46 protein-coding genes are annotated in these 41,998 nt (G+C 68.7%); 20 read left to right on the top strand and 26 right to left on the bottom strand.

All coding sequences use genetic code 11. The features are described from left to right. Positions 1-92: 92 nt before the first annotated feature. Entirely contained in the window at positions 93-1,475 is a 1,383-nt protein-coding gene (locus ACFV9G_RS18190) for a sugar nucleotide-binding protein (RefSeq protein WP_378728903.1), read from the bottom strand. Between the two features lie 5 nt (positions 1,476-1,480). Beyond that, positions 1,481-2,479: a dTDP-glucose 4,6-dehydratase gene (rfbB, locus tag ACFV9G_RS18185; protein WP_378728901.1), complete on the bottom strand. Its 999-nt coding sequence runs from the start codon at positions 2,477-2,479 to the stop codon at positions 1,481-1,483. Positions 2,480-2,573: 94 nt separating this feature from the next. Here rfbB and rfbA point away from each other — a divergent pair, with 94 nt between their 5' ends. Continuing rightward, a complete protein-coding gene (gene rfbA / locus ACFV9G_RS18180) occupies positions 2,574-3,446 on the top strand; it encodes a glucose-1-phosphate thymidylyltransferase RfbA (RefSeq protein ID WP_378728900.1) in 873 nt (290 codons plus the stop codon). 10 nt (positions 3,447-3,456) lie between these two features. Here the strand turns inward: rfbA and ACFV9G_RS18175 are convergent, their stop codons facing one another. Both ACFV9G_RS18175 and ACFV9G_RS18170 read right to left on the bottom strand, forming a co-directional pair. Beyond that, the gene (locus tag ACFV9G_RS18175; protein WP_378728899.1) at positions 3,457-3,828 is read right to left on the bottom strand and encodes a phosphomannose isomerase type II C-terminal cupin domain; all 372 of its coding nucleotides are present in this window, start codon (positions 3,826-3,828) and stop codon (positions 3,457-3,459) included. 140 nt (positions 3,829-3,968) lie between these two features. Further along, positions 3,969-5,135, bottom strand: a complete 1,167-nt coding sequence (locus ACFV9G_RS18170; protein ID WP_378728898.1) for a nucleotide sugar dehydrogenase — start codon at positions 5,133-5,135, stop codon at positions 3,969-3,971. Between the two features lie 90 nt (positions 5,136-5,225). Here ACFV9G_RS18170 and ACFV9G_RS18165 point away from each other — a divergent pair, with 90 nt between their 5' ends. From ACFV9G_RS18165 to cysC, 5 genes are all read left to right on the top strand, one after another. Continuing rightward, positions 5,226-5,513, top strand: coding sequence for a helix-turn-helix transcriptional regulator (locus ACFV9G_RS18165; RefSeq protein ID WP_378728897.1), 288 nt, complete (start codon positions 5,226-5,228; stop codon positions 5,511-5,513). Continuing rightward, the gene (locus tag ACFV9G_RS18160) at positions 5,513-6,361 is read left to right on the top strand and encodes a HipA N-terminal domain-containing protein (RefSeq protein ID WP_378728896.1); all 849 of its coding nucleotides are present in this window, start codon (positions 5,513-5,515) and stop codon (positions 6,359-6,361) included. Before ACFV9G_RS18165 ends, ACFV9G_RS18160 begins: the two co-directional genes overlap by 1 nt. 168 nt (positions 6,362-6,529) lie before the next feature. After that, positions 6,530-7,444, top strand: a complete 915-nt coding sequence (cysD, locus tag ACFV9G_RS18155) for a sulfate adenylyltransferase subunit CysD (RefSeq protein WP_378728894.1) — start codon at positions 6,530-6,532, stop codon at positions 7,442-7,444. Next, entirely contained in the window at positions 7,444-8,694 is a 1,251-nt protein-coding gene (locus tag ACFV9G_RS18150; protein WP_378728892.1) for a sulfate adenylyltransferase subunit 1, read from the top strand. The genes cysD and ACFV9G_RS18150 overlap by 1 nt, the downstream gene beginning before the upstream one ends. 116 nt (positions 8,695-8,810) lie before the next feature. Next, the gene (cysC, locus tag ACFV9G_RS18145; protein WP_378728891.1) at positions 8,811-10,013 is read left to right on the top strand and encodes an adenylyl-sulfate kinase; all 1,203 of its coding nucleotides are present in this window, start codon (positions 8,811-8,813) and stop codon (positions 10,011-10,013) included. Between the two features lie 140 nt (positions 10,014-10,153). Here cysC and ACFV9G_RS18140 read toward each other — a convergent pair whose 3' ends face one another. Further along, positions 10,154-12,190 (bottom strand): calcium-binding protein, encoded by a 2,037-nt coding sequence (locus ACFV9G_RS18140; protein WP_378728890.1) that lies wholly within the window; start codon positions 12,188-12,190, stop codon positions 10,154-10,156. Between the two features lie 367 nt (positions 12,191-12,557). Further along, positions 12,558-13,709 (bottom strand): FAD-dependent oxidoreductase, encoded by a 1,152-nt coding sequence (locus ACFV9G_RS18135; RefSeq protein WP_378728889.1) that lies wholly within the window; start codon positions 13,707-13,709, stop codon positions 12,558-12,560. Positions 13,710-13,820: 111 nt separating this feature from the next. On the opposite strand from ACFV9G_RS18135, the gene ACFV9G_RS18130 reads away from it, so the two are divergent. Then, entirely contained in the window at positions 13,821-14,399 is a 579-nt protein-coding gene (locus ACFV9G_RS18130) for a TetR family transcriptional regulator (protein WP_378728887.1), read from the top strand. Between the two features lie 105 nt (positions 14,400-14,504). Here ACFV9G_RS18130 and ACFV9G_RS18125 read toward each other — a convergent pair whose 3' ends face one another. From ACFV9G_RS18125 to ACFV9G_RS18115, 3 genes are read right to left on the bottom strand one after another with little or no spacing between them, the layout of a single operon-like run. Then, positions 14,505-15,329 (bottom strand): 3-keto-5-aminohexanoate cleavage protein, encoded by an 825-nt coding sequence (locus ACFV9G_RS18125; RefSeq protein WP_378728886.1) that lies wholly within the window; start codon positions 15,327-15,329, stop codon positions 14,505-14,507. A 56-nt stretch (positions 15,330-15,385) separates the two neighbouring features. Continuing rightward, positions 15,386-15,940: a hypothetical protein gene (locus ACFV9G_RS18120; RefSeq protein WP_378728885.1), complete on the bottom strand. Its 555-nt coding sequence runs from the start codon at positions 15,938-15,940 to the stop codon at positions 15,386-15,388. Then, positions 15,924-16,235: a hypothetical protein gene (locus ACFV9G_RS18115; protein ID WP_378728884.1), complete on the bottom strand. Its 312-nt coding sequence runs from the start codon at positions 16,233-16,235 to the stop codon at positions 15,924-15,926. Before ACFV9G_RS18115 ends, ACFV9G_RS18120 begins: the two co-directional genes overlap by 17 nt. A gap of 159 nt (positions 16,236-16,394) precedes the next feature. Between ACFV9G_RS18115 and ACFV9G_RS18110 the strand changes: the two genes are divergently transcribed. Then, entirely contained in the window at positions 16,395-16,910 is a 516-nt protein-coding gene (locus tag ACFV9G_RS18110) for an RNA polymerase sigma factor (protein ID WP_378728883.1), read from the top strand. Further along, positions 16,907-17,530 carry a hypothetical protein gene (locus ACFV9G_RS18105; RefSeq protein WP_378728882.1) on the top strand — a complete coding sequence of 208 codons (624 nt, stop codon included), beginning with the start codon at positions 16,907-16,909 and terminating at the stop codon, positions 17,528-17,530. Before ACFV9G_RS18110 ends, ACFV9G_RS18105 begins: the two co-directional genes overlap by 4 nt. 78 nt (positions 17,531-17,608) lie before the next feature. Here the strand turns inward: ACFV9G_RS18105 and ACFV9G_RS18100 are convergent, their stop codons facing one another. From ACFV9G_RS18100 to ACFV9G_RS18080, 5 genes are all read right to left on the bottom strand, one after another. Beyond that, positions 17,609-17,908, bottom strand: a complete 300-nt coding sequence (locus tag ACFV9G_RS18100) for a DUF1416 domain-containing protein (RefSeq protein WP_378728881.1) — start codon at positions 17,906-17,908, stop codon at positions 17,609-17,611. A gap of 2 nt (positions 17,909-17,910) precedes the next feature. Further along, a complete protein-coding gene (locus tag ACFV9G_RS18095; protein ID WP_378728880.1) occupies positions 17,911-18,759 on the bottom strand; it encodes a sulfurtransferase in 849 nt (282 codons plus the stop codon). A 51-nt stretch (positions 18,760-18,810) separates the two neighbouring features. After that, positions 18,811-19,257, bottom strand: coding sequence for a DUF4395 domain-containing protein (locus ACFV9G_RS18090; RefSeq protein WP_378728879.1), 447 nt, complete (start codon positions 19,255-19,257; stop codon positions 18,811-18,813). A gap of 242 nt (positions 19,258-19,499) precedes the next feature. Further along, the gene (locus ACFV9G_RS18085) at positions 19,500-19,961 is read right to left on the bottom strand and encodes a thioredoxin family protein (protein ID WP_378728878.1); all 462 of its coding nucleotides are present in this window, start codon (positions 19,959-19,961) and stop codon (positions 19,500-19,502) included. Next, the gene (locus ACFV9G_RS18080; RefSeq protein WP_378728877.1) at positions 19,958-20,281 is read right to left on the bottom strand and encodes a MerR family transcriptional regulator; all 324 of its coding nucleotides are present in this window, start codon (positions 20,279-20,281) and stop codon (positions 19,958-19,960) included. The genes ACFV9G_RS18085 and ACFV9G_RS18080 overlap by 4 nt, the downstream gene beginning before the upstream one ends. A gap of 92 nt (positions 20,282-20,373) precedes the next feature. On the opposite strand from ACFV9G_RS18080, the gene ACFV9G_RS18075 reads away from it, so the two are divergent. Next, entirely contained in the window at positions 20,374-20,808 is a 435-nt protein-coding gene (locus tag ACFV9G_RS18075; protein WP_378728876.1) for an Hsp20/alpha crystallin family protein, read from the top strand. A 71-nt stretch (positions 20,809-20,879) separates the two neighbouring features. Here the strand turns inward: ACFV9G_RS18075 and ACFV9G_RS18070 are convergent, their stop codons facing one another. Further along, the gene (locus tag ACFV9G_RS18070; RefSeq protein WP_378728875.1) at positions 20,880-21,149 is read right to left on the bottom strand and encodes a MoaD/ThiS family protein; all 270 of its coding nucleotides are present in this window, start codon (positions 21,147-21,149) and stop codon (positions 20,880-20,882) included. A 122-nt stretch (positions 21,150-21,271) separates the two neighbouring features. Here ACFV9G_RS18070 and ACFV9G_RS18065 point away from each other — a divergent pair, with 122 nt between their 5' ends. Genes ACFV9G_RS18065 through ACFV9G_RS18055 form a run of 3 tightly spaced genes read left to right on the top strand, consistent with a single transcriptional unit; the run spans position 21,272 to position 23,838 of the window. Continuing rightward, the gene (locus ACFV9G_RS18065; RefSeq protein WP_091045869.1) at positions 21,272-22,018 is read left to right on the top strand and encodes a response regulator transcription factor; all 747 of its coding nucleotides are present in this window, start codon (positions 21,272-21,274) and stop codon (positions 22,016-22,018) included. 9 nt (positions 22,019-22,027) lie between these two features. Then, complete coding sequence (mshD, locus tag ACFV9G_RS18060) at positions 22,028-22,846, top strand: mycothiol synthase (protein ID WP_378728874.1); 819 nt, start codon at positions 22,028-22,030, stop codon at positions 22,844-22,846. 11 nt (positions 22,847-22,857) lie between these two features. Next, positions 22,858-23,838, top strand: coding sequence for an ADP-ribosylglycohydrolase family protein (locus ACFV9G_RS18055; RefSeq protein WP_378728873.1), 981 nt, complete (start codon positions 22,858-22,860; stop codon positions 23,836-23,838). Positions 23,839-23,886: 48 nt separating this feature from the next. Here the strand turns inward: ACFV9G_RS18055 and ACFV9G_RS18050 are convergent, their stop codons facing one another. Genes ACFV9G_RS18050 through ACFV9G_RS18040 form a run of 3 tightly spaced genes read right to left on the bottom strand, consistent with a single transcriptional unit; the run spans position 23,887 to position 25,796 of the window. Then, positions 23,887-24,846, bottom strand: coding sequence for a YgfZ/GcvT domain-containing protein (locus ACFV9G_RS18050; RefSeq protein ID WP_378728872.1), 960 nt, complete (start codon positions 24,844-24,846; stop codon positions 23,887-23,889). Continuing rightward, positions 24,843-25,274, bottom strand: a complete 432-nt coding sequence (locus ACFV9G_RS18045) for a Fur family transcriptional regulator (RefSeq protein WP_378728871.1) — start codon at positions 25,272-25,274, stop codon at positions 24,843-24,845. The genes ACFV9G_RS18050 and ACFV9G_RS18045 overlap by 4 nt, the downstream gene beginning before the upstream one ends. 18 nt (positions 25,275-25,292) lie before the next feature. After that, positions 25,293-25,796, bottom strand: a complete 504-nt coding sequence (locus ACFV9G_RS18040; RefSeq protein WP_378728870.1) for an FABP family protein — start codon at positions 25,794-25,796, stop codon at positions 25,293-25,295. Positions 25,797-25,856: 60 nt separating this feature from the next. Here ACFV9G_RS18040 and ACFV9G_RS18035 point away from each other — a divergent pair, with 60 nt between their 5' ends. Further along, positions 25,857-26,216 (top strand): DsrE family protein, encoded by a 360-nt coding sequence (locus ACFV9G_RS18035; RefSeq protein ID WP_378728869.1) that lies wholly within the window; start codon positions 25,857-25,859, stop codon positions 26,214-26,216. A gap of 105 nt (positions 26,217-26,321) precedes the next feature. Then, the gene (locus tag ACFV9G_RS18030; protein ID WP_378728868.1) at positions 26,322-28,901 is read left to right on the top strand and encodes a hypothetical protein; all 2,580 of its coding nucleotides are present in this window, start codon (positions 26,322-26,324) and stop codon (positions 28,899-28,901) included. Between the two features lie 7 nt (positions 28,902-28,908). Here ACFV9G_RS18030 and ACFV9G_RS18025 read toward each other — a convergent pair whose 3' ends face one another. Continuing rightward, a complete protein-coding gene (locus tag ACFV9G_RS18025) occupies positions 28,909-29,967 on the bottom strand; it encodes an alpha/beta hydrolase (protein ID WP_378728866.1) in 1,059 nt (352 codons plus the stop codon). Positions 29,968-30,090: 123 nt separating this feature from the next. Between ACFV9G_RS18025 and ACFV9G_RS18020 the strand changes: the two genes are divergently transcribed. From ACFV9G_RS18020 to ACFV9G_RS18010, 3 genes are all read left to right on the top strand, one after another. Then, positions 30,091-32,286, top strand: a complete 2,196-nt coding sequence (locus ACFV9G_RS18020; RefSeq protein WP_378728865.1) for an RNA degradosome polyphosphate kinase — start codon at positions 30,091-30,093, stop codon at positions 32,284-32,286. Between the two features lie 81 nt (positions 32,287-32,367). Next, positions 32,368-32,985, top strand: coding sequence for a DUF47 domain-containing protein (locus ACFV9G_RS18015; RefSeq protein ID WP_091045846.1), 618 nt, complete (start codon positions 32,368-32,370; stop codon positions 32,983-32,985). Positions 32,986-32,989: 4 nt separating this feature from the next. Further along, a complete protein-coding gene (locus ACFV9G_RS18010) occupies positions 32,990-33,991 on the top strand; it encodes an anion permease (RefSeq protein ID WP_378728864.1) in 1,002 nt (333 codons plus the stop codon). Between the two features lie 93 nt (positions 33,992-34,084). On the opposite strand, the gene pstB is transcribed toward ACFV9G_RS18010, so the two are convergent. From pstB to ACFV9G_RS17985, 5 genes are all read right to left on the bottom strand, one after another. Next, complete coding sequence (gene pstB, locus ACFV9G_RS18005; RefSeq protein WP_378728863.1) at positions 34,085-34,858, bottom strand: phosphate ABC transporter ATP-binding protein PstB; 774 nt, start codon at positions 34,856-34,858, stop codon at positions 34,085-34,087. A gap of 9 nt (positions 34,859-34,867) precedes the next feature. Further along, a complete protein-coding gene (gene pstA, locus ACFV9G_RS18000; RefSeq protein WP_378728862.1) occupies positions 34,868-35,938 on the bottom strand; it encodes a phosphate ABC transporter permease PstA in 1,071 nt (356 codons plus the stop codon). Beyond that, positions 35,935-36,903: a phosphate ABC transporter permease subunit PstC gene (pstC, locus tag ACFV9G_RS17995; RefSeq protein ID WP_378728861.1), complete on the bottom strand. Its 969-nt coding sequence runs from the start codon at positions 36,901-36,903 to the stop codon at positions 35,935-35,937. The genes pstA and pstC overlap by 4 nt, the downstream gene beginning before the upstream one ends. A gap of 100 nt (positions 36,904-37,003) precedes the next feature. Beyond that, positions 37,004-38,101 (bottom strand): phosphate ABC transporter substrate-binding protein PstS, encoded by a 1,098-nt coding sequence (locus tag ACFV9G_RS17990; protein ID WP_378728860.1) that lies wholly within the window; start codon positions 38,099-38,101, stop codon positions 37,004-37,006. 176 nt (positions 38,102-38,277) lie between these two features. Continuing rightward, complete coding sequence (locus ACFV9G_RS17985; protein ID WP_378728859.1) at positions 38,278-39,144, bottom strand: NUDIX domain-containing protein; 867 nt, start codon at positions 39,142-39,144, stop codon at positions 38,278-38,280. A gap of 50 nt (positions 39,145-39,194) precedes the next feature. On the opposite strand from ACFV9G_RS17985, the gene ACFV9G_RS17980 reads away from it, so the two are divergent. Beyond that, positions 39,195-40,328: a hypothetical protein gene (locus ACFV9G_RS17980; RefSeq protein ID WP_378728858.1), complete on the top strand. Its 1,134-nt coding sequence runs from the start codon at positions 39,195-39,197 to the stop codon at positions 40,326-40,328. A 5-nt stretch (positions 40,329-40,333) separates the two neighbouring features. On the opposite strand, the gene ACFV9G_RS17975 is transcribed toward ACFV9G_RS17980, so the two are convergent. Together ACFV9G_RS17975 and ACFV9G_RS17970 are read right to left on the bottom strand one after the other, a co-directional pair. Further along, complete coding sequence (locus ACFV9G_RS17975) at positions 40,334-40,480, bottom strand: hypothetical protein (protein WP_008360628.1); 147 nt, start codon at positions 40,478-40,480, stop codon at positions 40,334-40,336. 231 nt (positions 40,481-40,711) lie between these two features. After that, positions 40,712-40,915, bottom strand: coding sequence for a cold-shock protein (locus ACFV9G_RS17970; RefSeq protein WP_045548871.1), 204 nt, complete (start codon positions 40,913-40,915; stop codon positions 40,712-40,714). 869 nt (positions 40,916-41,784) lie between these two features. Between ACFV9G_RS17970 and ACFV9G_RS17965 the strand changes: the two genes are divergently transcribed. Beyond that, positions 41,785-41,998, top strand: a 214-nt coding sequence (locus ACFV9G_RS17965) for a hypothetical protein (RefSeq protein ID WP_378728857.1), incomplete at its 3' end; no start/stop codon positions are given.

Raw genomic sequence — 41,998 nt, 5'->3', positions numbered from 1 at the left:
GACCAACACGGTCCCCTCTGCGCTCGATGGCACCGTGTTGGTCTCGACACGCCTCCGCCTAGCGGCTCCGGCGGCTCGACCAGCGGGGCGGATCAGGCCTTCAGGTAGCGGCGGAGAGCCTCGAGGTGGTCCTCGGGCTCGAAGCCGGTGGCGGCCAGCTTGTCGAGGGACATCACCGAGTTGAGCGGTCGCGGCGCGACGCCCTCCTTGCCCGCGAAGTAGGCCTCGGTCGAGGTGGCACCCACATCGGCCCGGTCACGCCCCGACAGCGAGAACACCTCGGCGGCGACGTCCCGCCACGAGCACGGCTCCCCCGCGTTCGTGCAGTTGTAGACCCCGTACGCAGCCCCGGACCGCAGCAGGTGAGCGGTGGCCGCGGCGAGCGTGTCGGTGAAGGTGAGCCGGCCGATCTGGTCGTCGACCACGGTGGGCGAGACGCCCTTCTCGGCGAGAGCCGCCATGGTGCGTACGAAATTCTTGCCGTCACCGACGACCCAGGAGGTGCGCAGGATGTAGTGCCGAGCGGCGCCCGCGACGGCGATGTCGCCGGCGGCCTTGGACTGAGCGTAGACGCCGAGGGGCGAGACCGGCTCGTCCTCGGTGTGCTCGGTGGCGGTGCCGTCGAAGACGTACTCGGTGGAGTAGTGCACCAGGGTCAGCCTGTGCTCGGCCGCGACCCGGGCGAGCAGCGCCGGGGCGGTCGCGTTGGCGGCCCAGGCGGTGCGCCGGCCGTCGGCGGTCTCGGCGACGTCGACCGCGGTGTAGGCGGCGGCGTTGAGGACGATCTGGTAGTCGGACCACGGCCAGGCCGCGACCGCCTTCTCGTCGGAGATGTCGAGCTCGTCGAGGTCGACCGCGTCGGCCTCAGGGAAGACCGCGGTCAGCGCCCGGCCGAGCTGGCCGTTGGATCCGATGATCAGCGTCTTCTTCGGCTTCATCGGGGTGATCTCGGCCAAGCGCGGGTTGGCCCGGTCCTTGTCGGAGATCTCGGCAGAGTCCAGCGGGATCGGCCAGGCGATCGCGGCGGTCTCGTCGGCCAGGTTGAGCGCCGGGTAGGCGTACCCGGGGCGCCAGTGGTCGTTGACCAGGTAGGAGTAGACCGTGCCGTCCTCCAGCGCCTGGTAGGAGTTGCCGACCCCACGCGGCACGAAGACCGCGACATCCGGGCCGATCTCGACGGAGAAGGTGATCCCGAAGGAGTCCCCTTCGCGCATGTCGACCCACGCCGCGAAGACCCGCCCGCACGCGACGGACACGAACTTGTCCCACGGCTCGGCGTGGATGCCCCGAGTCGCGCCCCGGGAGGCGTTGAAGGACATGTTGTTCTGCACCGGCCCGAAGTCGGGGAGCCCCAGCCCCACCATCTTCTCCCGCTGCCAGTTCTCCTTGAACCAGCCGCGGGCATCGCCGTGCACGGGCAGGTGGGCTACCAGCAGCCCCGGGATCGGCGTCTCCTCGACGCGCAGCTCAGCCACCGAGATCACTGCCCCTTCGCGGCGTACTTGGCTTCGGTCTCGTGCTTCAGGGGCGACCACCATGCTTCGTTCTCCTGGTACCAGGCGATCGTCGCGGCCAGGCCCTTGTCGAAGTCCTGGTACTTCGGCTCCCAGCCGAGCTCGCTGCGCAGCTTGCCGGACTCGATGGCGTAGCGACGGTCGTGGCCGGCACGGTCGGTGACCCACTCGATGTCGTCCTCGGGCTTGCCGAAGTGGCGCAGGATCGCGCGGACGACGTCGACGTTGGACTTCTCGCCGTCGGCACCGATCAGGTAGGTCTCCCCGATCCGGCCCTTCTCCAGGATCGTCCAGACCGCCGAGGAGTGGTCGTCGGTGTGGATCCAGTCGCGGACGTTGAGCCCATCACCGTAGACGCGCGGCCGGCGCCCCTCGATCACCTCGGTGATCTGGCGCGGGATGAACTTCTCGACGTGCTGCCAGGGGCCGTAGTTGTTGGAGCAGTTGGAGATCGTCGCGCGCACGCCGAAGGAGCGCACCCAGGCCCGGACGAGGTGATCGGAGCCGGCCTTGGTGGCCGAGTAGGGCGAGGACGGCTGGTAGGGGGTGTCCTCGGTGAAGCGCTTGGGGTCGTCCAGGTCGAGGTCGCCGTAGACCTCGTCGGTGGAGACGTGGTGGAAACGTACGTCGTGCTTCCGGACCGCCTCGAGCAGCACGAAGGTGCCGACGATGTTGGTCTGGACGAACGGCGCCGGGTCCGAGAGAGAGTTGTCGTTGTGCGACTCGGCCGCGTAGTGCACCACGGCGTCCGACTCCGCCACCAGCGGCTCGACGACCGCGGCGTCCGCGATGTCGCCGACCACGAGCTTCACCCGGTCCTCCGGGAGCCCCACCAGCGATGCCTCCGAGGAGGCATAGGTCAGCTTGTCGAGCACCGTCACGTACGCATCGGTGTTGGCCACGAGGTGGTGCACGAAGTTGGAGCCGATGAACCCGGCCCCGCCCGTCACAAGAATCCGTCTCACCGGTTCATCGTAGGCAGAATTAATCCCCCGGTGGTCGCCTCGCCCCGGTGGGTTCCCTAGAACGTGGGGTGAACATCCGTAGGATCAACTGACCATGAAGGGGATCATCCTGGCCGGGGGCACCGGCTCACGTCTGCACCCGATCACTCTCGCGATCAGCAAGCAGCTGATGCCGATCTACGACAAGCCGATGATCTACTACCCGCTGACCACGCTGATGCTGGCCGGCATCCGCGACATCCTGGTGATCACGACGCCTCATGAGGCCTCCGGCTTCCACCGGCTCCTCGGCGACGGCAGCCATCTCGGCGTCAACATCAGCTACGCCGAGCAGCCCTCCCCCGACGGCCTCGCCCAGGCGTTCACGATCGGTGCCGACGTCGGCTTTCTCGACGAGTCCGAGGACGGTGTCGGCCTCGTTCTGGGCGACAACATCTTCTACGGCCCCGGCCTCGGCACCCAGCTGGCCCGCTTCAAGACGATCACCGGCGGCGCCGTCTTCGGCTACCGCGTCGCCGACCCGCGCGCCTACGGCGTCGTCGAGTTCGACGAGTCCTTCAAGGCGGTCTCTCTCGAGGAGAAGCCGGAGAAGCCGAAGAGCCCGTACGCCGTCCCCGGCCTCTACTTCTACGACAGCTCGGTGATCGGGCACGCCCGCAACCTCAAGCCGTCCGCGCGCGGCGAGCTGGAGATCACCGACCTCAACCGGATCTACCTCGAGGCCGGCACCCTCTCGGTCGAGGTGCTGCCCCGCGGCACCGCCTGGCTCGACACCGGCACTCTCGAGGACCTCAACGAGGCCGCCAACTTCATCCGCGCCATCGAACACCGCCAGGGCACCAAGATCGGTGCGCCCGAAGAGGTCGCCTGGCGCCAGGGCTGGCTCTCCGACGAGGAGCTCTCCGAGCTCGCCCAGCCGCTGCTGAAGAGCGGCTACGGGAAATACCTGCTCGGGCTGCTGGCCTGAGGCTCGCGGCTCAGGCCTCTGCCGTGATCTTCTGCTCGGCCCGACCGAAGTCGTCCTCGATCCGGACGATGTCGTCCTCGCCGGTGTAGCCACCGCGCTGGACCTCGATGATCGAGAGCGGCTCGTCGGTCTCGTTGCAGATCCGGTGGGCCTGGCCGACGGCGACGTCGACGGACTCGCCCGGACCGGCGATCGTGGTCACGCCGTCGATGATGCAGGTGGCCTTGCCGTAGATGACCACCCAGTGCTCGGAGCGGTGGGTGTGGGTCTGGTAGGAGAGGCGGCTGTTGGGCAGCACCTCGATCCGCTTGACCTTGTAGCCCGGACCGATGTCGATGACGTGCCACGAACCCCAGGGGCGGGTCTCGGAGTCACCAGCCATGATGTTGCCTCATTCCTAGACACTGAGCAGAAGACGCGACCATAACTGTACGTTTCCACGCGCGGTTCATCGAGAGCCGATGTTCACCGGTCCGTTACCCGCAGGTCGCCCACGGGAGCAGATCTCTCCGCGAGAGGGCCTCAGTCGCGGCCGTAGATGTCGCGCGTGTAGACCTTGTCGGCGACGTCGGCGAGCACGTCGGTGCGCCGGTTGGCGATGATCACGTCGGCCCGCTGCTTGAACTCGTCGAGGTCCTTGATGATCTCGGAGTGGAAGAAAGTCGGGTCGTCGAGCTCCGGCTCGAAGATGACCACCTCGACGCCCTTGGCCTTGATCCGCTTCATCACACCCTGGATCGAGGACTCGCGGAAGTTGTCCGAGCCGGACTTCATGATCAGCCGGTAGACGCCGACCACCTTCGGCTCACGCCGCAGGATGTCGGTGGCGACGAAGTCCTTGCGCGTGGTGTTGGCCTCGACGATCGCCGAGATGAGGTTCTGCGGGACGTCTTGGTAGTTGGCCTGCAGCTGCCTGGTGTCCTTCGGCAGGCAGTAGCCGCCGTAGCCGAAGCTCGGGTTGTTGTAGTGCGAGCCGATCCGGGGGTCCAGGCCGACGCCCTCGATGATCTGAGGCGTGTTGAGGCCGTGGGTCGCGGCGTAGGTGTCCAGCTCGTTGAAGTAGGCGACCCGCAGCGCGAGGTAGGTGTTGGCGAACAGCTTGATCGCCTCGGCCTCGGTGGCACCGGTCATCAGCACGGGTACGTCCGGCTCGAGCGAGCCCTCGAGCAGCAGCTCGGCGAAGCCCTTCGCGGCCGGGGAGTCGTCGCCGACGACGATGCGGGAGGGGTGCAGGTTGTCGTGGAGCGCCTTCCCCTCGCGGAGGAACTCGGGGCTGAAGAAGAGCGTCGCCTCGGGGTGCTGCTCACGCTTGGCCGCGATGTAGCCGACCGGGATCGTCGACTTCACCACGATCGCAGCCTCCGGCGCGTAGCTCACCGCGTCGGCGATCACGCTGTCGACGGTGGAGGTGTCGAAGTAGTTCGAGGCCTCGTCGTAGTTCGTCGGGGTGGCGACGATGACGTACGCGGCGTCCGCATAGGCGTCCTCCTTGTCGAGGGTCGCGCGCAGGCCGAGCTCCTTGGTGGCCAGGAAGCTGGTGATCTCGGCGTCCTCGATCGGGGTCCTGGCCGCGTTGACCAGGTCGACCCGCTCCTGGGAGACGTCCAGGACGACGACGTCGTGCTTCTGGGCGAGCAGGACGGCGAGCGACATCCCGACGTAGCCCACGCCGACAACGGTGATCTTCATGTTCGGCACTGTAGGCAGCGATTTGAGGACAGGTCACAGGAACTCTGGCGGCGATGTTCCCGTACGGGAACATCGCGTACAGTGTTCATTGTGCCGTCGCCGTACCTGACCTCGCCGGACGCCTTCGGGTCGGCCGTCCGCTCGGCCCGGCGCCGGGCCGGCCTCACCCAGAGCGACCTGGCCCACCGGGCCGGGGTGGGCCGGCGGTTCGTCGTCGACGTCGAGTCCGGCCATCCGCGCGCCGAGCTCGGCAAGGCGCTCGCACTGCTGGAGGTCCTCGACGTCTACCTGTCGCCGACGCAGCTCTCCCCGATCGCCCCTCCCCTGGAGGACGTCGATCTCGACGCCGTCCTGGCCCACTGCCTGGCCCTCCCCTGATGCGAGAGCTGTACGCCTTCGCCGGCCGCCGCCGGATGGGCACCTTCCGCCAGGTCGGCGACCGGATCGACTTCAGCTACGTCGAGTCCGCCGGCCCGACCCCGATCTCGCTGTCCCTCCCGCGCACCGGTCCGGCCGCCCCGGGGGGCGCCCGCGCCTGGCTGGACAACCTGCTCCCCGCCCGCGACGACGTACGCCGCAGATGGGCGCGCGAGCGAGGCCTGCCGGACACCGAGCCGATGACGCTGCTCGCCTCCTACGGTGACGACCTCCCCGGGGCGGTCTCGCTCTCGGCCGACCCCGACCTGCCCTGGCGCAGGGCGCCGCACGCCGTCGAGGCACCGCTGCCCGAGATCGCGACCCGGCTCGCGGCACTGCGCAACCAGCCCACCTCGTGGCTCGACCAGCGGGCCCGGCCCCGGTTCTCGCTCGGCGGCCACCAGGGGAAGTTCGCGCTGCGGCGGGCCTCGGGGAAGTGGTTCTGGCCGACGTACGAGCATCCGTCGACGCACATCCTGCGGCCGACCACGCCCGAGGAGGCCTCGGCGAGGATCGCGGAGCTGGGGCGGGCACGCTCCGGCGGGATCCCCGCCACCCGCACCGAGCTGGTCACCTTCGGCGCGCAGGCGGCGCTCGTCGCGGAGCGCTGGGACCGGCTCGGCGGCCGGCGCATCCACGCCGAGACGATCCGGCAGGCCCTGGGTGCTCGACCGGGCGAGGACATCGACCCCGGCGGCGTACGCGACCTGCTCCTGCGGCTCGGCCTGGCGGGATCTCCGGTCGACGACGTCGGCAGGATCGCTTTCCTGCTCGCCGGGGACAGGGTCGTCGTGGCGCCACGACGCTGACCCGTCCCGACGCCGCATCTCACCGTGCGAGTGGTGCCGCCGGACAGGGGCCGACGCGTGCGTACACTCGGATTCCTGCCCACGCGGGGATGGGACATTTCGCCGTGCCGTGGAAGCCGCCACTAGCATGGGCGCCTCAACCTGACGGAGAGGTCCTCTGGTTCCGTAATGACTGCAACACACGCCGACTACCGGCTCAGCCAGCTCGACCAGCTGGAAGCCGAGTCGATCCACATCTTCCGCGAGGCCGCGGCAGAGTTCGAGAAGCCTGTCCTGATGTTCTCGGGCGGCAAGGACAGCATCGTGATGCTGCGACTTGCGGAGAAGGCCTTCTTCCCTGCCAAGATCCCATTCCCCGTTCTCCAGATCGACAACGGACTCGACTTCCCCGAGGTCGCCGAGACCCGTGACCGCTGGGTCAGCCGCCTGGGCGTACGCCTGGTCATCGCGAGCATCGATGACGCCATCGCGCGCGGCATCGTCGTCGACGACGGCAAGACCTCGCGCAACCGGCTCCAGACCCCCACCCTGCTGAACGCGATCGAGGAGAACGGCTTCACCGCCGCCTTCGGTGGCGGTCGCCGTGACGAGGAGAAGGCCCGTGCCAAGGAGCGCGTCTACTCCCACCGCGACGAGTTCGGCCAGTGGGACCCCAAGATGCAGCGCCCCGAGCTCTGGTCGCTCTACAACGGCCGCCTGCACGAGGGCGAGCACATGCGGATCTTCCCGATCTCCAACTGGACCGAGCTGGACATCTGGGACTACATCGGCCGCGAGGGCATCGAGATCCCGGAGGTCTACTTCGCCCACCAGCGTCGCGTCTTCGAGCGCGACGGCATGCTGCTGACCGAGACCCCGCTCAACCCGCTGCGCGAGGGCGAGGTCGTCACCGAGCGTACGGTCCGCTACCGCACCTGCGGCGACATGACACTTACCGGTTGCGTTGAAAGCACAGCGTCGACCATCGAGGAGATCATCGAGGAGGTCGCCGCCGCCCGGGTCACCGAGCGTGGCGCGACCCGCGGTGACGACCGGTTCTCCGAGGCTGCCATGGAGGACCGCAAGAAGGAAGGTTACTTCTGATGGCCATGGACCTTCTGCGGTTCGCCACCGCCGGCTCGGTCGACGACGGCAAGTCCACCCTCATCGGGCGGCTGCTGTTCGACTCGAAGTCGATCTTCACCGACCAGCTCGAATCGGTCGAGAAGACCTCCCAGGACAAGGGTCACGGCTACGTCGACCTGTCGCTGCTGACCGACGGGCTGCGCTCCGAGCGCGAGCAGGGCATCACCATCGATGTGGCCTACCGCTACTTCGCGACGCCCAACCGCAAGTTCATCATCGCCGACACGCCGGGCCACGTGCAGTACACGCGCAACATGGTCACCGGTGCCTCCACCGCCGACCTCGGCCTGGTGCTCGTCGACGCTCGTCACGGCCTGACCGAGCAGTCGCGCCGCCACGCGGTGCTGCTCTCGCTGCTGCGCGTGCCCCACCTGGTCCTGTGCATCAACAAGATGGACCTCGTGGACTACTCCCAGGAGGTCTACAACAAGATCTCGGCCGAGTTCACCGCGTTCGCGACCAAGCTCAACATCCCGGACCTCGAGGTCATCCCGATCTCGGCGCTCCAGGGCGACAACGTGGTGACCCGCTCGACCAGCATGGACTGGTACTCCGGCCCGACGCTGATCCACCACCTCGAGCACGTCCACGTCGCCTCCGACCGCGACCTGGTCGACGTGCGCCTTCCGGTGCAGTACGTCATCCGGCCGAAGTCCGACGACCACCACGACTACCGCGGCTACGCGGGCCAGGTCGCCGGTGGCGTGCTCAAGCCGGGCGACGAGGTCATGGTGCTCCCCTCCGGGATGACCAGCCGGATCGCCGGGATCGACCTGTTCGACCAGGAGATCCCCGAGGCGTTCCCGCCGATGTCGGTGACGGTGCGACTCGAGGACGACGTCGACGTGAGCCGCGGCGACATGATCTCGCGGGTCAAGAACGCCCCCGAGCCGAGCCAGGACATCGACGCGATGATCTGCTGGATGACCAACGCTCCGCTGCGTCCGCGGCAGAAGCTGGCCATCAAGCACACCTCCAACTCGGCGCGAGCGCTGGTCAAGGACATCCAGTACCGCTTGGACGTCAACAGCCTCCACCGCGACCTGGAGACCAAGGAGCTCGGGCTCAACGAGATCGGCCGCGTGCAGCTGCGCACCACCAAGCCGCTGCTGTGCGACCCCTACTCGAAGAACCGCACCACCGGCTCCTTCATCCTCATCGACGAGGCGACCGGCGTCACCGTCGGCGCGGGCATGATCAACGACTAGCGTTCAGCCAAGCCCGAGTCGGCGCGTCTGCATCGCAGTCTTTCGAGCGAAGCGAGAAAGCAAGGTGCGGACGCGCCGACTCGGGATTGGCGGACGCCTGATACAAAGGTGCCCCAGTGCCGCAGTTCTCTCCCTCGCCGCGCGAGCTCGATGACATCGAGCTGATCGTCTCCGGCGCCCTCCCGGGCCCGCTGAACGCGCCCGGCTCTCCGCTGACCCTCGCCCTGCCGTCCGCGGTCGCCGCAGCCGCAGCCGAGGACGGCTCGGTCGAGATCGTCGACCCCGAGGGCCTCCCGCTGGCACGCGTCACCTGGCCCGCCGGCGAGGTCACCGGCCTGTCCTCCCCCGCCTACGGTCCGTTCCGGCGGCTCTACCTCACCCCGTCACAGACCCGGAAGGCGTACGCCGGGCGGACGGTCGTCCCGGTCACCGACGCGCTCACCACCGCCGAGATCGCGGAGATCGCGACCCTCGGGCCGGTGCTGCTGCTCGCTCTGGTCGGGCACGGCACCCCGGCGCTCTCGGCCGTCGCGCTGCTGCGCGCGTCCCTGCTGGCCGCCGACGCCCTGCCCGACGCGGCCGTCGTCGCGGTGCCGCTGGCTGCTCACGACGACCCCGAGGCCGACCATGCGCTGGGCGTGGCGGTCGTCGAGGCGTACGCAGGGGGTGACCCGGTCCACGCGCTGGCCACCCCCGCGTCCGACGACTACCCCGACGACATCGCCGCGGTCATCGACTTCGACCAGCCCACGCCCGAGAATCAGGGTCTGGTCATCTTCTTCACCGGCCTGTCCGGCTCCGGCAAGTCCACCCTCGCTCGTGCCCTGATGGACAGGATCCTCGAGCAGGGCGCGCGCACGGTCACCTCGCTCGACGGCGATGTCGTGCGCCGCAACCTGTCGGCCGGGCTGACCTTCTCCAAGGAGGACCGGGAGACCAACATCCGCCGGATCGGCTGGGTGGCCGCCGAGATCTCCCGCCACGGCGGCCTCGCCGTCTGCTCCCCCATCGCGCCGTTCGACTCGACCCGCCAGGACGTACGCGGCTACGTCGACGACGCCGGCGGCGCCTTCTTCCTGGTCCATGTCGCCACGCCGCTCGAGGAGTGCGAGCGACGCGACCGCAAGGGCCTCTACGCCAAGGCCCGTCGTGGCGAGATCCCGGAGTTCACCGGGATCTCCTCGCCCTACGAGGAGCCGGCCGACGCCGACGTACGCGTCGACACCACCGGCCGCTCGATCGAGGACGCCCTCGGGGACGTGCTCACCGGGCTGAAGAAAGCCGGCTACCTCGACCTCGAGAGCGTCCCTGGGCAGTAGTCCCTCCAAGGCGCGTAGCCGCTGCGCAGAACCTCAGCGAAATCGGCCGGCGAGCAACCTGATCGAGCATCAACGAGCGCGACGCCCGACGCTCGCGCCGCGACATCTCCGATCGACCGCCGGATGTTCGGGCGAAATTCTTAGGGAATACGGACCCGCCGCTCGACCGACGTTGACCAGTCACGGCCCCGGCCACCGTCGCCATAATCCCGACCCGTGCCTCCGTAGATGCGGTCCTGGCCGGCGGCTCCGTAGAGCCGGTCGTATCCTGGGCCGCCCTCGAGCCGATTGGCGGCGGCGTTGCCGGTGAGCGCGTCGGCACTGGATGTGCCGACGAGCCCTTCTACGCCACGGAGCGTCTCTGTGCCTGCTCCACCTGTGCTCTGAGCGGTCGTGCGCGCAAGTGAGACCTTGACCGCACGGGTGACAGCGGCGTACGAGACGATGTCGAACCCGCTGCCACCATCGACACGGTCGTTGCCGAGGCCGGGTCGGATCCGGTCGTTCCCGGCGCCACCGAGCAGCACATTTGCGCCCGAACTGCCGACGAGGATGTCGGCATACCTACTGCCGGTCAGGTTCTCAACCTGGGACAATGTGTCGGTGCCGTCGCTCACCTGTACTTTGGAGAGGGTGGCGGTGACGCCGGCCGGCGCTGTCGCATAGGACGCAGTGTCCGTCCCGGAACCGCCGATCAGGCGGTCGTCCTGGCCGCCTCCGGCGAGAGCGTCGTTGCCTCCGCCGCCGTTGATCACGTTCGATGCCGAGTTTCCGCTCAGTATGTCGGCATGGCCACTGCCAGTCAGGTTCTCGACGCTGCGGATCGTGTCGGTTCCTGCGGCTCCGGTCGCCCCGGAAAGGCTCGCCCGTACGGCACCGGTCGCTGTCGCATAGCTCACGGTGTCAGTACCGCCGTCGCCGACGATCATGTCAGCTCCGGCATCTCCGGAGAGGACGTCATTGTCGTTGGCAGCATTCAGGCGACCATTGCCGAGGATTGTGTCGTCACCCGCGCCGCCGGAGATCCTGTCGTTGCCCAGTTCGCCGGCGATCCGATTGTTCCGGGCGTCGCCGGTGAGCACGTCGGCGTACGCCGAGCCGATGATCCCTTCAGCGCTGATGGTGGTGATCCTCTGGTCACCATATGTGCGCGTGCCGTCACCTGCGTTGTAGGTGACGGCCCGATCGGACCTGGAGAAGTCGACCGAGTCCTGGCCACTGCCACCGTCGAACGTGTCGATCACGGGCAGGGTGGCGCTCAGGTCGGGTCGCCACGAGATCTCGAGGCGGTCATCGCCGTCGCCGGCCCTCACCGTCGTCCCGGCGGGACAGGACCACGACCCACCCAAGAGGCTGGTCGCGGTGCTGAACACCACATCGGCACCGCCCCTGGCGTCGACGTCACAGAAGGCGCCGGCGTTCACGTGGTCGCCGTAGGCCGTCAAAACCAACCTTGTGCCGGCAAGGCTGATCCGGTCCTGGACGGTCATCGGAACGATCGCATCGGCCTCCTCACCCTCGACCCAGACCGTCGGGTCCGACCTGCCGCCCTCGACATGAGCCGCCGCGGTGGCCCGTTCGTAGGAGAGGACGAGGCCTTCGCGAGCGTGGAAGCGGTCGTATCCGATGCCGCTGTAGACCACGTCCGCGCCCCCACGTCCGTCGATGTCTGATCCTGCGGGTGATGCCGTCAGGACGTCCTCGTACGAGGTACCGAGGATGTCCTCGACACCGACCAGACGGTCCGCCCCGCCACCACCAGTGTTCTGCACGGCCGTGCTCGACAGCGCGACACTGACGCCCGCGGTCGCGTCCTGGTAGCTAACCTGGTCCTTTCCGGAGCCGAGGTCGACATGGTCGTTGCCGCCACCGTCGCGGCTCCGGTCGTCGCCGGCACCACCGAAGATCTTGTCGTTCCCTGGACCTCCATTGAGTGTGTCCGCTCCGTCGCCACCGCAGACGATGTCGTCACCTTCGCGCCCATCGATCACCTCCGCCTCGGCGGTACCGAGGATCACATCATCACCCTCCGTCGGCGCGTCGCCGGTCGCGAGGTTCACGGTGACAATGGAGCCATCGCACGTCGGGACCGACTGGGCCGCCGCGGGGACGTTCCAGGCGAGAGCGGCGGCAGCGAGAAGCACACTCGCGGCGTACGGAGACCAGCGTCGGATCATGAATGGCTTCTTCGTGTGCGGCGGGCGTAGGTTTCGCAAACATACCCCGGCGGGCACGCCCGTATGCACCTGATCCGGAAACGCTCGGCCAGCGGGGCGACTCGTTAACCCCCGAGCCCCATGATCGCCTCACGAGGAGCCGGCCGACGCCGACGTACGCGTGGACACCACCGGCCGCTCGATCGAGGACGCCTTGGACGACGTCATCGAGGGCCTGCGCTCGGCCGGCTACCTCGACCTGGCCTGAGCCGCGGCGCGGAGGCGAGGGGATGCTGACCGAGTTACCTCGGTGAGCATCTACTGCCCTCGCGGAGTTCCACGAAGGCAGTGAGCGTCGACCGAGTTACCTCGGTGAGCATCCGCACCGTCACCGGTCACGGTAGACCAGCCCGGACAGGCGCCAGGCGAGCATCCGGCGGAAGCGCGGGAGCCTCGCGAGCGTGGACAGCACCAGGTTCCGTACGCTGCGCCGGACCCCCTGCGCGATGCCGAACCGGGTCAGCCGGTCGGAGAGCGCGATGACCTCCTCGGCGACCGGCCGGCGGCGGGAGGCGTAGTCGTCGAGCGCGGCCTCGTCACCGTCGGTGATCGTGGCGACGAGCGCGTCGCCGAGCACGACCGCGTCCTGGAGCCCGGTGTTCATGCCCTGGCCGCCGGCGGGGCTGTGCACGTGGGCCGCGTCGCCCGCGATAACCACCCGGCCCGCGCGGTAGGCGTCGGCGACGCGGTGGTGGACCCGGAACCGCGATCCCCACACGACCTCGGCGACCTTGACCGGGCTCTTCACGCCGCCGCGCCGGTCGAGGAGACCCTGGACGTAGTCGACGTCGGGCTCGGCCGGTGCCTCGGAGACCGGTGCGACGAACCGGAACGAGCCGTCGGGCAGCGGCGCGCAGACCAGGGTGCCCTCGGGCGAGAAGTAGAGGATGACCTCGTCGTGCGGCAGGTCGCCCTCGACGCGTACGTCGGCGAGGCTGAACGACTCGGCGTACTTGCCTCCCGGGAAGCCGATCCCGGCCTTGTCGCGCACGATGGAGTGCATGCCGTCAGCACCGACGAGGTAGCGCGCCCGGATCTCGGTGCCGTCCTCGGTGGTGGCGGTGACGCCTTCGTCGTCCTGGCGGAGGTCGACGAGGGCGAGCGGGCGGCGTACGTGACCGCCGAGCTCGGCGAGGCGCTCGAGGAGGATGCGCTCGGTGACCGCCTGGGACACCATGAGGGCGTAGGGGAAGTCGCTGGGCAGGTCGTCGAAACGGATCGGCACCAGGACCTTGTCGCGATCGCGGATGGTGAAGGTCGGCGCCTCGATCCCCTCCTTGGTGAGGCGCTCGGAGACGCCGAGGTCGGCGAGGACCTCCAGGGTGCGGGCGTGGACGACGGCGGCCCGGGAGGTGTTGTCCCCGGATGCCTGGTTGTCGATGACGGTGACGTCGATGCCGGCCGCGGCCAGCTTGGCCGCCACCGCCAGCCCGGTGGGGCCGGCGCCGGTGACGAGGACATCAGTGGTGATGGTGGACATGATGCTCTCCTTGCGTCGGGTCGTTGGTCAACGAGTGTTGGCCAACCGGTGTTGACCAAGTTAGCGCGCCGTCGCTGTGACGTCAACGGGTGTTGGCCTACAATCGTTGGCATGACCGAGACCCGTCGATCCGGAGCCGAGACCCGCGAGCGCATCCTCGCCGTCGCGCGCGAGCACTTCGCGCGTCAGGGGTACGACCGCACGACCATCCGAGCGATCGCCTCAGAGGCGCAGATCGACCCGTCGATGGTGATGCGCTACTTCGGCAGCAAGGAGGAGCTCTTCACCGCCGCCGCCTCGATCGACCTGGAGCTCCCTGACCTCTCCACGACCCCGGCGGGCGAGGTCGGCCGCGTGGTGACCAACCATTTCGTACGCACCTGGGACTCCGAGGGCACCCTGATGGCCTTGCTCCGCCGGGCCGCCTCGGACCCTCAGGCCGCGGAGCAGATGCGGAGCATCTTCGCCACCCAGGTCGCCGCCGCCGTCGCTCCTCTGTGCCCCGACCCTGCCCAGGCCGCCCGCCGGGCAGCCCTCGTCGCCACCCAGCTCCTCGGCATCGCACTGGGCCGCTACGTACTCCATCTCCCGCCCATCGTCGAGATGACCCCCGACGAGATCGTCGACTGGGTCGCCCCGACGATCGACCGCTACCTCACCGCCGAGTCGGCGCAACTGTCCCAGAAATAGCCGCCGAGTCGGCTCGAACTGACCGAAAACCGTGCCGAGTCGGCTCGTCATGACGAGCCGACTCGGCGTCGATCTGCGTCAGAACGAGCCGACTCGGCGGATCAGCTATCGCTTCAGCCCGAGGAGCGCCCAGGCGTCGTCGGCACTCATCGGCTGGCGCTGGGCGACCGCGGCCGCTTCGAAGGCTCGCTCGACGAGCTGGCGGTTGGCGTCGACCGGGACACCCTTGGCGAGGGTGAGTACGTCCTCCATCCCGACCCGCAGGTGGCCGCCCATGGCCAGCGAGGTGAGCATGACCGGGAGGGTCGAGCGGCCGATACCGGTCGCCGACCACGAGGTGACCTCGGCCGGGAGCGCGGCGACACCGGCGACCAGTGCGGCCGAGGTGCCGGGCATGCCGCCGGGCACGCCCATGACGAAGTCGACGTGGACCTTGCCGCCGGCGGGCAGCCCGTACTTCCCCAGCAGCCGCTGCAGCGCGGCGACGTGGCCCAGGTCGAAGAGCTCGAACTCCGGCACCACGCCGCGCTCCTGGGTGAGCTGGTAGAGCTCGGCGATGAACGGCCACGGGTTGGAGAAGACGTCGTCGCCGAAGTTGGTCGTGCCCATCGTCAGCGAGCACGAGTCCGGCCCGGCGTCGAGCACCTTCAGCCGCTTGTCCAGCGGGTCATGGACCGAGCCTCCGGTGGAGAGCTGCACGATCAGCTCGGTCTTCTCGTGGAGCGCATCGACCGTCTCGGTGAGCCGGCCGAGGTCGAGCGTCGGCGCATGGTCGTCGTCGCGGATGTGGACGTGGATCATCCGCGCGCCGGCCTCCTCGCACTCAACCGCCGTCGCGACGAGCTCCTCGAGCGTCGTCGGCAGCTGCGGGCAGTCTTCCTTCGCGGTTTCCGCCCCGGTCGGCGCCACGGTCACAAGCAGTCCAGACATGAGGACAACCTATCGTCATATCCCGCTTGGACCGCAAGATTTCCTTCGCTCTGAAGCTAGAGGCCGCCTGCGTACGCCGGTTGTTGCGGCGACTCGCTGGTTCGAATCGGCCGGCGCCAGGGGCGCGACCACTCGCTCGAGGCGGCGACAAGCCCGAGGCAGCACGCGACATACAGGACCATTCCCGCGAAGAAGGTCGGCGCCATCGGGATGCCGGAGTCGCCCAGCATCAGCACCACGGGAACGGCGATGGAGCCCGCCACACCCACCAGGGTGACCAGCCCGATGACCGGCGCTCGACGGCAACGCCCGACAACGAGCCCGGCGACGACGCAGGGCACGAACACCATGCCCAGACTGAAGTAGAGCAGCAGTCCCGGCACGGGCGCGAGCCGCCACCAGCGCGTACGCCCTGATCGCCGAGCACCTCGGACGGCCCCGAGCCCGATGAACTCGAGCAGTACGAGGCCCACGATCATGCCGGTTCCCTGCAGCGTGAACGAGGGATCGTCGCTGAAGAACCGCATGAAGAGCCGAGCCGCGACCGCCCAGCCGAACCCGAACCCGACGAAGAGGAGGACGGAGCGGCCGAGCTCACCGCGCCTGGACACCAGGAGTCCTACCACCGTGCCCGCCGAGATCACGGACGAAGTCCCTGACCCGGCTCACCAGGACGAAGACGCTGTCGGTGTGCTGACGCGGGGGCTTCGGGAGCCACTCCACGGGCAGGTCCGGGTTCTCCGCGTAGAGAGCCGCCTGCCGGGCGATCTGCTCGGCGAACCTCGCCTGTCGTCGAGCCTGCCTGGCGAGCCGGAGTCCGTGCCGAGCCTGCTGGGCGGCGATCTCGCGAGCACGGTGCTCCGCCGCCATCTCGATAGCCATCTTGGGGCTGTTCATGAAGGACATAGGACCCCTCCTTGGGAGTAGAGGCATTTGTAAACTCTGCTTCGAAGACGTTTGCGCCGGCCGCGGAGGGTGACCGGCCGAAGCAGTTCTTTTTTCCTCTCGGGGGCTGTCACCCCGATCGCCCGTCCCACTCGTCTAGAGAGTGATGGGACGAGTGCCATGGACGAAGCGGACGTCGACGTCGCCATCGGCGACGGCCTGCTCGTGGCGCTCTTCGAGAGCGAAGGGGCGGCGCTGGTGCACATGGCTCGGTGGTATGTGGATGACAAGACAGCGGCCGAAGATCTCGTCCAGGAGGCCTTCATCCGGCTGGCCCGGCACGCCCATCGGCTCCGGGACCACACCAAGGCGACCGCGTACCTGCGCGTGATCGTCGTCAACCTCGCCCGCGATCACAACCGCCGCGGGTTCGTCTCTCTGCGCCATCAACCGCCGGCGGAGCCCTACGAGGCCTCGGCCGAGGACCAGGCGGTGGACCACGCCGCCCGAGACGAGGTGATCGCCGCGCTGCGCGGCCTCCCCACCCGACAGCGCGAGTGCATCAGCCTGCATTACTACTACGACCTCGGCATCGCCGAGATCGCCACCGCTCTCGGTCTGTCGGAGAATTCCGTCAAGACCCACCTTCGGCGCGGCCGCAAGAGCCTGGCAGAGACGCTGGTCGAGTCCCGATGAGCCGGATCGACGATCTGCTGCGAGACGCGATGGGGGACCCGGCCAGTCCGCCACCGCCGTCCGCTGACCTGTTCGCCCGGGTGGTCGACGGCATCGCCGGGGACCAGGTACGCCGCCGGACGCGCCGCCGCGTCGTCGCCGCCATCGTCCTCGTCGCCGTGGTCCTCGGCGTGGTGGCGTACGTCAACAAGATCCGTGAACGGAACGGGGAGGAAACCATGCCCTGGTGGACGCTCGAAATCCTGACGACCGCGATCCTCATCGGGCTCGCCCTGTGGCTCGGGCCGCTGATCAAGCGGTTCGGTCGTGCGTACGCCGCCGATGTCTTCCACGACAACCCGCGGACCGGCAAGAGCTACATCGTGCTGACCGACATCGTCTACTACCTGATCTTCATCGCCTACATCCTCCTGACGATCCGGTTCGAGCCGGCCGACTCCTGGCTCGGCTCCGCCGGCTCCATCTCTGCCGCCCAGCTCAGCGACGAGCTGGCGAGGATCGCCGGGATCCTGCTGGTCATCGGCATCCTGCACGCGGTCAACATCGTGCTCATGCCCGTGCTCGGGCGGCTCTTCTCGCTCAACCGCCGACTTCCACCGGGCTCCTCGAACCCGGGCTGAGCGCTTGGCCCCGCCCGAGAACGCCGCCGGCCCGCCCTGCCGGAGCAGGACGGGCCGGTAAGCGGTGATCGCGAGTGATCAGCCGATCGGGATCGTCACCTCGGCGACGTTGCCGACCGCTGCGTGGACCTTCTTGTCCACAGGCTCCGCCTTCGGCGCGAGCGTACGCAGGGTCCACTCGCCGTCGCCGGCGAAGAACCGGAAGTGGCCGGTGGCCGAGGTGGGCACCTCGGCGGTGAACTCGCCGGTGCGGTCGAGCAGCCGGACGTAGGCACCGTGGACCGGCGACCCGTCACGGGTCACCTGACCCTGGATGACTGCTTCCTTGGCGACGTCGACGCCGGCGAGCGAGAGCCCGCCCTCAGTTGCTCCGCACATGCTCAGGCCTCCCCGGGCTCGTCGCCGGTGACGACCGGGACGCCGACGAGGGAGCCGTACTCGGTCCACGAGCCGTCGTAGTTCTTCACGTTCTCCTGGCCGAGGAGCTCCTTGAGCACGAACCAGGTGTGCGAGGAGCGCTCGCCGATGCGGCAGTAGGCGATGGTGTCCTTGCTCCAGTCGACGCCGGCCTCGGAGTAGATCTCCTTGAGCTCCTCGTCGGAGCGGAAGGTGCCGTCGTCGTTGGCAGCCTTGGACCACGGGACGTTGGCCGCGGTCGGGATGTGACCGGCGCGCTGGGCCTGCTCCTGCGGGAGGTGAGCCGGGGCGAGGAGGCGGCCGGCGAACTCGTCGGGCGACCGCACGTCGACCAGGTTCTTGACGCCGATGGCCTCGACGGTCTCGTCACGGAAGGCCCGGATCGAGAGGTCCTGGTCCTGGGCGGTGTAGCTGGCCGCCTCGCGGGTGACGGCCTCGTCGGTCAGCTCGCGGGAGTCCAGTTCCCACTTCTTGCGGCCGCCGTCGAGGAGCTTGACGTCCTGGTGGCCGTAGAGCTTGAAGTACCAGAAGGCGTACGCGGCGAACCAGTTGTTGTTGCCGCCATAGAGCACCACAGTGTCGTCGTTGGCGACGCCACGCTCGGAGAGCAGCGCGGAGAACTGGTCCTTGTTGACGAAGTCGCGGCGCACCTGGTCCTGCAGGTCGGTGGTCCAGTCGAGCTTGATCGCACCCTTGATGTGGCCCTTGTCGTAGGCGGTGGTGTCTTCGTCGACCTCGATCAGCACCACCTTCGGGTCATCGAGGTGCTCCTCCACCCACTGGGCGGAGACGAGGGAGTTCTCGCGGGTCATCTAGGTACCTTTCGTTGGCCATAAAAATGGTTCAGTCTTGCGTTCAGGGGACTAGGCGAAACGCCTGATCAGCAGATAGATCTCGCAGCCGAGGCAGAACCGGAAGACGGCATTGAGCACGGCCGCGACCAGCGCGAGGCCGAGGGCGATCTGCGCCACGAGCGTGGCGCCGAGGAGGTAGCCCACGAGCGCGACCAGCAGGAAGGCGAGGCCGACCCCCTGGGCGAATCGGGGCGGGGCCGGGTCCTCGAGCTCGTCCGGCGCACCGAGCCGGGGACGTACGAACTTCTTGAAGAGCCAGGCATGAGGGGTCCGCTGAACGCCGAGACCTGCCCCGATCGCGAAGAGCACCGTCTGGATGACCGTGACCACCAGAGCCCATGGCTGCGGGAGCAGCAGGGCCAGGATGAGCACGACAACGGTCACCGCTGCAGTGAACTGCGGGCCGCGGGGGTCGATTCCGGTCTGTGTAGCCGTCGTGCTCGAGGTCTCGGACATAGGTGTGCTCCTGCGAGAGTGGAGGGGAGGTCGTCAGGACGAGCCTGACAGGCGAAAGCGATCCCCGGTGTCGACTGAGTCGACAAATCTCAGGGAATCAGCGGCAGGAACGACACAGCGCCGAGCGCACGCGGCAGTGATCCACTGCGCGGCGCTTGGTCAGCATGGTCGAGAACATGCGATGACAGTAGCGCGATGGCCGACGGCCACGAAACGAATGTCTCGTCATATGGACGAGCGTGTCAGGATTCGAGATCGAAGGCAGGAATCGCGCTCAGGACCTGCTCCTTGCGCGGAGCCCCCGTGGCCCGCGCGATCTCGTTCCCGGCGCCGTCGATGACCAGCGTCGTCGGCGTACGCAGGATGTCGAGGCGACGCACCAGGTCGAGATGGTGCTCGGCGTCGATCTCGACATGCACCACGCCCGGGACGATCTCGGCCACCTCGCCCAGGATCCGCCGGGTCGCCCGGCACGGGGCGCAGAAGGCAGAGGAGAACTGCACCAGCGTCGCGCGCTCACCGAGCTCGGCCTCACCAAGTGCTTCGGTGACCGCATCCCAGGCGTGTGGCTCGGGCGGGTGATCCTCATGGGCCACGTGGAGCTCCTTCGTGCCTCGGAAGCGGCCATCGGTGAACAGCCGGAACAGACCAAAGGCGAGCGCGACGGCTATCGCGATGACGGCGATCCAGGCTCCGATGCTCATGTGACTATTGAACCGGTAACCGGCCCCGCTGATTCCCCCGAGGCGCGCCGAAGCCTCTCGTTGGCGGCTTTCAGCCCGCGTACGTCCTCCTCCAGGGCAAGCACGCGGGCGATCCCGGCGAGGTTGAGGCCGTCGGCGAGAAGGTCGCGGATGTGAATCAGGCGCTCGATGTCGGCGACGGAGTAGAGCCGGGTGCCGCCGGCCGTGCGCGCAGGGTCGACCAGTCCCCTGCGCTCGTAGACGCGGAGGTTCTGGATCTGCATCTCGGCCATATCGGCTGCCACCGAGATGGCGTAGACGGCCCTTGTTCGCTCCTTCACAGAATGATTCTGACACGTGGGCTTGAAATTCCCTAGGCATTGGAATATATAAAGGGTGTATCCACTGATATAGATCCCGTGAGGAGGGAATCATGCTGATCCGAAGCACCGATCCGTTCCGCGAGTTCGACCGCATCACCCAGCAGCTCCTGGGCGGCGGCACCACGAACCGCCCGGCCGTGATGCCGATGGACGCCTGGCGCGAGGGCGACCGGTTCGTCATCGAGTTCGACCTTCCCGGCGTCAGCCCGGACACGATCGACCTCGACGTCGAGCGCAACGTGCTCACCGTCAAGGCCGAGCGCGTCGCCAGGAACGGCGACTGGCAGATGCTGGCCAACGAGCGCGTGCGTGGCACCTTCAGCCGTCAGCTCGTGCTCGGCGACAACCTGGACCTCGACCACATCGAGGCCGCCTACGACGCCGGCGTGCTGCGCCTGGTCGTCCCGGTCGCCGAGAGGGCCAAGCCCCGCAAGATCCAGATCGCCACGAGCGACAATCCGGAGCCCGCCGCGATCGAGCGCTGAGGACCTGCCCGTGCCCGGCAAGCCCTTACGCAGGTGAGCCGCCGGGCGCGGGCTCCCCGGCCAGCTGTGATCTAGCCACCCGCGAACGGCGGGAGGAACTCGACCGTCGACCCCGGTGGGACCTCGATCCCATCGGGGTCGGCCGTTCCTGCCGGACGGTCCCCGATGAGCGCCGAGCAGACCTTCAGCACCTCGGGAAGGCGGGTGCCGGCGTGCAGCTCCGCGGCACGGCGTACGACTTCGGCCAGCGTCAACGGGCCGTCGACCTCGATCTGGTCGGACGGAGTCCCGGCCGCGGACTTGGCTGCGGCCCAGTAGCGGACCTCTATAACTTTCGTCACTTTCTCGTGGACAACCTTCCTATGTCACCGCGAGGTTTCGTTAATATGGTCCAACGATCACCTCACCGAGGCTCAATGTTGCGTTTCGGTGCTCCTCTTTCTCTGACCGAGAGGCACCCCCAATGAGCTCGCTTCTTTTGCTGACCAGTTCGCTTCAGCCCTCGGCAGATGTCCTCCCCGGACTTTCTCTCCTCGGCCATCAGGTGAAGATCCTTCCTGCTGAAGGTAGCGCGCTTCTCGAGGCGCCGGACTCCGACCTGCTGCTGGTGGACGGCCGGCAGGACCTCGCCCAGGCCCGTGACCTGTGTCGTCTGATCCGCACGACCGGCACCGACATCCCCGTTCTGCTCGTCGCCACCGAGGGTGGCCTCGCCGTCGTCGCCCACGACTGGGGCATGGACGACGTCGTGCTGCACACCTGCGGCCCGGCCGAGCTCGAGGCGCGGATCAAGCTCGCGATCGGCCGCATCTCCGCGGCCCGCGAGGCTTCCGACCCCGAGGCCCACGTCATCCGCTCCGGCGAGGTCGTCGTCGACGACGCCACCTACACCGCCAAGATCGGCGGCCGCCCGCTCGACCTGACCTTCAAGGAGTTCGAGCTCCTGAAGTTCCTCGCCCAGCACCCGGGCCGCGTCTTCTCCCGCCAGCAGCTGCTGCAGGAGGTGTGGGGCTACGACTACTTCGGAGGCACCCGCACCGTCGACGTCCACGTACGTCGCCTGCGCGCCAAGCTCGGCCCCGAGAACGAGACCCTCATCGGCACCGTCCGCAACGTCGGCTACCGCTTCGTGCTGCCCTCGAAGAACAACGAGGCCGCCGCCGACGGCGCCCGACTGACCCCGTCTCCTCGCCTGGGGGCCGACGCCTAGGCTGCACCTATGGCACTCACCGTCGATCAGGTCCTGGCCATCGCGAAGGCGACCGAGGCATACGATGGCGTGGCGCCGCTCGACGAGGCGACGCTCCTGACGCTGCGCAACCGTCCGGACGATGCCACGATCTGGGGTGACGTACGCGGCTTCGGGCTCTTGATCGGCGCCGAGCTCTCGCTCGTGGTGCTGACTCAGCATCGGGGGGTCGGCCTGGGGCGACAGCTGCTGCTCCGGGCGCCGTCGCTGGCGTCCGGGACCACGGCCTGGTCCCACGGGGACAACCCGGCGGCCGCCCGGCTGGCCGCCACGCAGGGCTGGAAGCGCACCCGTGAGCTGTGGGTGATGCGGCGGCCCGTCGCCGGTCTCCCGCCGGCTCCCGAGACCCCGGACGGGATCGTCGTACGCGGCTTCGAGCCCGGCGACGAGGCCGAGCTGCTCCGGGTCAACGCCGCCGCCTTCGCGCACCACCCCGAGCAGGGATCGCTGGACGAGGCCGGTCTGCGGGAGCGGATGTCGGAGCCGTGGTTCGATCCGTCGGGGCTGGTCACCGCCTGGGAGGGCGAGAAGCTGCTCGCGTTCCACTGGACCAAGCGCCACAGCGAGACCGAGGGCGAGGTCTACGTCGTCGGTGTCGACCCCGCCGCGCAGGGCCGCGGCCTCGGCAAGCTGGTCACCCTCCTCGGGCTGAACCACCTGGCCACCGCCGGCGTCGAGCAGATCCATCTCTATGTCGAGGGCGACAACACGCCGGCCGTACGTCTCTACGAGGGCCTCGGCTTCACCCGCGCCGCGGCCGACACCCACGTCCAGTACACCCGCGGCTAGTCTCTGGTCGCGTGGAGCTGACCCAATCCGATCTCACGGAGTCTCAGAGTGACCGGGCCGTCGGGGCCATCGTCGGAACCGCGGTCGCGGATGCGCTCGGGGCTCACTACGAGTTCGACCGGCCTCGGCTCGGCGCGGACGAGAAGGCGCAGATGCTCGGTGGCGGGCTCGGCCCGTTCGCGCCCGGGGAGTGGACCGACGACACGACGATGGCGTGGTGCATCCTCGACGCCGCCGCCGGCGGGCTCGACCTGCGCACCGAGGAGGGGCTGACCGCGGTCGGCCGCAACTTCCGGACGTGGGCGGAGTCGGATCCGAAGGACATCGGCAACCAGACCGCCCGGGTGCTCGACACCGCCGGCCCCGCGCCGACCGCCGCGCAGCTGCGGCAGGTCTCGGAGAAGCTGCACGCGACGACCGGCCACACCGGAGGCAACGGCTCCCTGATGCGTACCGCGCCGGTCCCGCTCCGCCATCTCGGCGACCGCCCGGCCGTCGCCGAGGCCGCCGCCGCTGTCAGTGCGCTGACCCACTGGGACGAGCACGCTCGGTCCGGCTGCGTGCTGTGGTCCCTGGCGATCGAGCACGCGGTGATGCACGGCGAGCTGGACGTACGCTCCGGCCTCTCCCACCTCTCCCCCGCCGAGGCCACCTTCTGGGCCGAGAAGCTCGACGAGGCCGAGACGGCTCCGCCGGCGACCTTCAACCCCAACGGCTGGGTCGTCACCGCGCTGCAGGCCGCCTGGTCCTCGATCGCTCAGACCCCGGCCACAGGACCCGAGCACTATGTCGAGGCCTTGAACACCGCCATCCGGATCGGCAACGACACCGACACCGTCGCCGCCATCGCCGGCGGCCTCCTCGGCGCCCGCTGGGGCGCCGCCGCCATCCCCGCCGACTGGCGTGCCCTCAGCCACGGCTACCCCGGCATCCCCGGCGACGTCCTCGCCACCCTCGCCCTCGACGCCGTCGCCGCCGGTCGGCGGGACTGACCGAACGCGAGCGTCGGCCTGGCTCTGACCCGGATCGAGGGAAGCGGGTCAGCGCAGCGGGCGGATGTGGAGGCCGATCTCGGGGTCGACGAGGACCTCCTGAGCGACCGGCATCCCGTCCACGACGAGCTGCGCGTCCACGGGTACGTTGCGCTTGACCAGCCCCAACGCGATCGGGCCGAGCTCGTGGTGTCGAGCCGAGGACCCGACGAAGCCGACTGTCTTCTCCCCGAAGACCAGCTCCGACCCCGCGGCCGGCAGGCGGTTCTCGGAGCCGTCGAGGTGGAGCAGCACCAGCCGACGCGGCGGGCGGCCGAGCGTGTGGACGCGGGCGACCGTCTCCTGGCCGCGGTAGCAGCCCTTGTCGAGATGGACCGCGTACTCCGGGCCGACGGTCTCTTCCGAACCCGGCACCCAGCCGACCTCGTTGGGGATCGTGCGCGCGTCGGTGTCCACGCCGAACCGCGGCTCGCCGCGCTCGATCCGGAGAGCCTCGAACGCCCAGAACCCGCAGGCGGGGCCTGCGGCAGCGGCGTACGTCTCCAGGGACACACGCGGGACGAACGAGTAGCCCTGCGTGGGACGCCAGACGGAGGCCTGCGACGGCTCGGCCGTCACGGTCACATCCGACCAGAACTTCATCCGCTCCAGGTAGCCGACCAGAGCCTCACCGGCCCCGGGCTCGGTCCATGCCAGGAAGGAGGAGCCGTCGTCGACGCCGGAGAAGAAGTGCTCGACATGCCCCTGCGGCGACAGGATCAGGGCCGAGGTCCAGGCCCCGGGAGCCAGTCCCTCGAAGGCCTGCGAGGTCAGCGAGTGCAGCCAGGTCAACCGATCAGGTCCCGCGATCCGCAGCACGTCACGGTGGGAGAGGTCGACGAACCCCTCGCCGGAGGCCAGCGTCCGCTGTTCCAGGTTGAACGATCCGTAGTGCGCCGCGACGGGGGCGTCGGCACCGTCGCCGGCGACGGCACCGGGCAGGGACAGAAGCGGGCTGGCAGTCATCATGGCTCCTCGGAAGAACAGTCGACGCACGCCCCGAAGACGGTCAGATGAGCGACATCTGCCTCGAAGGCGTACTCCTCACGCAGCCGCTCGCAGATACCGTCGGCCACTGAGGGGTCAACACTGGTGACCTTCTGACACTTCCTGCAAACCGCATGAAAATGTGGCCGCCCGGAGACCGAGTGGTAGGTCGACGCCCGCTCACCCAGGTGGGCGTGCCGCACCAGCCCCAGCTCCTCGAGCACCTCGAGGTTGCGGTAGACGGTGGAGAGGTTGATCGCCGAGGACGACTCGCGTACGACCGCGAGCACCTCCTCGGGGGTGGCATGGCGCAGTCGCTCGACGGCACCGAGGACCAGCTCGCGCTGGGGCGTGAGCCGGTAGCCCTTCGCCCGAAGGGCCTCGCGCCAGTCCTCAGCGGCCTCGGTCATGACGACTACTTCCTGGACCTACTTCTTGACCCGCTTGAGCCGCGCCCACAGGTGCGGCTGCAGCGCCTGACCCATCGCGGCCATGTCGAAGGCGTAGAGAAGGTCGCCCTCGACGTTGCCGTAGAGGCGCTTGCCGGCGGTGTATTCCTTCGCGGTCTCCGTGCGGGCGACCGCATCGGTGGTGAGGTCGAGCTTGCCGCCCTCGGCCTTGCCGTACCAGACCTCGACGATGCCGGTGTTGTGCGTCATCACCCACTCGACCTCGCCCTCGGGGCGGAAGCGCACGAAACCGGTCTCCAGCGCCGCGTCGCGCACCTTCTCCCCCGTCTCCGGGTCGATGATCCACGAGCGCGCGAAGTAGTGGAAGAACGGACGCCCGTCGTGGGTGAAGATCAGCTCCTGCCCGAACTCGAACTTGTCGATCGTCGGATAGTCACCGTGCCCGTTGCCCTGCCAGGTGCCGAGCATCCACGCACAGGGACCGGCATCGGGGTGAAGGTTCTCCGGAAGTTCGAAAGCCACACGCCGAGTTTAGGCCGTACGTCGGCTACGACCCGAAACGCAAGCGCTAGTGTGCTCGGCATGCAAGAACTCGTGGTGAAGGTGACCGTCGGCGCCGAGACGCCTGAGCGTACGAACCAGGCCTTCACGGTCGCTTCGGCGGCCGCGACCGCCGGCGCGAAGGTGTCGCTGTGGCTCACCGGTGAGGCGACCTGGTTCGCGGTGCCCGGGAAGGCGGAGGAGTTCACGCTCGAGAACGCGGCGCCGCTGCAGGAGCTGATCGGGCTGGTCCTCGAGGCCGGCCAGGTGACCGTATGCAGCCAGTGCGCCTCTCGTCGCGATCTCACCGAGGACGACCTGATCGACGGCGTGGTCATCAAGGGCGCGTTCGTGTTCGCCGAGGAGATCCTGCGCGACGGCGTACAGGCGCTCGTCTACTGAAGTCGGCACCGCCCAGAATTACATAAGTGTAGTTCCAGGTAGCGAGCGTGTTAATCCTCTCGGAGACTCCACACACCACCTACTTCGCCGTTAGCATTCACCCTCGTGAGCACGCAGACCCCCAGTGGCAAGTGGTGGAGCCGGGATTCGGCCGCCCAGCCGGGTGACGACGAGGACCTGACGGCGCGCGCTGCGGAGTTGGCCCGCGCCGCTGCCGCAGCCGAGTCGCTTCGCATCTCAGCCGAGCAGGCGGCCGCCGAGCAGGCGGCCGAGCGGCTGGTGGCCGAGGAGTCCGCCGCCCAGCACGCGACCGCCCGCGCGAAGGCCGACGAGACCGCCAAGCTCCACGCCGAGCTGGCCGCCGACGCCCACCAGGCGCGCGAGGTCGCGGAGAAGGCAGCCGAGGAGTACGCCCGCGCCCGGGTCGAGGCCGAGAAGCTCGCCGACACCCGTGCCAAGGAGCGCGCCGAGGCCGAGGAGGCCGCGCTCGCGAGGGGCAAGGAGCTGGAGGCCGCCGAGCGCCGCCTGCTCGAGGCGGCCCGGATCGCCGAGGAGCAGGCCACCGCCCGCACCGAGGCCGAGGAGGCCGCCCACACCAAGGCCGAGGAGGCCGCCACCGCAGCCGCCTCCGCCGCCGAGGCCCACACCAAGGCAGCGGAGCACGCCGAGCTGGCCCAGGCCGCCTACGCCGCGCGCAGCGTCGCGGAGGCCGCCGCCGAGGACCGCCTCGAGGAGATGGACGAGCTTCGCGACGCGCTCGCGGCAGCCGAGAAGGCCGCCCGCAAGGCCGCGGACGAGGCCCGCGCCGCCTACGAGGCACGCAGCGAGGCGGAGGCTGCCGCCGAGGCCGCCTACACCGCCCGCGCCGCCGCCGACACCCGATCCGAGGAGCTCGCGCGGATGCGCGAGGAGGCCGACGCGGCCGCAGCCGGCCGGGCCGACGAGGCGCTGGCCGCATTCACCGCACGCCAGGCCGCCGAGCAGGCCGCCAACGACCGGGCGACGGAGGCCGAGAAGGCCGCCGCCGCGCGCATCACGGCCGAGGACTCCGCGGTCGCGATGGCCACGCAGGCCGAGATCGCCGAGCAGGCCCGCAAGGAGGCCGAGGCTGCGGCCGAAGCGGCCTACGCCGCCGCCGAGTCGGCCGCGACCGCCCGCGCCGAGGCCGAGGAAGCGGCGAAGGAGGCCTTCGAGGAGCGCAAGGCCGCCGACGCCAACGCCGAGGACCACGCGATGACCCGGGCCGCGGCCGAGGCCACCGCTGCCGACCAGTACGCCGTGGCAGCCGAGGCGCTGGCCGCGCGCACCGAGGCGGAGGAGGCCGCGCTGCGCGCCTTCAAGGCCGCCGACGCCGCCAACGACGCCCGTCTCGAGGCCGAGAAGAGCGCGAAGCAGTACGCCGAGTTCGCCGCTGCCGCCGCGCACGAGGCCAACGAGAACGAGGAGCGCTACCGGCAGCTCACCGAGCTCGCCTCGCAGGCCGAGCAGGCGGCCGAGTCCGCCAACCTCGCCCGGATGGCGGCCGACCAGCGCGCCTCCGAGCACGCCGATCTCGCGGTGCAGGCCCTGGAGGGCCGCCGCGCCGCCGAGCGCGCCGCGACCGAGGCCAACGAGGGTCGTCGAGCGGCGGAGTCCGCGCTGCGTACCGCTCACGAGTCGATGACCGAGCTCGTCACCGGACAGGCCCGCGAGCGCGAAGAGGCCGAGCGCCGGATGACGGAGATGATGAACCGTCTCGCCGACGTCCAGGAGCAGGCCGCCGAGTCCGTACGCCTTCGGGCCGAGGCCGAGGAGGTCGCCGGCCAGAAGGCGATCGACCGTCAGGCTGTCGAGGCCTCGATCCTGCACAACACCCAGCTGGTCGAGCAGGCCATCGTGGACCGGCAGATCGCCGAACGCCGCAGCGCCCAGCTCGCCAAGCAGCTCGCCGACCTGCGTGAGGCCGTCATGCTCGCGGTCAAGGGCGGCAGCACCAACAAGCGGGCGATGCAGGCGCTCGAGCTCACCCTCGCCGCGACCCCGTCGCCGCCCGAGGCTCAGTTCCCCATCCCGGACGCTCCTGACGAGCCGCTCGTGGTCGAGCCCCTCGAGCCGGTCGCGCGCACTCCGTTGGTCGAGCCTGTCGAGACCACCGCTCCGGCGCCGGTCGACTCACCGGCCGCGCCGACGGCCGGTCCTCCGACCGCGCCCGTGACGCTGCCCGAGCGGCCGACCGGGAAGAAGCAGGGCAACAAGTTGCAGTCCGAGGACTCGCGCACCGCGTTGGCGGACCTGCCCGACACCCCGAGCGACTCCCTCCCCCACCGCTCGAGCGGCTGGCTGGCGGCGGTCAAGCTCGCCGAGTCCGGCAAGTTCCCCGGTGCCAAGATCCCGGGCGCCGACACCCCGGTGCCCGAGCCCACCGTCCGCACGTTCGTGCCCGAGGACAGCTCGCTCATGACCGAGAGCACCGTCACGGTCACCGAGGAGGGCGTGCTCGACGTACGCAAGGACGAGCAGACCCACACCTACGACCTCTACGACACCCAGACCGACATCACCATCAAGGGTGAGCCGGCCACCGACGAGTGGGTCGTCGAGTTCAACACCGACGAGGCCGGTGCGGTGAAGGTCGACAAGTCGATGGTCGACCCCGAGGCGTTCCAGCGGGAAGTGCTCCGCTGGCGCCCCGACATGGCCGGCTGAGCCAGCCTCAGAGGTTGTCGCGCAGGACCTGCGCGAGCTCGAGCACGGCAGCGCGAGACGTACGCCCGGCGCCGACCACATTCAGGAACCCATGGATCTGGTCGGCGAAGCGCTTGTGCGCGACCTTGACCCCGGCCTCCTCGAGCTTGGCGGCGTACGCCTCGCCCTCGTCGCGCAGCGGGTCGAAACCCGCGGTCGCGACGTACGCCGGGGCGATCCCGGTCGCCGGGATCTCCGCGTACAGCGGGGCGTGGCGCGGGTCGCGGCGGTCGATGCCCGCGGGCAGGTAGTTGTCGGTGGCGGCCGCGATGAAGTCGGCGGTCAGGTAGAAGCCCTCCCTGAGGTCCTCGCGGCTCTTGGTCGCCGCCTCCGACTGCGTCACCGGGTAGATGAGCAGCTGGAAGGCGCAGTCCTCGCCGACCGCGAGCGCGACCCCGGCCGCCAGGTTGCCGCCGGCGGAGTCGCCGCCGACCCCGATCCGGGCCGGGTCCGCACCGAGCTCGGCCGCATGCTCGACCGCCCACCGGAACGCCGCGACCGAGTCGTCGTACGCCGCCGGGAACGGTGCCTCCGGCGCCAGCCGGTAGTCGATCGAGAGCACCTTGACGCCCGACTCACTGGCCAGCAGACGGCAGGGGGCGTCGTGGGAGTCGAGGTCACCGAAGATGAAACCGCCGCCGTGCAGGAAGACCAGCAGCGGCGCGTTGCCCGAGGCACCCTCCGGGACGTAGAGCCGCGCCTTCAGCCCCGCGGCCCAGAGCTCGCGCACCGACCCGATCTCCTGACGACCACCCCCGAGCTGCGACTGCCGCGACAGCGCCACCCGCCCCTTCGGGATCGGCAGCGTCGACGGGTCCGGCTCCCCCGACACCTTCATCAGCGCGAGCATGATCTGCGTGTCCACCGCGAGCGTCTGACCGTCGTACGTCACCGGCTTGCCGACGAGCCGCCGCTGCGCCGCGGCCGGCAGGTTCAACGCCCCCTCGAACGCCAGGCCCTTGATCCGGGTCACCACCGGCGCCGTCAGCGGATCGATCACGGACGACGCACGCGCAAGAATCGACATGCGCCCAAACTACCCGCTAGTAGGGACATCGTGTAACAGGTAAGTTCACCAGACGACCGGTCCAGCGGTCAGAGTTCGGATCGAGTCTCCCCGCAGGACACGCAGGTGAGTCACACTGGTCCCATGAGTCTCGACCCGCAGGCCCCCACCCGGTCGGCCGAGGACACCGTGAGCCTGACCGCGGTTCCCGACCAGCCGTTCGACGTCGAGCCCGAATACATCCCCGATCATGAGGCGCTGGCCGAGGTCGAGAAGTACGAGGACCGGTTCCTCGACCGCGAGCTGTCCTGGCTGCGGTTCAACGAGCGCGTGCTGGAGCTGGCGGAGGACGAGACGCTGCCGCTGCTGGAGCGCGTACGTTTCCTGGCGATCTTCACCTCCAACCTGGACGAGTTCTTCATGGTCCGGGTGGCAGGCCTGAAGCGGCGGATCGCGGCGGGGGTGGCGGTCAAGGCCGCTTCCGGCCTGATGCCGCGGGAGGTCCTCGAGCTGATCTGGAAGAAGACCCGGGAGCTCTCCGAGCGGCATGCCGAGGTGTTCCGCGGCAAGATCAAGCCGGCGCTGCTCGAGGAGGGCATCCAGCTGCTGCACTGGGAGGACCTCACCCCTGAGGAGGTCAAGGCCTGCAAGAAGCTGTTCAAGGAGCGGGTCTACCCGGTGCTGACGCCGCTCGCGGTGGACCCGGCCCACCCGTTCCCCTACATCTCCGGCCTCTCGCTCAACCTCGCCGTCCGGCTGCGGGACCCGAAGACCAAGAAGAAGCACTTCGCCCGGGTGAAGGTCCCGCCGATCTTCAGCCGCTTCGTGCCGCTGGGCAACGACCGCTTCGTGCCGCTCGAGGAGGTCATGAGCGAGCGCCTGTCCAAGCTGTTCCCGGGCATGGAGATCCTCGAGGTGCACACCTTCCGGGTCACTCGCAACGAGGATCTCGAGGTCGAGGAGGACGACACCGAGAACCTCCTCACCGCACTGGAGAAGGAGCTGCTCAGGCGGCGCTTCGGCCCTCCCGTTCGCCTCGAGGTGCAGGAGTCGATGACCGACTCGACGCTCGACCTGCTGGTCTCCGAGCTCGGCATCTCCGACAAGGAGGTCTTCCGGCTGCCCGGTCCGCTCGACCTACGCGGACTGCACGGCATCGCCGACATCGACCGCGAGCAGCTGAAGTATCCGGCCTTCGTGCCGAGCACGCACCCGGCGCTCGCGCCGGTCGAGAGCGCCGCGCCGGTCGACGTCTTCAAGGCGGCTCGCCGTGGTGACGTACTCCTCCAGCATCCCTACGACTCGTTCGCGACCAGCGTGCAGCGCTTCATCGAGCAGGCCGCGGCCGACCCGCGGGTGCTGGCGATCAAGCAGACCCTCTACCGCACCTCCGGCGACTCCCCCATCATCGACGCCCTGATCGACGCCGCCGAGGCCGGCAAGCAGGTGCTGGTGCTGGTCGAGATCAAGGCCCGCTTCGACGAGGTGGCCAACATCCGCTGGGCGCGCAAGCTCGAGCAGGCCGGCTGTCACGTGGTCTACGGCCTGGTCGGCCTGAAGACCCACTGCAAGCTGGCGATGGTGGTCCGCGAGGAGCCCGACGGCACGATCCGCCGCTACACCCACATCGGCACCGGCAACTACAACCCGAAGACCTCCAGGCTCTATGAGGACATGGGGCTGATCACCACCAACGAGGAGATCGGCGAGGACGTCGCCCACCTGTTCAACAACCTCTCCGGCTGGAGCCGGGAGGCGACGTACGAGCAGCTTCTGGTGGCCCCCGGCAACGTACGCAACGGCCTGATCGAGCAGATCCACGCCGAGATCGCCCACCACCTGGCGGGGCGCCCGGCGAGGATTCGGCTCAAGGCCAACTCGGTGGTCGACGAGGCGATCATCGACGCGCTCTACCTGGCCTCCCAGGCGGGCGTGCCCGTGCAGCTCCTGGTCCGGGGCATCTGCGCGCTCCGTCCCGGCGTGGAGGGACTCAGCGAGACCATCGAGGTGCGCTCGATCCTGGGCCGCTTCCTGGAGCACTCCCGGATCTTCTGGTTCGAGAACGGCGCCACCGAGGACGGCGACGGACCGACCGCCTGGATCGGCTCGGCCGACATGATGCACCGCAACCTCGACCGCCGGGTCGAGGCCCTCGTACGCCTCCCCACCCCGGAGCTCGTGGCCGAGGTCGGCGCACTGTTCGACCTGGCATTCGAACCGACCACGGACGCCTGGATCCTCGGCCCCGACGGAACGTGGGCCCGAAACCACGCTCCCGACCACCTGCAGGCGATGTTGATCACACGGCAGCGCCAGCGCAGGCGCGCCGCGACAGGCTGAACACGCCCTGGCTTTCGTCGTGTCAAGCGGACTCGCCTAACATGAGCCCGCAGGTCTGCCTCATCCAGCCAGGAGCCCCCCGTGCGTTTCCGAATCCGCCCGGTCGACACGTCGTTCTACGACCTGTTCACCGAGTCCGCCAACCACCTCGTCGGCGGTGTCTCGCTGCTCGCCGAGATGCTCAGCGACACAGCCGATCGCGAGGACGTCGCGCGACGTATGCGCGACGCGGAGCACGCCGCCGACGAGTCCACCCACGAGATCGTCAAGAAGGTCAACTCGACCTTCGTCACGCCGTTCGACCGCGAGGACATCTACGCCCTCGGCTCCGGTCTCGACGACGTGATGGACTCGATGGACGAGGTCGTCGACCAGATCTTCGTCTACGGCGTCAACATCCTGCCCCCCGAGCTCTCGGACCAGGTCACCGTGCTCCAGCGCTGCGCCGAGCTGACCGCGGCGGCGATGCCCAAGCTGCGCTCCATGAAGGAGCTCTCCGAGTACTGGATCGAGATCAACCGTCTCGAGAACCAGGGCGACAAGAACCACCGCCGCATCCTCGCCAAGCTCTTCTCCGGTGAGTACGACGCGATGGAGGTCCTCAAGCTGAAGGACATCGTCGAGTCACTCGAGGACGCGATCGACGGCTTCGAGAAGGTCGCGAACACCGTCGAGCAGATCGCCGTCAAGGAATCCTGACACCGTGGAACTTGCCATCGTCATCGCGGTGGTCGTCGTCGCCCTGGTCTTCGACTACACCAACGGCTTCCACGACGCAGCCAACGCCATCGCGACCTCCGTGTCCACGCGCGCGCTCACGCCGCGCATCGCCCTCCTGCTCGCGGCGGTGATGAACTTCGTCGGCGCCTTCCTGGGCCAGAAGGTCGCCCACACCGTCTCCGACACCATCACGCCACCATCAGGGGCACATGGTCTGACCGTCGTGATGGCCGGCCTGCTCGGCGCGATCGCCTGGAACATGATCACCTGGTACTTCGGCCTCCCCTCGTCATCGTCGCACGCGCTCATCGGTGGCCTGGCCGGTTCGGCGATCGCCGCCGGCGCGTTCGTCAACTGGATGACGGTGCTGGAGAAGGTCGTCATCCCGATGTTCGTGTCCCCCGTGGTCGCCTTCGGCCTCGGCTTCGGCGTGATGCTCGCCATCATGTGGATCTTCCGCCGCGCCAACCAGCACAAGGCCCAGAAGGGCTTCCGGATCGCGCAGACGATCTCGGCCGCCGCGATGGCCCTCGGCCACGGCCTCCAGGACGCCCAGAAGACGATGGGCGTCATCTTCCTCGCCCTGGTCACCGGCGGTTTCCTCTCCGAGGGCGACCCTCTTCCGCTCTGGGTCATCGCCGCGGCTGCGACCGCGATCTCTCTCGGCACCATGTCCGGCGGCTGGCGCATCATGCGCACCCTCGGGCGTCGCATCATCCACCTGGACCCCTCCCGCGGCTTCGCCGCCGAGTCGGTCGCCGCCTCGGTGCTCTACACCACGGCGTACGTCTGGGAGGCCCCGATCTCGACCACCCACACGATCACCTCGGCGATCATGGGTGTCGGCGCGACCAAGCGGTTCTCAGCGGTCCGCTGGGGTATCGCGAAGTCGATCGTCGCCGCCTGGATCTTCACCTTCCCCGCGGCCGGTGGTGTCGCAGCCCTGACCTACCTGCTCTGCCACTTCGTATTTCAGCTGCCGTAGAAGCAACAACGCCGAGTCGGCGCATCCGACCCCTCTCGCTCGCTTCGCTTCGCGAGACACGGGGTCAGATGCGCCGACTCGGCTTCACCAGATTTAGCCGAACCGGCCGGAGATGTACGCCTCGGTGTCGGCGTTGTCCGGCTTGGTGAACATCTGCTTGGTGGGGTTGAACTCCACCAGGTGACCCGGCTGGCCGGCGGCCTTCAGGTTGAAGAAGCCGGTGTCGTCGGAGACACGGGCCGCCTGCTGCATGTTGTGGGTGACGATCACGATCGTGTAGTCGGACTTCAGCTCGTGGATGAGGTCCTCGATCGCGGCGGTCGAGATCGGGTCGAGGGCCGAGCACGGCTCGTCCATCAGCAGCACCTCCGGCTGGACCGCGATCGCACGGGCGATGCAGAGCCGCTGCTGCTGACCACCCGAGAGGCCCATGCCGGGCTTGCCGAGACGGTCCTTGACCTCGTTCCACAGGTTGGCGCCGCGCAGTGCGCCCTCCACGATCGAGTCCGCCTCGGACTTCCTGATCCGCTTGGAGTTGAGCTTGTTGCCGGCGAGCACGTTGTCGTAGATCGACATCGTCGGGAACGGGTTGGGCCGCTGGAAGACCATGCCGACCTTGCGGCGTACGGCCACCGGGTCGACGTTCGGCCCGTAGATGTCCTGGCCGGCGATCTGGATCTTCCCCTCGACGTACGCACCGGGGATGACCTCGTGCATCCGGTTGAGCGTGCGCAGGAAGGTCGACTTGCCGCAGCCGGAGGGCCCGATGAAGGCGGTCACCGACTTCGGCTTGATGGACATGGAGACGTCCTCGACGGCCTTGAAGTCGCCGTAGAAGATGCTGGCGTCCTTGACTTGGATGGACATGTGTTTCTCCTAGCGCCCGGTCTTGGGGGCAAAGATCGTGCCGACGATACGGGCGATGAGGTTGAGGACCATGACGAGGATGAAGAGCACGAGTGCTCCACCCCAGGCGTACGAGACGCCCTTCTCCGTGGCCTCGGACAGCTGGGTGTAGATGAAGACCGGCACGGTCATCATCGGGCTGTCATCGAAGGCGCTGGTGTTCAGGTTGGGGTTGAACCCCGAGGCAACCAGCAGCGGCGCGGTCTCGCCGATCACGCGTGAGATCGCGAGCACGACACCGGTGACGATGCCGCCGATGGCGGTCGGGAGCACCATCTTGGTGATGGTGCGCCACTTCGGCACCCCGAGGGCGTACGCCGCCTCCCGCAGGTCGTCGGGGACCAGCTTGAGCATCTCCTCGGTGGAGCGGACCACGGTCGGGATCATCAGCAGCGAGAGCGCGACACCGCCGCCGAAGCCGAAGCGCGTGCCCGGCCCGACGATCAGGGTGAAGAGCGCGAACGCGAACAGACCCGCGACGATCGACGGGATGCCGGTCATGACGTCGACCAGGAAGGTGATCGCCTTGGCGAGGCGGTTCCCCTTGCCGTACTCGATCAGGTAGATCGCGGTCATGATGCCGATCGGGATCGAGATCACCGCGGCGATGCCGGTGACGATCAGGGTGCCGATCAGCGCGTGGTAGAGACCGCCCTGCTCGTCGCCGGTGACCGAGCGCATCGAGAAGGTGAGGAACTCCGGGCTGATGACCGATGCGCCGCGGGCGACGACCATGTAGACCAGCCAGATCAGCGGGATCACCGCGACCCCGAAGGCCGTCCACACGAGACCGGTGACGAGCTTGTCGGTCGCCGAGCGCCGGTTCTCCACGAGCAGCGCCCACAGCGGGTAGCCGATCAGGAACCCGAGCACGGCGATGACGGCGGCTCCGACGATGCTCACACCGAGCACCAGGGCCAGTCCGCCGAGGGCGACCGCGGCGACGCCGACCAGCCACTGGGCACCACGCGGAAGCGTGGCGTGGGACAACTGGGCCTCTTCCTCGGCCAGGTCGTTCACGGAAGGGTCGATATTGCTCACTTGGCCCTCCCTCGGGCGACGATCCAGCGGGCGAGTGCGTTGACCAGGAAGGTGAAGGCGAACAGCACCAGGCCGGTCGCGATCAGCACCGACAGCCGGTCGGGCGTGCTCTCTTTGTAGCCCTGGGCGATGTACGCCGCGATGGTCTGCGGGTTCTGGGTGCCGATGATGAACAGCGAGATGATGACCTTCGGCGAGGCGATCATCGCGATCGCCATCGTCTCACCGAGAGCACGACCGAGGCCGAGCATGACCGCGGAGACCATGCCCGAGCGGGCGTAGGGGAAGACCGCGTAGCGGACCATCTCCCAGCGGGTGGCACCGAGCGCCAGCGCGGCCTCTTCGTGCAGACGGGGGGTCTGAGCGAAGACCTCGCGGCAGATCGAGGTGATGATCGGCAGGATCATCACCGCCAGCACGATCGCGGCGGTGAACAACGTACGGCCGTTGCCGGAGGGCTGGCCGTCGAAGAACGGCAGCCAACCGAGGTTCTCGGCGAGCCAGGCGTGGGCCGGCACCAGGTAGGGGCCGAGCGCGACCGCACCCCACAGGCCGAAGACGACCGACGGCACCGCGGCGAGCAGGTCGATGATGTACGCCACCGGGGCGGCGATCCGCCGCGGCGCGTAGTGGCTGATGAACAGGGCGATCGCCACGGAGAAGGGCACCGCGATGATCAGGGCCAGGACGGCGGCGTACATGGTGGCGAACAGCAGCGGCACCACCAGGCCCAGGAACGAGCCCTGGCCGCTGTAGTGCTGCGGGTCCACATTGAAGCCCGGGATGCCCTCGATCCCCAGGAAGATGAACACGGCTGCCAGCGCCACCAGGATCAGGGAGGCGGCGGCGACGGCGAGGCCCCGGAAGACGACATCACCCGCCGAGCCGCGGCCGGACAGCTCCGACTTCTGGCCAGAATCGGCACCGGCGCCCGGGTCGGCGCCGGGGTCAGCGGCGACAGTCACAAGGCATTCCTCGACTTTCTTGTCTAGGTTCTTAAGACAGCCGTACGGGCGGCGGCCGCAGCCACCGCCCGAACGGCGATCAGGTCAGGCGTACCGGCACTTACTTGATGCCGCCGACCAGGTCGAGCGCCTTGTCGGCGATCTCGCGGTCGAGCGGCGCGGAGCCGGCCTCGTCGGCGGAGACCTGCTGGCCCTCCTCGGAGAGGATGTACTCCAGGTAGCCCTTCACGTTGGCCGCGTCCTCGGCGTTCTCGTAGGTCGGGCAGGCCAGCAGGTAGGAGACCAGCACGACCGGGTAGACGCCGGCCTCGGTGGTGTCGCGGGCGAGGTCGTAGGCCAGGTCGTTGTCGGTCAGACCGGCGGGCTTCGACGCGGCCAGAACCTTGGCGGCGGCCTCGGCGGACGGCGCGACATAGTCCTCGCCGACCTTGACGTTGACCGTGGTCAGGTCGTTCTCGCGAGCGGCGGACTCGTCCAGGAAGCCGATGTAGCCGGCGCCCTGCAGGGCGGTCACGACACCGGAGGTGCCGTCGGCACCCTCGCCGACCTTGATGTCGGCCGGCCACTCACCGTCGGGCTCGAAGGTCCAGCCACCGGCGGCCTCGAGGTACTTGGTGAAGTTCTCCTGCGTGCCCGAGTCGTCGGAGCGGTGAACCGGGGTGATGGCGCTGTCGGGAAGCGTGGCGTCCGGGTTGAGCGCGGCGATCGCCTTGTCGTTCCACTTGGTGATCTTGCCCGCGAAGATGCCGGTCAGGGTCGCACCGTCGAGGTTCAGCTCGTCGACGCCGTCGAGGTTGAACGCCACGGCGATCGGGGAGACGTACGCCGGGACCTGGATCGGGTCGGCGCCGCACTTCTCCTTGGCCTTGGTCAGCTCGCCCTCTTCGTCGTTGAGCGCGGAGTCGGTGCCGGCGAAGAGGTAACCGCCGGAGATGAAGCCTTCGCGACCCGAGCCGGAACCGACCGGCTCGTAGACGACGCTGAGGTCGGGGTTCGCGTCCTGGATGCCGGCGACCCACGACGCCTGGCCCTTCTCCTGCGAGGAGGCGCCTCCACCCTTGATGGTGCCCGAGAGGGTGCCTTCGCCTTCGCTGTCACCCGTCGGCTCGTTGGCAGCGCCGCAGGCGCTGATAGCGAGAGCGAGGGCCGCAGCCGTGATGCCCGGGACGAGTGCCCGGCGCAGCGAGGTGGTGTTCACGCAATTCTCCTGATGATGATGCAGTCGATTCGGAGTTGTCGCGATGACCGTAGGGAGCCGAGGTGGACGGGAAACTCGGTGAAGGTGAACGCAGGCTGAACGAGGAACACAAAGTCGGTGGCAAATCAGTGTCGGTTCCGGGCACAGGAGATGAACAGGCAGGCCTCAGGCCTCTGTTAGACCTGAAATGCCTCAACAGCACGCACTTCACCCGCGCGCACGTGCAGCACCATCAGCTCGCCCTTCGCCAGCTTCGCGTCGCGCATGCCCAGTCCCTCGAAGACCCACGGCAGCACCGGTCGGTGCGTGCAGATCACCGTCGGAACGGCCAGATCACGCAGGGTCTCCGCGGCCAGGGCCGACACGCTACCTCCGTCCGCGTCCTCCTCGCTCAGCTGTCTCACGTGCTCGGACGCGACGCCTGCGAGCCCTGCGTACGGCGCGACGGACTGCGCGCAGCGGACGCTCGGCGAGGTGATCACCCGGCGGATGTCGTAGGCCATCAGCAGGCCGGCGAGGGTGACCGACTGGGCCCGTCCGGTGTCGTCGAGCGGCCGCTCGTCGTCTGTACCCGACCAGGCCGAACGGCCGACGGACGAGGCGTGACGGAGGACCACGAGGGGCGTGGTGGGATCGCGTACGTCCTCGGCCTGCTGCAGCGTCGCCCGATCGTGCGGGTAGGTGAGCCGCGTCTGCGCCATCTCGACCGGGAGCCACTCGACGTCGTCGATCTCGTCGTTGATCAGGTAGCCGTCGACATCGTCGTCGGCGCCGGCAGCGGTGCGGCCGACCCAGTAGTGGACCACCTTCTGCCCCGCCTCGACGGGATAGCGCTGCGGCTGGAGCGGGCGACCGAGGGCGACCCGCAGGCCCGTCTCCTCGCGCACCTCGCGGATCGCGGCCACCGGCACCGTCTCGCCGGGGTCGACCTTTCCCTTGGGGAAGGACCAGTCGTCGTACTTGGGCCTGTGGACCAGTGCCACCTCCGACAGGTTGTCGTGCTCGCGAAGAACCACTACGCCGGCGGCCGGTATCTCGGGCATGCGCCCAGGGTATGTCGAGAAGGCGGCTGATTCGTCTAAGGTTCGTCGCAATGCTCAGCACCCCCCAGCTTCTCGGCCGCCCCAGGGCGTGGGCCGGCCGGTCGTCCCGAGTCGTACGCGCCCACCCGTTGTGGACCATCGCGGTCGGCGTCGTCGTCGTTGCGCTCGTCGTCTTCCTCGCTCGCGCATGGGCGACCCGCGGCGGCGACCTCGACGAGGCGCTGCGGCTGGCCCCCGCCGAGGCGACGCGGGTCTCCTTCACCGACTGGACGGGCATCCGCAAGAGCGTCGGCGCCGACCTCGATGCCGACTCCACACCGGAGGAGGTCCACGAGATGGTCGACTCCGCCTATACGAAGGACCTCACCTCGACCTCGGTGCTCCCCGACGCCTCCGGCCTGCTGCAGCAGCACTTCGGCTGGTCACCGGCGACCCTCGACTGGGAGCTCTACACCCAGTCGACCGATGGAGCGCTCATGGTCGGACACCTCGAGGACATGGACGCCGACCACCTCGTCGAGCAGCTCACGTCGATGGGTTTCACCGCCCCTGAGGACGACCCGGCGGACGGCGGCGTCTGGGACGGCACCTTGGTCCCGTTCTCCAGCTTCACCGACTCCGGGATCGACTCGACGATCAGCCCGCAGCTCACCTACATCGCCTTTCTGCCCGAGCACGACCTCATCCTGGCCTCGGACGGCCGGCGCTACCTGAGCGACCAGGTCGAGAGCCTCGGCGACGGCGACCTGCACGAGCCGATGACCGACGCCGCCGACCGGCTCGGCGACCCTCTCTCGGCCTTCGTCTACGACGGCGACTTCACCTGCAGCGAGATCGGGCTGGCGGGCGCCTCGGCCGCCGACCAGGACCAGGCCGACGGTCTCGTCGACGCCGCCGGCGACATCAACCCGATCGCGGGCTTCGCCATGGCGGCGGAGTCGAACGGGGACGTACGCGTCGCGATGTCGTTCGAGAACGACGACCAGGCGCGTACGAACGCCGACACCCGGGCCAAGCTCGCCGTCGGTCCGGCGCCCGGCCAGGGCGGCACCTTCGACGAGCGGTTCGAGCTCGGGAAGGTCGCGGCCGAGGACGAGGTCGTCACCATGCAGCTGCGGCCGAAGGACGGCACGCCCGTGCTCTCCGACCTCGCGAACGGACCGCTGCTCTTCGCGACCTGCTGACGTCTTTAGGGGATGATCCCGAGGATGCGGTCGATCTCGTCCTGGGAGAGGTGATCCTCGGACTCGCTGGCGGCGACGATGAGGTTGGTCGTGAGCTCGACCTCGAGGAGGAGCTCGGGATCTTCCAGCGTCACATCGAACTGATCAGCCACGCCCGCCACCTCCTCAACGTCACGCTCGAAAGACTCGTCTTCACATCATCGCCCAGTCTTGGGGTATCTGCGCGCTGATCCACCAAGAACCATCAAAAGTTGTCACATCAAGCGTGACACAGAAGCCTGAGAGGGCTCCAATCAGACCACGAGGCCCCAGCCGAACGGCTGGGGCCTCGTTGCAGATGATCAGCGTCGGCAGGTGCCGAACCCGAGATCTTCTTACTTGTTTCAGAGAGGGCGAACGTTCTCCGCCTGCGGGCCCTTCGGACCCTGCGTGACGTCGAACTCGACCTTCTGGTTCTCGTCCAGCGACTTGTAGCCGTTGGTCTGAATCGCAGAGTAGTGAACGAAGACGTCGTCGCCGCCGTCCTCCTGCGCAATGAAGCCGAAGCCCTTCTCGGCGTTGAACCACTTAACGGTGCCCTGAGCCATCTGCTCGTTACTCCTTAGTCGGGGCGAGAGGCCACCAGGTTCGGCAGCCCCGCATCAGGGGCGGGTGACACGTCGCTCCGACCTGTGTTCCCGGACCGGGGTCCGGGCGGGCACAGAGCAGAAACGCCGTTGGATCACAAACTCCGCAGGCGTCAGACCTTCTGGAACTTGCACCTGTTGCGGGAGTGACACTAGCAACTCACGCGCCTGAGCGAACCCCCCTTGACCGATCGTTTTACGCGCGAAGCGGTGAAGGTTGCGCAACAGAGCCGCGAAACGACCGCCCAGCAGAACGTACGCCCCCGGGTTTCGGGGCGCTTCCGGAGAGCAGAAGACCCCCGCCCGAGGCCGGGCGAGGGTCTGATCTGGTAGGCCGTGTCGGTCTCGAACCGACGACCCATGGATTAAAGGTGGATCGCTCAGCACGCTCTGACCAGCCTGGACGCGACAACACCACCGTCTCGGGGGAGAACTAGGGCGCGCGCCCCTCAGGATCCGCTCGCCTCCAACTGGTTGCGCTACTCCTGGATCACCGCTGGGTTGACCTTCGTTCGACCCTCATTCGGCGAGCAGCTCGATGCGCAACGAGCCCCACGAGCTGACCGCCGAGGCCGCGGCTTGCGAGGCCGCCCTCGACCGGTTGCGCCCTGGCCGCCCGAGAACTGGCATCGACAGTTACATCGAATAGCGCGGCGGCTGATTACGCCGCACCGTCATAGTGACCTTCGACACTGCCCGCTGTGCGCATCGCGACGGGCCACCACCATCCGATCGACGGCCATCAGCCAGGCGAACGATGTCGGTGCCGACATATATCATTGAGCTGTCCAGCGTCACCATCTTCAGGGGGAAGAGTGGCCGAAGAGCCGATGTCGAAGATGACCCGAGCCATGGAGCACGCCACGGCCAACGTCAAGACCGACCAGTGGTCCGCCCACATCCTCGCGACCACCGGGTCGATGTCGAAGCTCGCCCGAGCCATGGAGCACGCCACGGCCAACGTCAAGACCGACCAGTGGTCCGCCCACATCCTCGCGACCACCGGGTCGATGTCGAAGCTCGCCCGAGCCATGGAGCACGCCA

This window comes from Nocardioides sp. NPDC059952 (genome assembly GCF_042730435.1).
GTDB lineage: Bacteria > Actinomycetota > Actinomycetes > Propionibacteriales > Nocardioidaceae > Nocardioides.
Note: the sequence above shows the minus strand (reverse complement) of the source record. Positions and strands in the feature narration are given on the sequence as shown.

Coding starts and splice junctions, on each gene's coding strand:
- rfbA (WP_378728900.1), top strand. CDS start 2,574: ATGAAGGGGATCATCCTGGCCGGGGGCACCGGCTCACGTCTGCACCCG.
- ACFV9G_RS18175 (WP_378728899.1), bottom strand. CDS start 3,828: ATGGCTGGTGACTCCGAGACCCGCCCCTGGGGTTCGTGGCACGTCATC.
- ACFV9G_RS18170 (WP_378728898.1), bottom strand. CDS start 5,135: ATGAAGATCACCGTTGTCGGCGTGGGCTACGTCGGGATGTCGCTCGCC.
- ACFV9G_RS18160 (WP_378728896.1), top strand. CDS start 5,513: ATGCGAGAGCTGTACGCCTTCGCCGGCCGCCGCCGGATGGGCACCTTC.
- cysD (WP_378728894.1), top strand. CDS start 6,530: ATGACTGCAACACACGCCGACTACCGGCTCAGCCAGCTCGACCAGCTG.
- ACFV9G_RS18150 (WP_378728892.1), top strand. CDS start 7,444: ATGGCCATGGACCTTCTGCGGTTCGCCACCGCCGGCTCGGTCGACGAC.
- ACFV9G_RS18140 (WP_378728890.1), bottom strand. CDS start 12,190: ATGATCCGACGCTGGTCTCCGTACGCCGCGAGTGTGCTTCTCGCTGCC.
- ACFV9G_RS18135 (WP_378728889.1), bottom strand. CDS start 13,709: ATGTCCACCATCACCACTGATGTCCTCGTCACCGGCGCCGGCCCCACC.
- ACFV9G_RS18130 (WP_378728887.1), top strand. CDS start 13,821: ATGACCGAGACCCGTCGATCCGGAGCCGAGACCCGCGAGCGCATCCTC.
- ACFV9G_RS18125 (WP_378728886.1), bottom strand. CDS start 15,329: ATGTCTGGACTGCTTGTGACCGTGGCGCCGACCGGGGCGGAAACCGCG.
- ACFV9G_RS18115 (WP_378728884.1), bottom strand. CDS start 16,235: ATGTCCTTCATGAACAGCCCCAAGATGGCTATCGAGATGGCGGCGGAG.
- ACFV9G_RS18110 (WP_378728883.1), top strand. CDS start 16,395: ATGGACGAAGCGGACGTCGACGTCGCCATCGGCGACGGCCTGCTCGTG.
- ACFV9G_RS18105 (WP_378728882.1), top strand. CDS start 16,907: ATGAGCCGGATCGACGATCTGCTGCGAGACGCGATGGGGGACCCGGCC.
- ACFV9G_RS18100 (WP_378728881.1), bottom strand. CDS start 17,908: ATGTGCGGAGCAACTGAGGGCGGGCTCTCGCTCGCCGGCGTCGACGTC.
- ACFV9G_RS18095 (WP_378728880.1), bottom strand. CDS start 18,759: ATGACCCGCGAGAACTCCCTCGTCTCCGCCCAGTGGGTGGAGGAGCAC.
- ACFV9G_RS18090 (WP_378728879.1), bottom strand. CDS start 19,257: ATGTCCGAGACCTCGAGCACGACGGCTACACAGACCGGAATCGACCCC.
- ACFV9G_RS18085 (WP_378728878.1), bottom strand. CDS start 19,961: ATGAGCATCGGAGCCTGGATCGCCGTCATCGCGATAGCCGTCGCGCTC.
- ACFV9G_RS18075 (WP_378728876.1), top strand. CDS start 20,374: ATGCTGATCCGAAGCACCGATCCGTTCCGCGAGTTCGACCGCATCACC.
- ACFV9G_RS18065 (WP_091045869.1), top strand. CDS start 21,272: ATGAGCTCGCTTCTTTTGCTGACCAGTTCGCTTCAGCCCTCGGCAGAT.
- mshD (WP_378728874.1), top strand. CDS start 22,028: ATGGCACTCACCGTCGATCAGGTCCTGGCCATCGCGAAGGCGACCGAG.
- ACFV9G_RS18050 (WP_378728872.1), bottom strand. CDS start 24,846: ATGATGACTGCCAGCCCGCTTCTGTCCCTGCCCGGTGCCGTCGCCGGC.
- ACFV9G_RS18045 (WP_378728871.1), bottom strand. CDS start 25,274: ATGACCGAGGCCGCTGAGGACTGGCGCGAGGCCCTTCGGGCGAAGGGC.
- ACFV9G_RS18035 (WP_378728869.1), top strand. CDS start 25,857: ATGCAAGAACTCGTGGTGAAGGTGACCGTCGGCGCCGAGACGCCTGAG.
- ACFV9G_RS18025 (WP_378728866.1), bottom strand. CDS start 29,967: ATGTCGATTCTTGCGCGTGCGTCGTCCGTGATCGATCCGCTGACGGCG.
- ACFV9G_RS18020 (WP_378728865.1), top strand. CDS start 30,091: ATGAGTCTCGACCCGCAGGCCCCCACCCGGTCGGCCGAGGACACCGTG.
- pstB (WP_378728863.1), bottom strand. CDS start 34,858: ATGTCCATCCAAGTCAAGGACGCCAGCATCTTCTACGGCGACTTCAAG.
- ACFV9G_RS17985 (WP_378728859.1), bottom strand. CDS start 39,144: ATGCCCGAGATACCGGCCGCCGGCGTAGTGGTTCTTCGCGAGCACGAC.
- ACFV9G_RS17980 (WP_378728858.1), top strand. CDS start 39,195: ATGCTCAGCACCCCCCAGCTTCTCGGCCGCCCCAGGGCGTGGGCCGGC.
- ACFV9G_RS17970 (WP_045548871.1), bottom strand. CDS start 40,915: ATGGCTCAGGGCACCGTTAAGTGGTTCAACGCCGAGAAGGGCTTCGGC.